At 59.7% G+C, this 56,291-nt stretch carries 55 protein-coding genes (2 of these 55 cut by a window edge); 24 read left to right on the top strand and 31 right to left on the bottom strand.

Features of this window, described 5'->3' with window-relative positions:
- Positions 1-420, bottom strand: the 5' portion of a protein-coding gene (locus tag KW841_RS21690; protein WP_218479748.1) for a sulfite exporter TauE/SafE family protein. It extends 315 nt beyond the left edge of the window; 420 of the gene's 735 nt are visible here — the first part of the coding sequence; the start codon lies at positions 418-420; the stop codon falls past the left edge of the window.
- 125 nt (positions 421-545) lie between these two features.
- On the opposite strand from KW841_RS21690, the gene KW841_RS21685 reads away from it, so the two are divergent.
- From KW841_RS21685 to KW841_RS21670, 4 genes are all read left to right on the top strand, one after another.
- Entirely contained in the window at positions 546-1,502 is a 957-nt protein-coding gene (locus KW841_RS21685; protein ID WP_218479696.1) for a LysR family transcriptional regulator, read from the top strand.
- Between the two features lie 67 nt (positions 1,503-1,569).
- The gene (locus tag KW841_RS21680) at positions 1,570-2,031 is read left to right on the top strand and encodes a MarR family winged helix-turn-helix transcriptional regulator (protein WP_218479695.1); all 462 of its coding nucleotides are present in this window, start codon (positions 1,570-1,572) and stop codon (positions 2,029-2,031) included.
- A gap of 344 nt (positions 2,032-2,375) precedes the next feature.
- Positions 2,376-2,795: an organic hydroperoxide resistance protein gene (locus KW841_RS21675; protein ID WP_218479694.1), complete on the top strand. Its 420-nt coding sequence runs from the start codon at positions 2,376-2,378 to the stop codon at positions 2,793-2,795.
- Positions 2,796-2,829: 34 nt separating this feature from the next.
- The gene (locus tag KW841_RS21670) at positions 2,830-3,846 is read left to right on the top strand and encodes an alpha/beta hydrolase (RefSeq protein ID WP_218479693.1); all 1,017 of its coding nucleotides are present in this window, start codon (positions 2,830-2,832) and stop codon (positions 3,844-3,846) included.
- Between the two features lie 184 nt (positions 3,847-4,030).
- Here the strand turns inward: KW841_RS21670 and KW841_RS21665 are convergent, their stop codons facing one another.
- Entirely contained in the window at positions 4,031-4,600 is a 570-nt protein-coding gene (locus tag KW841_RS21665; RefSeq protein WP_007955690.1) for an elongation factor P, read from the bottom strand.
- Positions 4,601-4,648: 48 nt separating this feature from the next.
- Positions 4,649-5,791: an elongation factor P maturation arginine rhamnosyltransferase EarP gene (gene earP, locus KW841_RS21660; RefSeq protein WP_218479692.1), complete on the bottom strand. Its 1,143-nt coding sequence runs from the start codon at positions 5,789-5,791 to the stop codon at positions 4,649-4,651.
- Between the two features lie 124 nt (positions 5,792-5,915).
- Here earP and KW841_RS21655 point away from each other — a divergent pair, with 124 nt between their 5' ends.
- Both KW841_RS21655 and KW841_RS21650 read left to right on the top strand, forming a co-directional pair.
- Complete coding sequence (locus KW841_RS21655) at positions 5,916-6,326, top strand: hypothetical protein (protein ID WP_217837547.1); 411 nt, start codon at positions 5,916-5,918, stop codon at positions 6,324-6,326.
- Positions 6,327-6,328: 2 nt separating this feature from the next.
- Positions 6,329-6,811 carry a GreA/GreB family elongation factor gene (locus KW841_RS21650; RefSeq protein WP_218479691.1) on the top strand — a complete coding sequence of 161 codons (483 nt, stop codon included), beginning with the start codon at positions 6,329-6,331 and terminating at the stop codon, positions 6,809-6,811.
- A gap of 6 nt (positions 6,812-6,817) precedes the next feature.
- On the opposite strand, the gene cysB is transcribed toward KW841_RS21650, so the two are convergent.
- The 5 genes from cysB to KW841_RS21625 all read right to left on the bottom strand — a co-directional run bounded on the left by cysB (position 6,818) and on the right by KW841_RS21625 (position 10,772).
- Positions 6,818-7,792: an HTH-type transcriptional regulator CysB gene (cysB, locus tag KW841_RS21645; protein WP_015094029.1), complete on the bottom strand. Its 975-nt coding sequence runs from the start codon at positions 7,790-7,792 to the stop codon at positions 6,818-6,820.
- A gap of 113 nt (positions 7,793-7,905) precedes the next feature.
- Positions 7,906-8,409: a universal stress protein gene (locus KW841_RS21640; protein ID WP_218479690.1), complete on the bottom strand. Its 504-nt coding sequence runs from the start codon at positions 8,407-8,409 to the stop codon at positions 7,906-7,908.
- A gap of 95 nt (positions 8,410-8,504) precedes the next feature.
- Positions 8,505-9,410: a 5'-nucleotidase gene (locus KW841_RS21635; protein WP_007973554.1), complete on the bottom strand. Its 906-nt coding sequence runs from the start codon at positions 9,408-9,410 to the stop codon at positions 8,505-8,507.
- 25 nt (positions 9,411-9,435) lie between these two features.
- Positions 9,436-10,389, bottom strand: coding sequence for a putative 2-dehydropantoate 2-reductase (locus KW841_RS21630; protein ID WP_218479689.1), 954 nt, complete (start codon positions 10,387-10,389; stop codon positions 9,436-9,438).
- Positions 10,386-10,772, bottom strand: coding sequence for a co-chaperone YbbN (locus KW841_RS21625; RefSeq protein ID WP_218479688.1), 387 nt, complete (start codon positions 10,770-10,772; stop codon positions 10,386-10,388). The genes KW841_RS21630 and KW841_RS21625 overlap by 4 nt, the downstream gene beginning before the upstream one ends.
- Between KW841_RS21625 and KW841_RS21620 the strand changes: the two genes are divergently transcribed.
- Together KW841_RS21620 and KW841_RS21615 are read left to right on the top strand one after the other, a co-directional pair.
- The gene (locus KW841_RS21620; protein ID WP_007973560.1) at positions 10,771-11,214 is read left to right on the top strand and encodes a PilZ domain-containing protein; all 444 of its coding nucleotides are present in this window, start codon (positions 10,771-10,773) and stop codon (positions 11,212-11,214) included. The genes KW841_RS21625 and KW841_RS21620 overlap by 2 nt on opposite strands.
- 187 nt (positions 11,215-11,401) lie before the next feature.
- Positions 11,402-12,478 carry a 3-deoxy-7-phosphoheptulonate synthase gene (locus KW841_RS21615; RefSeq protein WP_007973561.1) on the top strand — a complete coding sequence of 359 codons (1,077 nt, stop codon included), beginning with the start codon at positions 11,402-11,404 and terminating at the stop codon, positions 12,476-12,478.
- Positions 12,479-12,563: 85 nt separating this feature from the next.
- Here KW841_RS21615 and KW841_RS21610 read toward each other — a convergent pair whose 3' ends face one another.
- On the bottom strand, positions 12,564-12,851 hold the full coding sequence (locus KW841_RS21610; protein WP_007973562.1) for a GNAT family N-acetyltransferase: 288 nt from the start codon (positions 12,849-12,851) through the stop codon (positions 12,564-12,566).
- Positions 12,852-13,492: 641 nt separating this feature from the next.
- Between KW841_RS21610 and oprI the strand changes: the two genes are divergently transcribed.
- Entirely contained in the window at positions 13,493-13,744 is a 252-nt protein-coding gene (gene oprI / locus KW841_RS21605) for an outer membrane lipoprotei OprI (protein ID WP_003199355.1), read from the top strand.
- A gap of 123 nt (positions 13,745-13,867) precedes the next feature.
- Here oprI and KW841_RS21600 read toward each other — a convergent pair whose 3' ends face one another.
- The 3 genes from KW841_RS21600 to KW841_RS21590 all read right to left on the bottom strand — a co-directional run bounded on the left by KW841_RS21600 (position 13,868) and on the right by KW841_RS21590 (position 16,426).
- Positions 13,868-14,842 (bottom strand): L,D-transpeptidase family protein, encoded by a 975-nt coding sequence (locus KW841_RS21600; RefSeq protein ID WP_007973563.1) that lies wholly within the window; start codon positions 14,840-14,842, stop codon positions 13,868-13,870.
- A gap of 628 nt (positions 14,843-15,470) precedes the next feature.
- A complete protein-coding gene (locus KW841_RS21595) occupies positions 15,471-15,764 on the bottom strand; it encodes a hypothetical protein (protein ID WP_003226812.1) in 294 nt (97 codons plus the stop codon).
- A 56-nt stretch (positions 15,765-15,820) separates the two neighbouring features.
- Entirely contained in the window at positions 15,821-16,426 is a 606-nt protein-coding gene (locus tag KW841_RS21590) for an arylesterase (RefSeq protein ID WP_007973565.1), read from the bottom strand.
- A 10-nt stretch (positions 16,427-16,436) separates the two neighbouring features.
- Here KW841_RS21590 and KW841_RS21585 point away from each other — a divergent pair, with 10 nt between their 5' ends.
- Genes KW841_RS21585 through greB form a run of 3 tightly spaced genes read left to right on the top strand, consistent with a single transcriptional unit; the run spans position 16,437 to position 20,156 of the window.
- Positions 16,437-17,120 carry an ABC transporter ATP-binding protein gene (locus KW841_RS21585; protein WP_218479687.1) on the top strand — a complete coding sequence of 228 codons (684 nt, stop codon included), beginning with the start codon at positions 16,437-16,439 and terminating at the stop codon, positions 17,118-17,120.
- On the top strand, positions 17,120-19,624 hold the full coding sequence (locus KW841_RS21580; protein WP_218479686.1) for an ABC transporter permease: 2,505 nt from the start codon (positions 17,120-17,122) through the stop codon (positions 19,622-19,624). The genes KW841_RS21585 and KW841_RS21580 overlap by 1 nt, the downstream gene beginning before the upstream one ends.
- 34 nt (positions 19,625-19,658) lie before the next feature.
- A complete protein-coding gene (gene greB, locus KW841_RS21575; protein WP_007973570.1) occupies positions 19,659-20,156 on the top strand; it encodes a transcription elongation factor GreB in 498 nt (165 codons plus the stop codon).
- A 3-nt stretch (positions 20,157-20,159) separates the two neighbouring features.
- Here greB and KW841_RS21570 read toward each other — a convergent pair whose 3' ends face one another.
- From KW841_RS21570 to KW841_RS21560, 3 genes are all read right to left on the bottom strand, one after another.
- The gene (locus KW841_RS21570) at positions 20,160-20,468 is read right to left on the bottom strand and encodes a class I SAM-dependent methyltransferase (RefSeq protein WP_218479685.1); all 309 of its coding nucleotides are present in this window, start codon (positions 20,466-20,468) and stop codon (positions 20,160-20,162) included.
- 249 nt (positions 20,469-20,717) lie between these two features.
- Entirely contained in the window at positions 20,718-21,152 is a 435-nt protein-coding gene (locus tag KW841_RS21565) for a DoxX family protein (protein WP_015094020.1), read from the bottom strand.
- A 103-nt stretch (positions 21,153-21,255) separates the two neighbouring features.
- Positions 21,256-22,677: a transglycosylase SLT domain-containing protein gene (locus KW841_RS21560; protein WP_218479684.1), complete on the bottom strand. Its 1,422-nt coding sequence runs from the start codon at positions 22,675-22,677 to the stop codon at positions 21,256-21,258.
- 224 nt (positions 22,678-22,901) lie between these two features.
- Between KW841_RS21560 and KW841_RS21555 the strand changes: the two genes are divergently transcribed.
- The 3 genes from KW841_RS21555 to KW841_RS21545 all read left to right on the top strand — a co-directional run bounded on the left by KW841_RS21555 (position 22,902) and on the right by KW841_RS21545 (position 25,976).
- The gene (locus KW841_RS21555) at positions 22,902-23,717 is read left to right on the top strand and encodes a TatD family hydrolase (protein WP_218479683.1); all 816 of its coding nucleotides are present in this window, start codon (positions 22,902-22,904) and stop codon (positions 23,715-23,717) included.
- A gap of 190 nt (positions 23,718-23,907) precedes the next feature.
- Positions 23,908-25,389, top strand: a complete 1,482-nt coding sequence (locus KW841_RS21550) for a methyl-accepting chemotaxis protein (protein ID WP_218479682.1) — start codon at positions 23,908-23,910, stop codon at positions 25,387-25,389.
- Positions 25,390-25,610: 221 nt separating this feature from the next.
- On the top strand, positions 25,611-25,976 hold the full coding sequence (locus KW841_RS21545) for an Mpo1-like protein (protein WP_007973582.1): 366 nt from the start codon (positions 25,611-25,613) through the stop codon (positions 25,974-25,976).
- Here KW841_RS21545 and KW841_RS21540 read toward each other — a convergent pair whose 3' ends face one another.
- The 3 genes from KW841_RS21540 to KW841_RS21530 form a co-directional block, all read right to left on the bottom strand.
- Positions 25,977-26,774, bottom strand: a complete 798-nt coding sequence (locus tag KW841_RS21540) for an acyl-CoA thioesterase II (protein ID WP_007973583.1) — start codon at positions 26,772-26,774, stop codon at positions 25,977-25,979. It abuts the gene before it with no gap.
- A 234-nt stretch (positions 26,775-27,008) separates the two neighbouring features.
- Complete coding sequence (locus KW841_RS21535; RefSeq protein WP_218479681.1) at positions 27,009-27,767, bottom strand: CHAD domain-containing protein; 759 nt, start codon at positions 27,765-27,767, stop codon at positions 27,009-27,011.
- Positions 27,768-27,895: 128 nt separating this feature from the next.
- Positions 27,896-28,174, bottom strand: coding sequence for a hypothetical protein (locus KW841_RS21530; RefSeq protein ID WP_007973587.1), 279 nt, complete (start codon positions 28,172-28,174; stop codon positions 27,896-27,898).
- 221 nt (positions 28,175-28,395) lie between these two features.
- Between KW841_RS21530 and KW841_RS21525 the strand changes: the two genes are divergently transcribed.
- On the top strand, positions 28,396-29,433 hold the full coding sequence (locus tag KW841_RS21525) for a patatin-like phospholipase family protein (RefSeq protein WP_007973589.1): 1,038 nt from the start codon (positions 28,396-28,398) through the stop codon (positions 29,431-29,433).
- A 143-nt stretch (positions 29,434-29,576) separates the two neighbouring features.
- On the opposite strand, the gene KW841_RS21520 is transcribed toward KW841_RS21525, so the two are convergent.
- The 6 genes from KW841_RS21520 to kdpF all read right to left on the bottom strand — a co-directional run bounded on the left by KW841_RS21520 (position 29,577) and on the right by kdpF (position 37,647).
- Entirely contained in the window at positions 29,577-30,266 is a 690-nt protein-coding gene (locus tag KW841_RS21520) for a response regulator (RefSeq protein ID WP_218479680.1), read from the bottom strand.
- A 48-nt stretch (positions 30,267-30,314) separates the two neighbouring features.
- Entirely contained in the window at positions 30,315-32,966 is a 2,652-nt protein-coding gene (locus KW841_RS21515; RefSeq protein WP_218479679.1) for a sensor histidine kinase KdpD, read from the bottom strand.
- A 131-nt stretch (positions 32,967-33,097) separates the two neighbouring features.
- A complete protein-coding gene (gene kdpC, locus KW841_RS21510; RefSeq protein ID WP_218479678.1) occupies positions 33,098-33,643 on the bottom strand; it encodes a potassium-transporting ATPase subunit KdpC in 546 nt (181 codons plus the stop codon).
- Between the two features lie 142 nt (positions 33,644-33,785).
- A complete protein-coding gene (gene kdpB, locus KW841_RS21505; protein WP_218479677.1) occupies positions 33,786-35,843 on the bottom strand; it encodes a potassium-transporting ATPase subunit KdpB in 2,058 nt (685 codons plus the stop codon).
- A gap of 11 nt (positions 35,844-35,854) precedes the next feature.
- Entirely contained in the window at positions 35,855-37,549 is a 1,695-nt protein-coding gene (kdpA, locus tag KW841_RS21500) for a potassium-transporting ATPase subunit KdpA (RefSeq protein ID WP_218479676.1), read from the bottom strand.
- An 8-nt stretch (positions 37,550-37,557) separates the two neighbouring features.
- Positions 37,558-37,647 carry a K(+)-transporting ATPase subunit F gene (kdpF, locus tag KW841_RS21495; protein ID WP_007899818.1) on the bottom strand — a complete coding sequence of 30 codons (90 nt, stop codon included), beginning with the start codon at positions 37,645-37,647 and terminating at the stop codon, positions 37,558-37,560.
- A 342-nt stretch (positions 37,648-37,989) separates the two neighbouring features.
- Here kdpF and rfbB point away from each other — a divergent pair, with 342 nt between their 5' ends.
- From rfbB to KW841_RS21465, 6 genes are all read left to right on the top strand, one after another.
- Complete coding sequence (gene rfbB, locus KW841_RS21490; protein ID WP_218479675.1) at positions 37,990-39,072, top strand: dTDP-glucose 4,6-dehydratase; 1,083 nt, start codon at positions 37,990-37,992, stop codon at positions 39,070-39,072.
- Positions 39,069-39,944 (top strand): glucose-1-phosphate thymidylyltransferase RfbA, encoded by an 876-nt coding sequence (gene rfbA, locus KW841_RS21485; protein WP_218479674.1) that lies wholly within the window; start codon positions 39,069-39,071, stop codon positions 39,942-39,944. The genes rfbB and rfbA overlap by 4 nt, the downstream gene beginning before the upstream one ends.
- 46 nt (positions 39,945-39,990) lie before the next feature.
- Positions 39,991-40,860, top strand: coding sequence for a dTDP-4-dehydrorhamnose reductase (gene rfbD / locus KW841_RS21480; RefSeq protein WP_218479673.1), 870 nt, complete (start codon positions 39,991-39,993; stop codon positions 40,858-40,860).
- A 260-nt stretch (positions 40,861-41,120) separates the two neighbouring features.
- On the top strand, positions 41,121-42,485 hold the full coding sequence (gene eat / locus KW841_RS21475) for an ethanolamine permease (protein ID WP_218479672.1): 1,365 nt from the start codon (positions 41,121-41,123) through the stop codon (positions 42,483-42,485).
- Between the two features lie 141 nt (positions 42,486-42,626).
- Positions 42,627-42,794 carry a DUF2897 family protein gene (locus KW841_RS21470; protein WP_079246726.1) on the top strand — a complete coding sequence of 56 codons (168 nt, stop codon included), beginning with the start codon at positions 42,627-42,629 and terminating at the stop codon, positions 42,792-42,794.
- Positions 42,795-42,961: 167 nt separating this feature from the next.
- Positions 42,962-43,519: a TetR/AcrR family transcriptional regulator gene (locus KW841_RS21465; protein WP_218479671.1), complete on the top strand. Its 558-nt coding sequence runs from the start codon at positions 42,962-42,964 to the stop codon at positions 43,517-43,519.
- Here the strand turns inward: KW841_RS21465 and fabF are convergent.
- Entirely contained in the window at positions 43,516-44,790 is a 1,275-nt protein-coding gene (gene fabF, locus KW841_RS21460) for a beta-ketoacyl-ACP synthase II (RefSeq protein WP_218479670.1), read from the bottom strand. The genes KW841_RS21465 and fabF overlap by 4 nt on opposite strands.
- A gap of 31 nt (positions 44,791-44,821) precedes the next feature.
- Complete coding sequence (locus tag KW841_RS21455) at positions 44,822-45,616, bottom strand: SDR family oxidoreductase (RefSeq protein ID WP_218479669.1); 795 nt, start codon at positions 45,614-45,616, stop codon at positions 44,822-44,824.
- A 485-nt stretch (positions 45,617-46,101) separates the two neighbouring features.
- On the opposite strand from KW841_RS21455, the gene KW841_RS21450 reads away from it, so the two are divergent.
- A complete protein-coding gene (locus KW841_RS21450) occupies positions 46,102-47,382 on the top strand; it encodes a Wzz/FepE/Etk N-terminal domain-containing protein (protein WP_218479668.1) in 1,281 nt (426 codons plus the stop codon).
- A 57-nt stretch (positions 47,383-47,439) separates the two neighbouring features.
- On the opposite strand, the gene KW841_RS21445 is transcribed toward KW841_RS21450, so the two are convergent.
- From KW841_RS21445 to KW841_RS21435, 3 genes are read right to left on the bottom strand one after another with little or no spacing between them, the layout of a single operon-like run.
- Entirely contained in the window at positions 47,440-48,810 is a 1,371-nt protein-coding gene (locus KW841_RS21445; protein ID WP_218479747.1) for a TolC family outer membrane protein, read from the bottom strand.
- 35 nt (positions 48,811-48,845) lie between these two features.
- Positions 48,846-50,168 (bottom strand): HlyD family type I secretion periplasmic adaptor subunit, encoded by a 1,323-nt coding sequence (locus KW841_RS21440; RefSeq protein WP_218479667.1) that lies wholly within the window; start codon positions 50,166-50,168, stop codon positions 48,846-48,848.
- A 13-nt stretch (positions 50,169-50,181) separates the two neighbouring features.
- Positions 50,182-51,924, bottom strand: coding sequence for a type I secretion system permease/ATPase (locus KW841_RS21435; RefSeq protein ID WP_218479746.1), 1,743 nt, complete (start codon positions 51,922-51,924; stop codon positions 50,182-50,184).
- A 290-nt stretch (positions 51,925-52,214) separates the two neighbouring features.
- Between KW841_RS21435 and KW841_RS21430 the strand changes: the two genes are divergently transcribed.
- A complete protein-coding gene (locus KW841_RS21430) occupies positions 52,215-53,984 on the top strand; it encodes a calcium-binding protein (RefSeq protein ID WP_218479666.1) in 1,770 nt (589 codons plus the stop codon).
- A gap of 84 nt (positions 53,985-54,068) precedes the next feature.
- Here KW841_RS21430 and KW841_RS21425 read toward each other — a convergent pair whose 3' ends face one another.
- Positions 54,069-54,404 (bottom strand): ComEA family DNA-binding protein, encoded by a 336-nt coding sequence (locus KW841_RS21425; protein ID WP_218479665.1) that lies wholly within the window; start codon positions 54,402-54,404, stop codon positions 54,069-54,071.
- Between the two features lie 112 nt (positions 54,405-54,516).
- Positions 54,517-56,291: the 3' portion of a nucleoside-diphosphate sugar epimerase/dehydratase gene (locus KW841_RS21420; RefSeq protein ID WP_218479664.1), read on the bottom strand. It continues 220 nt past the right edge of the window; the window shows 1,775 of its 1,995 coding nt (coding positions 221-1,995); its start codon lies beyond the right edge, outside the window; it ends in the stop codon at positions 54,517-54,519.

The raw sequence follows: 56,291 nt of genomic DNA, 5'->3' as shown, positions 1-56,291 counted from the left end.
GCCGGATGCAGCGCCAAGCACGCCCAGCCAGGGCCAGGAGTAGTTCATCTGCGACGCCGCCGTGGTGTGTGCGGCGAACATGCGAACGAGGTTGTACGCCGACAGTGCGATCAGAAACGCGACAAAACCTAGGCGCATGGTTCGCGCATCGATGCCCACCGCCCAGATCGACCCGAGCCAGGCGAAGCAGAACCCCATGAGAGCCAACGGTAGCGCGTGGCGCAGCTCGATCCGGTTGCGCTGATGGTAGCGCCACAGCGCCAGCATCACGTTCGGCACGACCATCACCAATGCCGTGCCTTGGGCAATCTGCTGGTCGAGCCCGAACAGCACGCCCAACAGTGGAATGGCAATCAGGCCACCGCCGATGCCGAACAAACCGCCAAGCGTGCCCAGGGCGGCACCGAACACCAGGTACATCAGAAACTCAATCACGGCCGATTCCTCCTCACATCACGCCATTGATCCTACGCAGTTGCTTATGGCACGGAAACGCACAGCGACGCACAATGGCTGTGCCAAATTCGCACAAGCGCAGACTTGCCATGAACCCCAACCAACTGACCGACCAATTGGCTTTATTCCTCGATGTACTGGAAACCGGCAGTTTTTCCGCCGCCTCGCGCCGTCATCCGATGACCCCTTCGGCCGTGGCACGGCGTATCGACAGCCTGGAAAACGCGGTCGGCAGTCAGCTGTTCATCCGCAGCACGCATGCGGTGCGCGCTACCCCGGCAGGATTGGCCTTCGCCGAACGAGCACGGCGGATCGTCGCCGAATTGCGCCTGGCCCGGGCCGAGGCGGTGTCCTTGAGCAGCGCGCCGGAAGGCCTGATTCGTATCGATGCGCCAGCAGCCTTTGGGCGCCGGCACTTGGCACCGGTGATTGCCGATTTCCTCATGCTCTATCCGGGACTCGATGTGCAACTGCACCTGATCGACAGTTTCGTCGACATGCAGGGCCAGAACCTCGGAAAGGTCGATCTGGTGCTGCGCGCCGGGCAATTGGCCGACACCCGGCTGGTGGCCACGCCACTGGCAAGCATGGTGCGTATTGCCTGCGCCAGCCCTGACTATTTGCGCCGACGCGGCGTGCCGACCGATCCGTCACAGCTGATTGAACACGACGGACTCGATTGGGATGGCCTGGCCCCGCCCTTCGCCTGGCGTTTCGAACGGGACGGGCAAATGCAGTTGCATCGGCCGGCGCGGGTGCGCATGAGCGCCAACAATGCCGAGGCGCTGGTATGCGGCGCATTGGCCGGATTGGGTATTGCGCACCTGCCGACCTGGCTGGCCAGCGAGTACCTGTTGCGGGGTGAGTTGCTGCCGCTGTTCTGCGACAGCGACCTGCCGAAACCGGAAAACGCCGGCATCTATGCCTTGCGCCTGGAACAACAACCCAACTCCCGAAGCCGCTTGTTGCTGGAGTACCTGAAAACCCGCTTCAGCCCGGTGCCGCCCTGGGATCTGCTGTTGCAAACCCATTTGCAACGGCAATGATCAAAATTATCTGGCGCATTAAAGATTCGCCCGCTAGATTCCAAGGATCACAGATCAAGGCTTCGACATGAGCACCGAGCGCAACACCCCGGACAACTGCGACAACCTGCTGCTGGATAATCAGGCCTGCTTCGCCCTGCACTCCACTTCGCTGATGATGACCAAGGTCTACAAGCCCCTGCTGCAGGCGCTGGGCCTGACCTACCCGCAATACCTGGCGATGATGGTGTTGTGGGAAAAGGACGGTTTGACGGTAGGCGAAATCAGCACGCGATTGCTGACCGACCCTGGATCCTTGACGCCGCTGCTCAAGCGCCTGGAAGCCGAAGGCCTGCTCAGCCGAACCCGCAGCCGCGAAGATGAACGCGTGGTGATCGTCGAGCTCACCGAACAGGGCCGGGCGTTGCGCGACAAGGCGCGTGACATTCCCCAATGCATCCTCGGCGCCAGCGGGATGACACTGGAGCGCCTGCAAAACCTGCAAGCGGAGCTGCAAACACTGCGTCGTCACCTGCAGGACAGCCTGTAATTCCCCGCCCACTGTGGGAGCGAGCCTGCTCGCGAATGCAATGTCACATTCAACATAGATGTTGACTGACACACCGCAATCGCGAGCAGGCTCGCTCCCACATTAGCTTTGCGGCCTACCAGAAACACGGGCTCGTCACCTCCTCCTGAAAAAACAGACTGCCCCCCACCGATAGCTCTAAGTCAACACTTGCGAGCATAACCGTCTCGCTACCCTTTGGTTTTTCAAATTTCTTTGAAAATTTATCTTGCGCACCAAACATTAGCGCGATACATTAATTTCGCACTTACTTAGCGCGCAAACATTTAGCGCAAACAATCCAATCCCTGAATGAGGCTTTCACCATGCAAACTCTCTACACCGCAATCGCAACTTCCACCGGTGGCCGTGACGGTCGTGCGGTTTCCAGCGACAACATCCTCGACGTCAAGCTCGCCACGCCGAAAGAACTCGGCGGTGCCGGCGGCGCAGCCACCAACCCTGAGCAACTGTTCGCCGCCGGCTACTCCGCCTGCTTCATCGGCGCCCTGAAATTCGTCGCCAGCCAGACCAAGCGCAGCATCCCGAGCGACGCTTCGATCACCGCCCATGTCGGCATCGGCCAGATCCCTGGTGGTTTCGGCCTGGACATCGATCTGCACATCAGCCTGCCGGGTCTTGAACAAGCCGATGCCCAGGCACTGGTCGACGCCGCCCACCGGGTCTGCCCGTACTCCAATGCCACCCGTGGCAACGTCGATGTGCGCCTGCACGTAACCGTCTAAGCGCCGACTACCCAGGCCCGAACAGGAAACGAACATGAACACTTTCAGCAAAGTCTTGACCGGTACCCTTCTCGCTCTGTCGATCAACGGTGCGTTCGCAAGTGATGGGGTTGAACACAACACCCAGGCGTTCCTCGATGTGCTGAATGCCGGTACCGGCAAGCCGCTTGAACAACTCAGCCCGAAAGACGCCCGCGCCGTGCTGACGGGCGCGCAGGCCGGGGTGAAACTGACACTGCCAAAAGCCGATGTCAGCCAGAAGACCATTCAAGTCGACGGCCAACCGCTGAACCTGACCATCGTCCGGCCGGCCGGGGTCAAGGGTGAACTGCCCGTGTTCATGTTCTTCCACGGCGGCGGCTGGGTACTGGGGGACTTCCCGACCCACGAGCGGCTGGTGCGTGACCTGGTGACGGGTTCGGGGGCAGCGGCCGTGTTCGTGAACTACACGCCGTCGCCGGAAGCCCATTACCCAGTGGCGATAAACCAGGCTTACGCCGCGACAAAATGGGTGGCCGAGCACGGCAAGGAGATCAACGTCGATGGCAAGCGCCTGGCGGTAGCCGGCAACAGTGTCGGCGGCAACATGGCGGCCGTGGTTGCGCTGATGGCCAAGGACAAGGGAACACCGGAGATCAAGTTCCAGGTATTGCTGTGGCCGGTGACGGATGCCAACTTCGAAACCGCGTCCTACAACCAGTTTGCCGAAGGGTACTTCCTCAGCAAAAATGCGATGAAGTGGTTCTGGGACAACTACACCACGGACGCCAACCAGCGTAACGAGATCTACGCCTCACCTCTACGCGCCACCACTGCCCAGTTGAAAGGGTTGCCGCCAGCCTTGGTACAGACCGCCGGTGCCGACGTGTTGCGCGACGAAGGCGAAGCCTACGCCCGCAAACTCGATGAAGCCGGAGTGCCGGTGACCTCGGTGCGCTACAACGGCATGATCCATGACTACGGTCTGCTCAACGTGGTGAGCCAGGTGCCAGCGGTGCGTTCGGCGATGTTGCAGGCGTCTGAAGAGCTCAAGCAACACCTGAAGAAATAACGCCGTACACAATGTGGGAGCGGGCTTGCTCGCGAAGGCGGCGTGTCAGTCGACATAAATATCGAATGGAAAGACGCCTTCGCGAGCAAGCCCGCTCCCACAGGGGGTCGACGCTGAAGGTGAATATTTCAGGCACAAAAAAGCCCGACTCAATGGTCGGGCTTTTTCATTCCTCAAGCAGTGCTTATTTGGCACGGCCTTTGTAGGAACCGCCTTCGCGGGTATCGATCTCGATCATGTCGCCGATTTCGATGAAGTCAGCAACCGACAGCTCGGTACCGTTCTTCAGTTTGGCAGGCTTCATCACCTTGCCGGAAGTGTCGCCGCGAGCGGAACCTTCGGTGTAGTCAACCTGACGCACGATGGTGGTCGGCAGCTCTACGGAAACCAGACGGCCTTCGAAGAACACGGCTTCGCAAACGTCGGTCATGCCTTCTTCCACGAATGGCAGAACGCTTTCGATGTCTTCGGCGTTCAGCTCGTACATGGTGTAGTCGGTGGTGTCCATGAACGTGTAGGAGTCGCCGCTGATGAAGGACAGGGTCGCTTCCTTACGGTCGAGGATCACGTCGTCCAGCTTGTCGTCCGCACCGTATACGGTTTCGGTCTTGTAGCCGGTCAGCAGGTTCTTCAGCTTGGTCTTCATGATCGCGCTGTTACGACCGGACTTGGTGAATTCAGCTTTCTGAACCAGCCAAGGATCGTTGTCGATACGGATCACGGTACCGGGTTTGAGTTCTTTACCAGTTTTCATTGCGAATATCCGAATTTGGATGGGATTTACAAAAATCTAGGCCGCGTATCATATCCAATTTCCATAAAACTGTACCAGCGCCGTGGCAAGATCGGTCTGCAAGGCCTGTTCCAGACACCACGCCTCGGCGTGTTTTTCCAGCTCTGGCCAGTGTTTACGGGTGGATTGCCAGTGGTCGGGCATTTTTTCACCGGCGTTCCAGGCCCGCCAGAGACCGCTGATCGCCTCCCGCGCAGGGTCCGATAGCCCCTTCACATAGAGTTCGAGGAAGGCTTCGAGCTTGTCCAGATGGATATCTTCTTCCTGTCGGTAGATGTGCCAGAGAAAGGGCCGGCCCGCCCATTGAGCGCGCACAAAGGAGTCTTCGCCGCGCACGGCATTGAAATCGCAGCACCACAGCAACCCGTCGTATTGGTCCTGGCGGACGAATGGCAGCACTTGCACGGTCAAGGCGTCACGCACATGCACGGCACCGGCCGCCAAACCCTGCACACCGAGCCAACGCTCGACGTCGCCGAGAATCCGCCCTTCCGGCACCAGCAGATGAGTGGCCGTCGAATCGCCAGCCATCGCATCGAGCCAACTGGCCAGCCCGGAGTTTTCGTAGGCAAACAATGAGATCAACTGAGCGCCGGGTGCAGGATCAATCCCTAAACCGTGCAGGAATTCTCTTTGAGCTTGCGGGTCCTGCTGAAATTGCCGACGACGCTCAAGCAGTCCGCGCTCACGCAACAATCCGCCAGTGCCCTTCTGGAAACCCGGGAAGAAAAAGAACTTCTGTACATTTTTGTACTTCACCGAGGGCAATCCGTGACAGCCGATCACCCAGTCCTCGGCACTCAGGTAGTCGAGGTTCATCCACAGCGGAGTCTTTTCCCGTTCGACCATGGCATCCATATAGGCGCTCGGCAATTGGCAGGCGAATGCAGCAATCACCACATCGGCAGCTTCGGTCCGTTGCCACTCGGCTGGCCATTGGCGCACTTCGACGCCTTGCTGCCATTGCTGCGCAGCGTGGATGTCGATTGGCGGACACAGGCGCTCGAACGCTCGCAGATCATCGACCCATAGACGCACTGCCAGTCCATGTTCGGCCACCAGTTGCCGGGCCAGTCGCCAGGTCACGCCGATGTCGCCGAAATTGTCGACCACGGTGCAAAAAATATCCCAGCGGGTTTTCAGTTCAGGCATTCCAGGCTCCCGTTGGCAAAGGCGCCGATTGTCCGCATAAATTACCCCGTGCAGAAGAGCCGACGACGATTATTCTTCATGCGACAATTGCCACTCGCCAGTGACCTTTCGCCAGGAGGCAACCATGCCCCACCGCCCCGCTCCGCGCCGATCCTTCCCGATCAGCCTCAATGCCCTGCAACTGACCGGCAGCATCGCCCTCGGCATGTGGCTGGGATTCATTGCCATTGTGCTGACCTGCTGGCTCGCTTCACGCCTGCTTTTCAGCGAACAATTGGCACCCGTGGCGGCAGCTGTGGAGCAATTGGCCAAGCCACCGGTGGTGACTCAACCGGTGCCGGACATCCCGCCACAGAGCCCGCTGTTCGAGCAATATGAAGAAAACCTGCGCAAGAGCGAGCAGGCACAACGGCTCGATCAGGCACGCAGCAGCACTCGCAACCTGGCCAACCCGAACTGTCAGTTCTGGCTGCAACAGGACCGGACTGCACCCAGCGAAAAAAGTCGCGCCAACGTTCTGCAATTCTGTGATTGATCATGAATAAGCACACCGTCCACCAACTGATTCTCGACAAGCTGCAGATCGATCTCGACATCGCCGAACGGGCCGCGCAAACCGCCTACGAAACGGCGACCCACGAAGAAAACATCGCCGAGAACAAATACGACACCCTGGGGCTCGAGGCGTCCTATCTCGCGGCCGGGCAAGCCAAGAGGGTCGAGGAAATCCGCCAGTCACTGAGCCTCTGCCAGAACCTGGCCCTGCGCCCGTATGACGAACACCGGGGCATCGAAGTCGGCGCGCTGCTCGGGCTCGAAGATGAAAAGGGGCGCGAACAATGGCTGTTCCTCGCCCCTGATGCAGCCGGGTTGAAAGTCGACCTGGTGGGGCAACTGATCACTGTCATCACCCCGCGCTCACCGCTGGGCAAAAGCCTGCTGGGCAAGTTCGAGGGCGACGAGGTGGAAATTACGGTGGCGGGCGCTCGGCAACAGTTCGCTGTCACCGAGGTCGTTTAAACGAGCTTAATGGACTGGCAGTTCGACACCTTCGAACAGCTCTTCCAGTTCCTGCTTGTTGTGGCATTGAATGGCCTTGGCCATGACTTCGCGGGTCAGGTGCGGCGCGAACTTCTCGATGAAGTCGCACATGAAGCCACGCAGGAAGGTGCCGCGACGGAAGCCGATCTTGGTCACGCTGGACTCGAACAGTTCGCTGGCATCAAGTACGACCAGGTCGCTGTCGAGTTTGGTGTCGACGGCCATTTTCGCCACGATGCCCACGCCCAGGCCCAGGCGAACATAGGTCTTGATCACATCGGCGTCGGCGGCGGTGAATACCACTTTCGGCGTCAGGCCTCGATGGCTGAACGCTTCGTCGAGTTTCGAACGGCCGGTAAAACCGAACACGTAAGTGACGATCGGGTATTCGGCCAGCGCTTCGAGGGTCAGTTTCGACAGTTTGGTCAGCGGGTGGCCCTGCGGCACGACCACGCAGCGGTTCCAGCGGTAGCACGGCATCATCACCAGATCACCGAACAGTTCGAGCGCTTCGGTGGCAATGGCGAAATCCACGGTGCCGTCAGCGGCCATTTCGGCGATTTGCATCGGCGATCCCTGGTGCATATGCAGGGCAACGTCCGGGTATTGCTTGATGAAATTGCTGATCACCGGCGGTAACGCATAACGCGCCTGGGTGTGAGTGGTGGCAATCGACAGGGTGCCTTTCTTCTCGTTGGAGAATTCCTGGGCGATCTGCTTGATGCTTTCAACCTTGCGCAGGATCTCGCCGGCGGTGGTGATGATGCGCTCACCAGCCGGGGTAACCCGGGTCAAGTGCTTGCCGCTGCGGGCAAAGACTTCGACGCCCAGTTCATCTTCCAGCAGACGGATCTGTTTGCTGATGCCCGGTTGAGAGGTGTAAAGGCTTTGGGCTGTAGCGGAAACGTTGAGGTCGTGGTGCGCCACTTCCCAGATGTAGCGCAATTGTTGAAGCTTCATATGAATCCCTCAAAGCAGGTAGACGCCACGGGCATCAGCGACGATATATAACTATATTAATGGCTCGAAGAATAAATCTAGAACTTTTTTATCAGATTGCCATTATTCGGGTCCTAGAGGTCCCCTTGACGACGACGTTGCACCAGCGGCACCAGATAGACCGGCACCTTGGACAGTTGCAAAACACGGGCGGCGGTCCGGCCCAAAGGCGTTTCCGCACCCGCACCGTGGCTGTGACTTCCTACGATCAACAAATCCACGGAGAGTTTCTGCGCCTGGTCCAGAATCACCTGCGAGGGGTCGCCCTGCAGCACCCTGACTGCCTGAATCCGCTCCAGGTCGTGCTCCCCTTCCTCCCCCAGCTCCTCACGAAAACTGTCGAGCACCCGCTGCTCGATACTGGCAATCACTGTGTTCAGGCCCTGGCTGTGAAACTCGTTCAGCGCCTGTTCATCGAGATAACTTTGCAGCACCGATTCGGCAAACAACCCCATGGGCTCAACCGCATGCACAACGTACAAATTGGCATTGAAGGTGCGGGCCAGCTCCAGGGCATGCTGCATCACCACGGGCGCGTACAGGCCAAGGTCAGTGGCGTACAGCATCGAACGAATCATATGACCTCCTCGACTGCCAACATGGCGGACATTTGATTCAGCTTAGCAGTGCCTTGGCGACTACGACGTCCGGCGCAACACATTGAACGGCGGGCTTAAACCTTTTGCTCGTTGCTTATGCCGTGGGGCACATGACCGGTGGCGACGACTTCACGGGCCAATTCGCAGTGGCCGGCCTGATCATCGAAAAACACATCGGCCGCAAAGGCTTCGAGAAAGGCGGACTTGGTCAGGCCGCCGAGGAACAGCGATTCGTCGAGACGAATATCCCACTCGCGCAACGTGCGAATCACCCGCTCATGGGCGGGCGCCGATCGCGCCGTGACCAGCGCAGTACGAATCGGACAGGCGTCCTCCGGGAACTCACGCTGCAACAGGTTCAGGGCCGCGAGAAATCCCTTGAACGGCCCTCCGCGCAACGGCTCGCGAGCGGCCTCACGCTCACTGGCCTGGAACGCCTCCAGACCACCGGCCTGATAAATGCGCTCCGACTCATCGGAAAACAGCACCGCGTCTCCGTCGAAGGCAATGCGCAGCTCGTCGCTGGCCGCACGGCTGGCACCGCCAGACAGGATGGTCGCCGCGGCGAATCCGGCGTCCAGGGCATTGCGTACGTCTTCGGCGTGGGTCGAGAGAAACAGATCGCAGCCAAAGGCCTTGAGGTAGGGATACGGACTACGTCCGCCGACGAATGCCGCACGGGAAATCGCCAATCCGTAATGGTCGATCGAATTGAATACCCGCAACCCGGTGTCGGCGCTATTGCGCGACACCAGAATCACCTCGACCCGGGCGCGGCCCAGGCTATTGTTGAGGTTCAGGAGTTTCTGCACCAACGGAAAAGCATCGCCGGGCTGAAGGATTTCGTCTTCGTGTTCGATCTGATACTGCCGGTAGGCTTCGACGCCGCTCGACAGATAGACCTTGTGGCTTTCGCTCAAATCAAACAGCGCCCGCGAAGAAATCGCCAGCACCAGCTTGTCGTCAATTGCCTTTGGCATGCCCTTCCCCCTCAGGTCGGTCGACTCAGGTGTTGCGTCGATCAATGAAACTCAAGCTGCGATACAAAGCCTCGATGCGTGGCATTTCACATCCCGCGGCCCTGGCGGCCGCCAGTGGTCGAGCGTAGATCGCGGCCAGCTCCAGCGGCCGCTTGTGCAGGAAATCGTGGTACATGCTCGGCCAGTAGTCGGGCATTTTTTCGGTCACCATGAACAGGTGTTCGGCATACCCTGCCGGTACGTCGTGCCCGCAGGCAATTGCGCCTTGCACCACTTCAGCCATCAGCGCCTTGATCAGTTCGCGACTGTCGGTATCGGCCATCAACGGCGTGGTGCTCGCCCCGAGCAAAACCGAGAGACCGTTGTAAGGGATATTCCAGACCAGTTTTTGCCAGCGCGCCTGATGCAAATTCGCCATGGCCTGGGAATCGAGCCCGGCGCTGCGGAACAGGTCGACACCCTCCTCGACTATCGCAGTGCGTGTCGGCCCATCGGCGGGACCGCTGTGATATCCCACGTGCACCGCGCCCAGCGCCTGATGGGTGATGACGCCCGGCGCCTCGCGATGGACGCAGATGTAGCAGAGTCCGCCGAGCACATGCAGCGAATCGGGGAGCAACTCGCGCAGGCTGTCTTCGACGTCCAGGCCATTTTGCAACAGCAGCACTTTGGCATCCGGTGCCGCCGCCTGCAGGATGGCCGGTGCCAGATCTGCATTGCTGGTGGTTTTCGCGCCCACCAGCAGCCAGTCGCAGGGCGGCATGTCTTCAGCCTTTGAGTAAGCCTGTACCGGGTTCAGCTTCAGCGCACCGTGGGGCGCGCTATCGACTTGCAACCCGTGCTCGGCCACGGCGGAAAACTCGCTGCGCAGCAGAAAATGCACATCAAAACCGGCACGCGCCAGCATCACCCCGTAGAACCCACCGATTGCGCCGGTCCCGATAATGCCGATTGTCGGCCTGGCAACTGTCCCCATCATGGCAACTCCTCTGCTGTTCGACTCAACGCCTGGCGCACGGCTCGATTGAGCTCTGTGTCGGTCAGGCGCGATTTCAGTGCTCCGAAAAACTCGCCGTCGCGAACGACAAACAGCGCCGGCAAATGAAAGACCTGATAACGCTCGACCAGCCCGCCGTTATTGCCGGCATCGATCCAGCACAGTCGATCGACGGCCAGATCGAGTGTCGGTAATTGTTCGCGGGCAAAACGGCAGCTGGCGCAGCCGACACTGGTGAAAATGACCAGCGAAACACCGCTCATCGCCAGTAGCCGTTGGTCGGCGTCAAAATCGGTCAGTTCCAATTCGACCACTATACTGGGGAGAACAATGTCAGATGGCCGACACATGGAGTCTGTGTTCATGGGACGATTCATTCCTCACCCTGACGATGTGCCTGTCGAATTAACCTTGCTCAAACCTGAGTGTATTTCGCGACGGCAGCTGCACACTATCAGCCTCGGGGGCATGGCTTGCAATTATCACCGCGCATGGCGCTACGGCACGGCACTGGAAGTACGCATGCCGACCGTGAACCCGGACATGCGCTATCTGGGCTATGTCGCCTGGTGCCTGCGGCGCAAACGCGGTTATCTGGTGGGCATCGCTTTCGTCGACGAACAAACGCTGTTCAGCGCCCGAATGGGTGAGCAGGTGTGCCAGATCGAACGCTACTGCCGCCTGCATGAGTCCCACGAAGACTTGCAGGATGTTCAGGCCCTGGCGCTCGAATGGGTCCAGGAGCATGCCGACGAGTTCTCCCACGAATCGGTGCGCAAGGCTTTTGCGCAGCCGGTGCCGGAATAGGGGCGTACTTGATCGGTTTGGCCCTCACGGCAGGGAAACTGACTGCGAAAGCCCACCAAACCGGCGTCTGCCCATTGTCGAGCCACGGTGTAACGCGCTAAGGTTCGGCTCCCCGACGCGCTTAATTTGCTGTGCTCCGCCGCGCGGGTTCGCTGGCGGCCGGCACCCGTGACCTGACGAGTAAACGATGGCTGATTTACCGATCAACGACCTAAACGTCGCCTCCAACGAGACGCTGATCACTCCTGACCAGCTCAAGCGCGATATTCCCCTGAGCGACGCCGCACTGCGCACCGTCACCAAGGGCCGCGAAGTCATTCGCAACATTCTGGATGGCACCGACCACCGCCTGTTCGTCGTCATCGGGCCTTGCTCGATCCACGACATCAAGGCCGCCCACGAGTATGCCGAGCGCCTGAAGGTTCTCGCTGCCGAAGTGTCCGATACCCTGTATCTGGTCATGCGCGTGTATTTCGAGAAGCCGCGTACCACCGTCGGCTGGAAAGGCTTGATCAACGACCCTTACCTGGACGACTCGTTCAAGATCCAGGATGGCTTGCACATCGGTCGCCAGTTGCTGCTGGACCTGGCCGAAAAAGGCCTGCCGACCGCCACCGAAGCCCTCGACCCGATCTCCCCGCAGTACCTGCAGGACCTGATCAGCTGGTCGGCCATCGGCGCGCGCACCACCGAATCCCAGACTCACCGTGAAATGGCGTCCGGCCTGTCCTCGGCCGTCGGCTTCAAGAACGGTACCGACGGCGGCCTGACCGTGGCGATCAACGCCCTGCAGTCGGTTTCCAGCCCGCACCGCTTCCTGGGCATCAACCAGGAAGGTGGCGTCTCCATCGTGACGACCAAGGGCAATGCCTACGGTCACGTGGTGCTGCGCGGCGGCAACGGCAAGCCGAACTACGATTCGGTCAGCGTTGCGCTTTGCGAGCAGGCGCTGAACAAGGCGAAGATCAAGCCGAACATCATGGTCGATTGCAGCCACGCCAACTCCAACAAGGATCCGGCCCTGCAACCGCTGGTGATGGAAAACGTCGCCAACCAGATCCTCGAAGGCAACAAGTCGATCATCGGCCTGATGGTTGAAAGCCACCTGAACTGGGGCGCCCAGGCAATCCCGAAAGACCTCGCCGACCTGCAGTACGGCGTGTCGATCACTGACGCTTGCATCGACTGGACCGCGACCGAAAACACCTTGCGCAGCATGCATGCCAAGCTCAAGGATGTGCTGCCTAAACGCGATCGCAGCTGATCGCCTGACGGCCTGTTCAAAAAGCGCACACAAAAAAACGCCGGGTAGAACCCGGCGTTTTTTTATGCATTCGTTTGCCTGAAAGTCACTGACTCAGCTTGGCCGCATGCCGCTGGTGACGCTCCATGTAGCGCTCGACGTAGGAGCACGATGGAATGACGGTGTAGCCCATTTCGTCAGCGTACTCCAGCGCCTTCTCGGTCAAGGCTGCCGCAATACCGCGACCACGCAATGCGTTGGGCACGAAGGTGCGATAGATATCCAGGGTCTGTTTCCCCAGATCCATATAGGTCAGATAGGCACGATGACCGTCCACATTGGTCTCGAACTGATGACCAGCCTGGTCATGGTGGATGGACAACGCCTCGCTCATCACTACTCCTCGCGGGTCTGGAATTCCGACCCCTACCTTACCGATGTTTTTCCGGCGAAGGAACATCTACGCCACCCCGTGCCTGAATGGACACCGAGAAGAGCTGCACCGATCTCGCGCTACCGAGCACGTACAAATAGTAGGCACCATTGACAGAAATGCTCAAGGTACGCTCGTCATCATGCCCGTTGGCGGGTGCTGCTCCGTAATCACGCAGGAATGGCTCGACCGAAGGTCACTCCGGGTCGATAGCCTGAACATTGCCGGATGTTGAGACTTAAGACGAGCGCCCGTTGTTAAAGTCACCTGAACATCGAGAAAGATAGTGAGAGGCGCCACGCAAAAGCCGAACAAAAGTGTAGACGAATCCATATAGGCGGACTTTAGCCAGCCGGGGAAAAAGAGCGCTGTGCCGAAGGAACTTTTTCTCGGCAGTTCGCTCAGCCACGGGCCTTGCAGCTGGATATTTTTTAAACAATTCAGTTAAAAGTTGCTCGAAAAAGAATCAACGCCTACAATTTTTTTTGCTTCTTGCTTCACGTCAGTTTTACTTACTACAAGTAATGGGTAGTATGTACGCCGGCTATTTCCTCAATCGGAGGAGATAGCTACTTAATAGAAAGTCCTTGAAGGGGAACACGATGAACAACGTTCTGAAATTCTCTGCTCTGGCTCTGGCCGCAGTTCTGGCTACCGGTTGCAGCAGCGCATCGAAAGAAACCGAAGCACGTCTGACCGCTACTGAAGACGCAGCTGCTCGCTCCCAGGCTCGTGCAGACGAAGCTTACCGTAAAGCTGATGAAGCTCTGGCTGCTGCTCAAAAAGCACAACAGACTGCTGACGAAGCTAACGAGCGTGCTCTGCGCATGCTGGACAAAGCTAGCCGCAAGTAATAATCCCTCGGGATTGTTATCAAGCCGACCCATTTTTTGGGTCGGCTTTTTTATTGCCCGGCGTTTCTCCAGGCAATAAAAAACCCGTCGACGCGGTCTGCGTCGACGGGCTCTTTGCAAGCGTTACTGCAGCGGATCGATCGGCGTGCTCGACACCATCGGCGCGACGCCGTTGCCCGGCACTGCGATCTCTACCGGCAGACCGTCTTCAGCGGCCACCACATCCCGCACCACATCCCAGTTCATGCGCAGGTTGTTGGTGATGTCTTCACGCTTGAGCATCGCATTGATGACCGCAGTGTGTTTGTCGACCACCGACGGGTTGCCCTTGTCGTCCAGCGGCGTGTGCGCCTCCAGATAGACCTTGCCGCCACTCATGCCGAACTTGTACGGGTCGTTGATGATCCGTACCGAGGTACCGACCGGCACCATGCCTGCCATTTCCAGCACGTTGTTGTTGAACATGCGGAAGCAACCGTGGCTGGTGCGCATGCCGATACCGAACTTCTTGTTCGAACCGTGGATCAGGTAGCCCGGAGTGCCCAGGGTGAACTTGAACGGGCCCAGAGGGTTGTCAGGGCCTGCCGGCACGACGTTGGGCAGCGGATCACCATCTGCCGCGTGTTCGGCCTTGATCGACGCCGGAGGCGTCCAGGTCGGGTTAGGCGTCTTGGCGGTGATGCTGGTGTGGGCAATCGGCGAGCCCCAGCCTTCACGACCGATACCCAGCGGGAACGTGTACACCACGTTCTTGCCTTTCGGGTAGTAGTACAGGCGGTACTCGGCCAGGTTGATCACGATGCCTTCACGCGGGCCTGGTGGCAGGATGAAGCGAGTCGGCAGAATGATTTCCGTGCCGGCGCCCGGCAACCATGCATCGACACCCGGGTTGGCCGCGACCATTTCCGTGTAGCCCAGGTCATAGGCAGTACCAAGGTCGGCGAAGGTGTCTTCGTACTTGGCCTTGATCACCTGCACCTGGCCGATGATGTCCTCACCGGGCGGTGGCAGGGGAAACTCCAATGCTGCAACGGGACCGGCCACAAAAAGGGCGGCAAGGGTCAGGCAGCGGGTGACGGCAGGAAAGCGCGGCAACATCCGGAAAATCCTTCGCATGATCAACTGAGGGTATAAGGAGGCGATTGTACACTGCCGCCCGTTATTTCGGGGAGATGGCCCGATTGCAGGCAATGCAGGGCGGTAATGGCCACTCGGAACGTGGTCCTGATGCGTGCATGTTTCCCTGAAGGAGCTGCCGCAGGCTGCGATCTTTTGATTTTGATTTTTGACCATGTCGAAGAAGCGGAAGATCAAGATCAAAAGATCGCAGCCTGCGGCAGCTCCTACAATGGACCGGCGTACACAGACGCTCTTCACCACTCAACAGGCCGAGCGTTAGCTCGCCTGCCGCTCTTGATCTTGATCCACCCGCCCCCTCGGCAGGCTGAGCGGAGGTGTTCATCCGGGGATGGGCGCGCAGCGCCGTTCGACGCAGTCGAACTCATTGCATGTAGGTCGAAGCGAAGCCGACCGGAGGGCAATGCCCCCGGATGGACACCGGAGCGAAGGAACACCGAGCCTCAGCGAGGGGCCGTACGTAAGGGGCGAGACTTTTTGGTTCCTTTTGTGTCGTTTGACAAAAGGGACTCGCCGTAAGGGCGAAACCATAAGCCGCCGTTACCACAGGAATGGATATGTACACGACCCGCTGCTTCACGACGACAGACTAAAGCTCAAACCGCAATTCAGGCCAGATCGGCGACGTCCCCCGCTTCTGCGACTCAAGAATGGCCCTGCACAACGAACACAGCCGCTGATCCTGAAACACCCGGCGATCAACACTCGACCAGCGCGGTTGCGCCGGCAACAGGCTGCCGCAAAGGGTCCGGTCCGCCGAGCCGCCCAACTCCAGCTGACGGGTCACCAGATGCACCCGCACTTCCTGGCAGGCGAACAGATCCAGCTGTTCGTCAGGCTCGATCAGTTGATAGGCAAATAGTGACCAGGCGGGACGCGGCATCGGGGGCTCCAAATCGGGGGCGCCACCTTAGCCGAAAGCCTGCGTCTAGAAAAGTGTCATAACAGCGGTTTTAGAGTAGGCCAGACATTTTCCAGCAACTTGTCCTGGGCCCCGGCCGCCGGGTGTATGCCGTCGGCCTGCATCAACTCCGGATGACCGCCCACGCCGTCGAGGAAAAACGGCACCAGCGGGATCTTTTTCTCATCGGCCAGGTTGCTGTAGACCTCGGCGAACGCCTTGGTGTAACGCGCACCGTAATTGGGTGGCAATTGCATGCCGAGCAACAGCACCTTGGCACCACTGGCCCGGGAGCTGTCGATCATCGAGGCAAGATTTTGTTGCAATTGAGTTGGCAGCAAACCGCGCAGGCCGTCATTCCCCCCCAACTCGAGGATCACCAGTTCCGGTTTATGCTCTGCAAGCAGCGCGGGCAGGCGCGCCTGGCCTCCGGCACTGGTGTCGCCACTGATGGACGCATTGATCACTTTGTCGTCGAAACCTTCGCGCCTGAGCCGCTGTTCAAGCAGCGACACCCACCCCAGCCGGGTATCCAGCCCGAAACCGGCGCTGATACTATCGCCAACGATCAGGACTGTACCCGCCGCTGCGTTTTGGGCCATGCACATCAAGGCCAGGCCAGCACTCAAAAACCAGACACGCATCGGACTCTCCATGGGCGCAAGCATTCTCATCGCGAAGGACCTTAGCAAAGTGGTTCCCAGCGCGGAAGGTGAACTGACCATCCTGCACGAACTCAGCCTGGAACTGAACAAGGGCGACAGCCTGGCCATCGTCGGCGCTTCCGGTTCCGGAAAATCCACACTGCTGGGCCTGCTCGCCGGTCTCGACCTGCCGAGCAGTGGCGAAGTCACCCTCGCCGGGCAGGGCCTGAGCAACCTCGATGAAGACCAGCGTGCGCGCATCCGCGCCGAGCACGTGGGTTTTGTCTTCCAATCGTTTCAGCTGCTCGACAGTCTCAATGCCCTGGAAAACGTCATGCTGCCGCTGGAGCTCGATGGCCGCAAAGACGCCCGCGAACGCGCCACCCAATTGCTGCAACGTGTAGGCCTGGGTCAACGCCTGACTCACTCGCCGCGCCAGCTCTCCGGGGGCGAGCAACAACGCGTGGCGATTGCCCGCGCGTTTGCCGCCGAACCCGATGTGCTGTTCGCCGACGAACCGACCGGCAACCTCGACAGCCACACCGGCGAGCGCATCAGCGACCTGCTGTTCGAACTCAACAAGGAACGCGGCACGACCCTGGTGCTGGTGACCCACGATGAACGCCTGGCCCATCGGTGCCGGCGCCTGATCCGTCTTGAAGCCGGCCTGCTGGTCGCCCCTGTGGAGCCTTGATGGCACGCCTGCCGCTGTTGCGCCTGTTCAGGCTCGCCATCCGCCAATTGCTGCGCGACGCCCGCGCCGGTGAATTGCGCGTATTGTTTTTTGCCTTGCTGGTGGCCGTGGCCGCGAGTACTGCCATTGGCTATTTCGGCGCCCGCCTGAATGGCGCCATGATGCTGCGCGCCACTGAGTTTCTCGGTGCCGACCTGCTCCTCGAAGGCAGTTCGCCCGCGCGCCCCGAACAGATAAGAAGCGGCACAGACCTGGGACTGCAACATGCGCAAGTGGTGGAGTTTTCCAGCGTCATCGCCACCGACAACGGCATCCAGTTGTCCAGCATCAAGGCGGCCGATGACACCTACCCACTACGCGGCGAACTGAAAAGCGCGCCCGCCCCGTTCGCCACGGAAAGCGCCGGTGGCGGACCGCAACCCGGTGAAGCCTGGGTCGAAGCCCGCCTGCTGACCGCCCTGGACCTGAAAATCGGGGACAGCATCGATGTCGGCATGAAAACCCTGAAACTGGCGCGAGTGCTGACGTATGAACCCGACCGCGCCGGCAATTTCTACAGCCTGACGCCGCGGGTGCTGATCAATCTCGGCGACCTTGCGGCAACCGGCGTGGTGCAACCCGGCAGCCGGGTCAGCTATCGCGAATTATGGCGAGGCAATGCCCAAACACTCGAGACGTATCGGCAACTGATCAAACCGGGACTCGCCGCCAACCAGCGCTTGCAGGACGCCCGGGATGGCAACCGGCAGATCGGCGGCGCCTTGGGCAAGGCCGAACGCTACCTGAACATGGCCAGCCTGGTGGCAGTGTTGCTGTCCGGCGTGGCGGTGGCGTTGTCGGCGACCCGCTTCGCCACGCGTCGCTTCGATGCCAGTGCCTTGCTGCGCTGCCTCGGACTGTCGCGCCGGGAAACCCTGGTGTTGTTCAGCCTGCAACTGACCGTGCTCGGGCTGCTGGCCAGCATCAGCGGTGCCCTCCTCGGCTGGCTCGCACAACTGGGGTTGTTTGCCCTGCTGCACGACTTGCTGCCGACCGACGTACCTCCGGGCGGACTGTTTCCAGCCGTCGCCGGGATCGGCACCGGACTGGTGGCCCTCGCCGGTTTCGCCTTGCCGCCACTGGCGGCTCTGGGCCGGGTTCCGCCATTGCGCGTGCTGCGCCGGGACATGCTGCCGATCCCTTCCAGCACCTGGATGGTCTACGGTGCAGCGCTGGGCGCCCTCGCCCTGATCATGTGGCGCCTGAGCCTGGACCTGGTGCTGACCTTCGCTCTGCTAGGCGGTGGCGTGATTGCAGCGCTGGTGCTGGGCAGCTTGTTACTGCTGCTGTTGAAGAGTCTGCGGCGCTTGCTCGCGCGTGCGTCCTTGCCCTGGCGCCTGGGACTCGGGCAATTGCTGCGTCATCCGCTCGCTGCCGCAGGCCAGTCCCTGGCGTTCGGCCTGATCCTGCTGTCGATGGCGCTGATTGCGCTGCTGCGCGGTGAATTGCTGGATACCTGGCAGAACCAGCTGCCGAAAAACGCCCCCAATTACTTCGCCCTGAACATCCTGCCTGCGGATAAACAGGCCTTCACCGATCACCTGATCGCCGTGTCGGCAAAATCGGCCCCCTTGTACCCGGTGGTGCCGGGGCGCTTGATCAGCATCAACGGCGAGCCGGTACAGCAGATCGTCACCAAGGAATCGGCCGGGGACCGGGCAATCCAGCGCGACCTGAGCCTGACCTGGGCGGCGGACCTGCCGGCGGGCAACAAGCTCACGGCGGGCAATTGGTGGAACGAACAAACGCCGGACGATGTTCCCGGCGTGTCGGTGGAAGGCAAAGTCGCTGAAAGCCTGAAACTCAAGCTCGGCGACCACCTGGTTTTCAGCGTGGGCGGGGTCAATCGCGAGGCGAAAGTCACCAGCCTGCGGGAGATCAACTGGGATAACTTCCAGCCGAACTTTTTCATGATTTTCCAGCCCGGCACCCTCAAGGATCTGCCGGCGACTTACCTGACCAGTTTCTATCTGGCATCGGGACATGACCAACAGATCGTCGACCTGTCCAGAGCCTTCCCGGCGGTGACGATCCTGCAGGTCGAAGCCTTGCTGGAACAACTGCGCAGCATCCTCGCCCAGGTCACCCTGGCGGTGGAGTATGTATTGCTGTTTGTGTTGGCGGCAGGGATGGCGGTGCTGTTTTCCGGCCTGCAGGCGACGCTGGACGAACGCATTCGCCAGGGCGCGCTGCTGCGCGCGCTGGGGGCCGAACGGCAATTGCTGGTCAAGGCGCGACGCATCGAGTTCGGTTTGCTGGGTGCGGTCAGCGGTTTGCTGGCGGCATTGGGCTCGGAACTGGTGAGCATGGTGCTCTACCGCTATGCCTTTGACCTGCCGTGGCACCCGCATCCTTGGCTGTTGCTGCTGCCACTGCTGGGCGCGGTGCTGATCGGCGGTGCCGGTGTGTTCGGCACCCGTCGGGCATTGAACGCCAGCCCGCTGACAGTTCTGCGCGAGGGTTGATAGACTCCAGCCGTCTCCCCCACAAGAAGTTGCCATGAGCCGTTACCGCCCTCCCCGCACCGCCGGCACCGCGCTGATCACCCCCGAGGGTGAAGCGCGGATGCGCGCCGAATTCCATGAGCTGTGGCATGTGCGTCGGCCCCAGGTGACCCAGGCCGTCAGCGAAGCCGCGGCACAGGGTGATCGCTCGGAGAACGCCGAGTACACCTACGGCAAAAAGATGCTGCGAGAGATCGACAGCCGCGTGCGTTTTCTCACCAAACGCCTGGAAGCGCTCAAGGTTGTCAGCGAAAAACCCAGCGATCCGAACAAGGTGTATTTCGGCGCCTGGGTCACGATCGAGGACGAGGATGGCAAAGAGTCGCGCTACCGCATTGTCGGACCGGATGAACTGGACCTCAAACAAGGCCTGATCAGCATTGACTCGCCATTGGCCCGAGCCCTGATCGGCAAGGCACTGGACGCCGAGGTCCGGGTCCAGACACCGACTGGTGAGCAGTGTGTTTATATCGTGGCGATCGACTACCCGTAAAACTCAAGGGCGGGTGATCAGCCCTTGCCGGGCAACGCGGGTCAGTTGCCTGATCACCTCGGAAGCGTCTTCGAGGCTGGGGGATTGAATCACTGCCAGATCAAAACTGTCGTCGGCGAAACGCGCGAGCGACTCACCGTCTTCGACAAACTGGATCAGAAAGGCAGCGGGACCGCCGGTACGACGTGGCCAGCCGTCGAGATAACGCAAGAGCGTCGGCTGATGTTTGCCGCCAAGCAGGATTTTTGGATTGCGCTGGGTGAGATGTGCCGTGATCGGCGCGGGACGTACAACCGGGTTTAGTGCATTCATTGTGTCGTGTCTCTGCCTCAAAAGTCTGCATGGCAGGTGAGAGGCAACACCGAACCAGCGCTTTAGCGGTATTTCGAAGCCTGTTCCGGCTTCTATCGGCAACTGGATGAGTCACCTGGCGCCCCGCAAGTAGCTGTTTAAATCGGCGCATGAGCAACATCCTAGAGAAGCTGACTGGACAGTGTCAAGAATGACGCTCAACAAAAAAGGCCCGCACGATGCGGGCCTTTTTTTGTTGAGCCAGAGCGGTCAACCGGCGATGACACGGTCCGCCGAGAGTTTGCCCGCACCTTCGATCAATACCGCGATACTGCCACCGAGCAAGGCCAGGGCGAACTCATAACCATTGTTGGCCATGAACAGTCCATTGCTGATGTGCACCGAGAAAATCGCGACCAGCGACAGGAAGATCAGGCCCAATGCAGCCGGGCGAACCAGCAAGCCGATGATCAGCGCCAGGCCGGCGAAGAATTCGGTGCCGCCTGCCAGTGCCGCCATCAGGTAACCCGGCGTCAGTCCGAGGCTTTCCATGTACTGCGCGGTTCCGGCCAGACCATAACCACCGAATGCCCCGAAGAGTTTTTGCGCACCGTGAGCGGCGAAAACAATGCCGACCACGATGCGCAGAACGGTCAGGCCGTAGCCGGCGCGAGTAAACAGTACCTTGTTGATCAGAGTGCTCATGCTGTTTCATTCCTTGTCAATGTGTGTTGGTTGGCTGCCATATTAATCAATAAATCATATGTTAAAAGCGGAAAAAACCCACCATTACAATCAGATTAGTTGATCATTTGCGAGAGACAACCTTTTGTCCCTGGGGCTCCAACGACTCCCGCTCCCGGTCGAACGCCAAGTAATACTTGTTCACGCTATTAACATAGCTGACGGGCCCCATACCCACCTGTTCCATGGCCACGCGTTCGACCTGGAAGAACCACTGGTTGGGATTCAAGCCGCGCCGCCGGGCTTCGGTGCGCATGCCCTGAACCCGCTCCGGCCCGATGTTGTAGGCCGCCAACACGAAAGCCATGCGTTCGCGCTCGTTGAGTTTCGGGCTGGCAAAGAACTTGCGCCGGATCATCGCCAGGTACTTGGCCCCGGCCTGCACATTGCCGTCTACGTCCTGAATGTTGCTGACCCCCACCCGCTGCGCCGCAGAAGGCGTGATCTGCATCAGGCCGGTCGGGCTGCCGCCACTGCGGGCGGTGGGCTGCAACGCTGACTCCTTGAAGGCCAGTGCCGCCAGGTTCAGCCAGTCCATGCCCTGGGCATCGGCGTGTTTCTGCAGCACCGGACGCAGTTTTTCCAGGCGCTGCCGGTCCGCCTTGGCCAGTGGATAGTGCACTTGATAGAGACGACGATAGATGCGCAGGAATGCAGCGTCCTGATCCGACGGTTTTTTGTAGACGGTGAGGAAGCGATCAATGCTGGCCCGCAGCATCGACGCATCACGGCGCACGAACCAGAACTCTTCGCCCGGCTCACTGATGACGACCTGCTTGTCGAAACGCAGCTTGGGCAGGATTTTGCCCCAGCGTTCGGCAATCGGTTGCTCGACGATGGTCAGGTGAAAGATTCCGCCCTGGACCATCTCCAGTACGTCCTCGACGGCAAGGCTCGGATCGACCCACTCGATGTCGACCGGCGGCAGCTTGTGCAGGGCGAGCTTTTGATTGATCTGGCTGATGGCATCCCCGGCGGCGCTGCCGGCGGGTAGCGCCAGGGTCTTGCCGGAGAGCTGTTCAAGCCGGGTGTAGCGGCGTTCGCCCTTGATGCCCACCAGGACCAACGGGATGTTGCTGGCAATCGGCTCACTGGTGCTGACGGCGAAGCCCGGTTGCAGGTCGAGCAACTCGCCTGGCGCCACCAGATCACCCTCCCCGCGCTGCAAGGCGCCGAGTAGTTGATCCTTGGCCTTGGGAATGATCTTGAGGGTGATTTCCTGACCGTCACGGGCGTGGCCGTTGAGGTATTGCTCGAACGCTCTCAGGCGATGGTATTCAACCCCGATCGCCTGCCCCTGGACTTCGCCGGAACTGTTGCGGCTCTGGTTGACCAGCACCCGCAGCACACGACTGCTGCGGATCTGCGCAAGGTCGCGCACCTCGCTGGCCGGTACGGCTTGCAGCGGCCCGGGCAGACGCGCGACCGCCGTCATCGGCAGTAGCAGCGAACAACACAGCAGTAGCAAAACCGAGGGACGAATCATCCACTCTCCGGAAAGAATATGAGGCCGCTTCAATGTAGCGCGGCGACAAAAACAGGGCGCCCAGGGCGCTGACAACGCGCGAAAGACTGGCACAATGATGGCAAAACTACCAACCCAGCCAGGCCCGCGGCTCAAGAGACAGCGTTAACCCGTTGTAGTTCTTGGCTTTTCTTATAAATCCACGGCTCTGATATGCTTTCCGGCCTTTGGGCCGAGGTAGCACCATGCAACTCATCGATATCGGCGTCAACCTGACCAACGCCAGTTTTGCCGACAAACACCAGGCCGTACTCGACCGCGCCTACGCGGCCGGCGTGTGCCAATTGGTGCTGACGGGCACCAGTGTCGAGGGCAGCGAACAGGCCCTTGAGCTGTGCCGGCAACTGGACGCAAGCAATCAGCGCCTGTTCGCCACCGCCGGTATTCATCCTCACTGCGCCAGCGACTGGAACGCCGACAGCGCCCGCCGTCTGCGCAGCTTGCTCAAGGAGCCGAATGTCGTAGCCGTGGGTGAGTGCGGGCTGGATTTCAATCGTGATTTCTCGCCGCGCCCGCAGCAGGAAAAGGTCCTCGAAGAACATCTGGCCTTGGCCGTCGAATTGCAGCTGCCGGTTTTTCTGCACGAACGTGACGCCAGCCAGCGTTTGCTGGAGATCCTGCGCGACTTCCGCGACCAATTGCCGGCCGCGGTGGTGCACTGCTTCACCGGGGAACAGAAGGCACTGTTCAGCTACCTCGATCTCGACCTGCACATTGGCATTACCGGCTGGATCTGCGACGAACGCCGGGGCACGCATTTGCATCCGCTGGTCAAGGAGATCAAGCGCGGACGCCTGATGCTCGAAAGCGATGCGCCGTACCTGCTGCCGCGCAGCCTGCGCCCCAAGCCGAAAAACGGGCGAAACGAGCCGGCGTACCTGACCGAAGTATTGCGCGAAGTGGCACTGCATCGCGGGGAAAGCCAGGAGGATCTGGCGGCACACACCACAGCCTGTGCACGCGCGTTTTATGGCCTGCCATTGATCTCCTGTTCACCATAAATCCCTGTGGGAGCGAGCTTGCTCGCGATGGCGGCAACACATTCGGTACGGATGTGACTGACAAACCGCAATCGCGAGCAAGCTCGCTCCCACAGGTTCGAAATTGATCTGCATCAAGAACCAGCCACCTGAGTAGCGGCACAATGCTGGCACCTTGCCAAAACTGTTTCCGCTATCAGAGAAGACCTCCATGGGTGCCTGGCTTAGCAATATCTCGTTGAAATACAAATTCTGGGCGGTCAACGCCGTCGCGTTCGTCACCACCCTGTTGTTGGTGCTGTACGCGGTGCAGCTTGAACAGCAGGCCCGCAGTCACGCGTCCCAGGCTTCGGCCCAGGCCCAGGCGCGATTGCTCGAAGCCTGGCCCGCCGGGCAACCGCTGCCCCACGCCGACAACCTGCTGGCGTTCAGCCGCGGGCAAGCCCCCATGCTCAATGAGCGCCCCGTGCAAGAACTGGCCGACGCCAATGGCTGGGTCGAGATCAGCTCAATGCCGTTGTTCGGTGACAACCCATTGATGGGCGCCGAAGTATTCGCACGCGCCGACGGGCAGCGGGTCGCCGTGATCGCCCACGGTCCAAGCCTGAGCCAGGTGTTCAACGAGCGTTTCGCTAACTACGCGGTGGCGGTGTTCATCCTGATGCTGGCCATGCTCGGTGCATCGCAGTTGTTGATCCGTTTCCTGCTCAGCCAGCTCAACACACTGAAAGACGTCATGTTGCACGTGGAGAAAACCGGCGACCTGTCGACCCGCGTGCCATTGGCTTGCAGCGACGAAGTCGGGCAGATGGCCAACGCCTTCAACGCCATGCAGGCCGGTTATCAACGGGTGGTCAACACCGTCGCCAGCACCGCCCGGCAACTGGACACCGGCGCTGCACGGCTGGCGGCGAGCATGAATGAAGTGCGCCACGGCATGCTCGGTCAGCAAAGCGAAACCGACCAGGCCGCCACGGCGATCAACGAAATGACCGCCACGGTCTATCACATCGCCCAGCACGCGGGTGCCACCCGTGACCTTTCGCAATCGGCCGATACCCTGGCCGGTAGTGGGCAGGAAGTGGTGACGCGGGTGCAGCGCTCGATTGCCGGGCTGTCCACCGGCGTGCAGCAGACCGCCGAGATGATTCAACGCCTGGCTGAGGACAGCCAGAAGATCAACGGCGTGGTCAACGTGATTCACAGCATCGCCGAACAGACCAACCTGCTGGCGCTCAACGCCGCCATCGAAGCGGCCCGGGCCGGCGAGATGGGGCGCGGCTTTGCGGTAGTCGCCGATGAAGTACGTAACCTGGCCAAACGCGTGCAAACCTCCACGGATGAAATCACGATCATGGTCTCGGCGTTGCAGGCCGGGACGCGGGACGCCGTGGATTTCATGCAAGAGAGCTCGTTCAAGGCCGACGACTGCGTACGACAAGCGCAAGAAGCCGGCGCGGCCCTGGCCGAAATCACCGGCGCAGTGGCACAGATGCGTGAAAGCAACACGCAGATCGCCGTGGCGGCCGAGCAACAGAGCCAGGTGGCGGAAGAGATGAACCGGGCGGTGGTGAGCATCCGTGACGTGACTGAAAACACGGTGCAGCAGACGGTGTCTTCGGCGACTACCAGCAATGAGCTGGCGGCGCTGGCCGGAGAGTTGAGCAAGGCGATAGGTCAGCTCAAACTCTGAGGGCCCTTTCGCGAGCAAGCCCGCTCCCACAGGTAACCGCATTCTTTCATAGGAATACGCTCAAAATGTGGGAGCGGGCTCGCTCGCGAAGGCGTCAGAACTGGCACCCTCTTTTCCAGTCATGGCTCCTATCAAGCCAATAGCCAGCCTTGATTCGCCGCCGGCATTGACCGGGCCTATTCTTCATTACATGTGTTCAACATGGATCGAGGATCAGCATCATGGGCAAACGTCACCCCAACCTTCCCGCCTGGCAATGGCGAGCGTACCCGAACAATCATCAGCACCCGACCAATCTGGTGTTGCACCTGATCGCGGTGCCGCTGTTCATCGTGGCATTTCTGCTGATCGTATCCGGGGTCTTCAGCCTGAGCCTGGCCAACATCGCCATTGGCGTGATCGGCGTGATTGCGGCGCTGGCGCTGCAACGCCACGGCCACAGCATGGAGACGCAAGCCGCCGAGCCGTTCAGTGACCGCAAGGATGCAATATCGCGCCTGTTGGTCGAGCAGTTTCTGACCTTTCCGCGGTTCTTCCTCAGCGGTGGCTGGTGGCGCGCCTGGCGTGAGCGCCACCGTCGTCACTGATCAGGCGAACACCGTCACCGTCTGCCGGCTCATGGCGATCAACCGGCCATCGGCGCTCCACATTTTCGCGGCGGCGTGCCCGTAACCATCCGCGGCATGCTCGGTCTCGACGAGGTATTTGCACCAGTCCAGGGTGGTCAATTCCAGCAGCGGTTGCACGAACTCGATGGTCCAGGTCAGCGTGCTGCCCATCGCCGGCTTCTTCAAAAACGGCATCAGGGCCGGCGGCCAGGCGTCCACCAGTGCGAGGATATGCGCCTCGCTGATGGCCTCTTCCTTGACATCGCCGCGCAGGCGCACCCAACCACCCATTTGCCGCGATGTGCTACCACTGAACGGCAGCCCGCCAACACTCCAGCGCATCGCCAGGTGCCGCATGAACTCAGGGATGACGCCTTCGACAAAAGGCAATTCCTGGCACTCGTCCCAGTGCTTCATTTCAGGTGCCGGTTCAGCGGCCACGGCCACCACCGAAGGACGTGAAGCGCCGAAGCTCCCCTGGATCAACGTCACCACCTGCCCCTTTTGCATCACCCGGCCCAACACCTGGCTGACTGCCTTGCCTTCGCGCAAAACGTCGACTTCAAAGCTGACTGGAACCTCGGGCTCGACCGGGCCGACAAAGGTGATCGCCAATGAGCGCACCGGGCGATCCGCTGGCACCCGGGCACGCATGGCTTCGTACTGCAAAGCCGCCACCACGCCACCGAAACTGGCGCGCCCCTGGCCCCAGGAGGCCGGAATGGACAGCTCCAGCGGCTGGCTACGGACAGCGTCAAGCAGTTCGGAAAAACGCATGAAAAACCTCAGGGATCGGAAAAAGATGAAGGGATCTTAACCAGCCGGCGAGATGGATACATCGCCTATTCCGGACAAATTGACTGACAGATAAGTCGCGCAGGTTTCACGTCGAACATAAAACCCCTGTGGGAGCGGGCTTGCTCGCGAAGACGGTTTGTCAGTCACCAACAATGTCCGGGCTGATGGCCTTTTCGCGAGCAAGCCCGCTCCCACATTTGTTCGGTGGTGATCTCAGGATTTGAAGCAATCGCGACTGAGCTTTTCCAGCACACGGTCCGCACGGCTTTCTGCCTCGGCCATGGTGGTTGTCCAGACCGCGACACAGGGCTGCAAATCCGCTTCCTGCTCAGCCATGGCCAGCCATTGCACGCAATCGTGCCAGTCACCCAGCGCGCCCTGGGCCGATTTCAATCGGGGCATGGCCGCTTTCGGCAAACGGTCCAGCTCGGGGTAAGCGTCGATGCCATAGCGTACGCGCTTGATCAGCAGGCGTAGCCGATGACGGTCGTGGGCCGGGTCGTGCAGTGCTTCGTCGAGTTTTTTCCACTGTTTGCCCAGGCGTTTTTCGATGTGCTTGCGCAGGCCCTTGAGCAATCCCTGGCGCTGGGCAGCGCGCAGAAAACGCGGGAACGCATCGAGGACGATCAGCAACCGCGCGAGCTCGGGACTGGCCGCCACGGCCGGATAGGCTTCGGCCATTTGCGCCATGCGCCACTGTGCAGCTTGGGGTTGACCGTACTGAAGCAGGTAAGCCGCCAGCACTTCGCGATCACGCAACGGCGTGGTCAGATCGCCCACCCGTGAAGCAGCCGCTTCCAGTTGTTCGACACCGGGTAAACCTTGCAAGGGTCGCAACAGGCTGCGTAACCGACGCATGGTGGTGCGCAGATCGTGTAAAGCTTCAGGGTCGGTGCGCTCTTTCAAGCGGGCCTGACAGGCCAGCAGACGAACTTCCAGGCTCAGGACATGAGCCACCAGCCGATCGATCATGGGGGTTTACTCCGTAAACAACGCCATACATCTGTAGGAGCTGGCTTGCCAGCGATGGCGACATCAGGTCGCATAATGTTCAACGGCCTATCGCCGGCAAGCCGGCTCCTACAGGACTAGCAGAGTTTTCAACGCCCCGCGCGCGACTCACGAATATAGAAGCGGGCCTTCTCGGCTTTCCTGGTGCAGCCTTCGAACCCTTCGAATTGCTGCTGGGTCTTGGCCGCGGTTAACAGCGACAGGGCCTTGGAGTAGCTGACGGTCCCGGCGAAACCTTCGGCTTTGGCCAGGTCCAGTTCATGCCATGCCGCATCCAGGTTACTTCCGCAACTGTCGCGGTAGGCGGTTTTGCCGGCACAACCGGCGAGCGCCAAGGCAATCAATGGCACGCAGATCCAGGCTTTCATCACTTACTCCTCAAAAATAGGTCAACAGTCATGCAGATAAGACGGTGTGGCAGCTGAAAAGTGCCGTTGGTCCGCTGTGCGAACTATAGCGCTGACGCGAACAACCCTGTGCCGCCATGGAGTGTCGAAAATACGACGCTCTTGCCCCCTCGAACGACCATGACGATTGAAGCATGCCCCTCGATGGGTGCATTGTTGAAGCATTCAAACGAGGGCGATTCATGAAAAAGCGTGTCGCACTGGTATTGGGCTCGGGTGGAGCCCGGGGTTACGCACATATTGGGGTCATTGAAGAGATCGAACGGCGCGGCTATGACATTGCCTGTATCGCCGGTTGCTCCATGGGCGCGGTGGTGGGCGGGATCTACGCCGCCGGCAAACTCAATGAATACCGCGACTGGATCGAGAGCCTGGACTACCTCGACGTGTTGCGCCTGGTGGACGTCAGTTTTCGTCTGGGGGCGATTCGTGGCGAGAAAGTGTTCGGGCAGATTCGCAAGATCGTCGGCGAGATCAACATCGAAGACTTGCGCATCCCCTATACCGCCGTTGCCGCCGACCTGACCAACCAGCAGGAAATCTGGTTCCAGGAAGGTTGCCTGCACCAGGCGATGCGCGCCTCGGCAGCGATTCCCAGTCTGTTCACCCCGGTGATGCAGGGCAACCGCATGCTGGTCGATGGCGGCATTCTCAACCCGCTGCCGATCGTGCCCGTGGTGTCGAGCCATTGCGACCTGATCATCGCGGTCAACCTCAACTCCACCAACCAACGCCACTACCAATTGCCGGTGATCCAGCGCCCCGCCGCGTTCAAGACCCGCTTCGACAACCTGATGAGTTCAGTCGGCTCGAAGTTGCCGTTCCGGCGTAAACAGGCGGAACAATTGTTGATCCTGGAGCAGGAAGCGTTGAAAGCCGAAGGGGCGGATTTCAACCCGTGGATCGAGTCCGCCGAGCCCGAAGCACAGCAACCCGCTGCTGCTCCGGAAGCCAGTGGCGCGCCCCGCTCCGCCACCGGTTCGTTCATCATCGACAACGTCGGACCGGCGTCCTTGCTCGACTTGATCAACCAGAGTTTCGAGGTGATGCAGACGTCGCTGGCGCAGTACAAGATTGCCGGGTATCCACCGGACATCCTGATCAACGTGCCCAAGCGCGTATGCCGGTTTTTCGAGTTCTACAAGGCGCCGGAGCTGATCGCGCTGGGACGGGAAATTGCGCGGGATACGCTGGATCGGTATGAGAATGAGCAGAACTGAAAGCCTGGAAGTTCTCGATTGAATGTAATGCCCTCTTCGCGAGCAAGCCCGCTCCCACAGTGAATCTTTGGTGTACACAAAATCCCATGTGGGAGCGGGCTTGCTCGCGAAAGCGCCAGATCAGTCACCACAAAATTTCAAAACTACTCACTCAATAACCGATACCCCACCCCTGCCTCGGTCACGATGAATCTTGGCTGGGTCGGGTCATCCGCCAGTTTCTGGCGCAAGTGCCCGACCACGATGCGCAGGTAGTGAGTGTCTTCGGTGTGCGTCGGCCCCCAGATGTCCTTGAGCAATTGCTGCTGGGTGATCACCCGCCCGGGATGCCGCGCCAGTTGCGCCAGCACGGCGTATTCCTTGCGAGTCAAGGCGACTTCGATACCTTCGAGCAACACCCGGCGATACGCCAGGTCAACCGTCAAAGGACCGAAGTTCAGCGCCGCTGGCTGGGCTTCGCCCACAGGCGCCTGGCGCAGCAACGCACGAATCCGCGCCAGGAATTCCTGGATGCCGAACGGCTTGGTCACGTAGTCATTGGCGCCGCCATCCAGGGCCTCGACTTTCTGCCCTTCACCGGCGCGCACGGAGAGCACCAGCACCGGCACCGTCGACCACTCGCGAAAATCGCGCAATACCTGTTGGCCGTCCATGTCCGGCAAGCCGAGATCGAGCACCAGCAAGTCCGGTTTGTTCAATGCAGCCTGGGCCAGTCCTTCACTGCCCGTGCCGGCCTCCAGCACTTTGTAGCCTTGGGAAACGAGGCTGATGCGCAGGAATTTGCGGATCTGCGGTTCGTCGTCGATGACCAGGATGGTCGCGGTCTGGCTCATGAGTTCACATCAATACAAAGAAGTGGCAAGAGAGTAGCGCAAGCAGGATCAGGCTTCACTCTCGTATCCCGGCTGAGCCTGTAGCGGCAGGTGCAACGTGATGCAGGTGCCGCGCCCCTCGATGCCGTCGGCGACGCTGATGCGCCCGCCATGGGCACCGACCATGCCCTGACAGATCGCCAACCCCAGTCCGGTGCCTTGTCCGCCACGATCCCCCCGCGCTGCGGTGTAGAACATGTCGAAAATCTTCGCCCGATCCTCCTCCGGAATCCCCGGGCCCTCATCGCTGACCGAAAAAAACAGCTCACTGCCGTCTGCCCCGGCGCGCAATTGCAAACGCCCGTGGGGCGGCGAAAAGCGCGCGGCGTTTTCCAGCACGTTGACCAATGCCTGTTCGATCAGCGCGGCGTGCACATACAACAGCGGTAACTCGGCCGGCACGTCGGTGCTGACTTGCAGCGGCGCAAGGACTGCGCGCAGGCGATTGAGCGCACTGCCGACGATATCGGCCGGTGACACCCAGTCCCGCGCCAGCTTCAGGGCTCCGTGGCCGAGGCGGGTCATGTCGAGCAGATTCTGGATATAACGATCAAGGCGCTCGGCTTCATCGCGGGTGCCTTCGAGCAGTTCACGCCGGTCCTCCAGCGGGATCGCTTCCCCCAGGGCCAGCAGGCTATCGATACTGCCGCGCATGGACGTCAAGGGTGTGCGCAAATCGTGGGACACCGAAGCCAGCAAGGCGCTGCGCAACTGCTCGGTTTCACCGTGCAGCCGCGCCGCTTCCAGATCATCGGCCAGTTGCGCCCGGGCCAGCGCCTGGGCCAGCGGCTGGCTCAGCGCGGTCAACAAACGACGGCGCTGACCGCTCAGGGTCTGGCCTTCCTTGGCGCACACGCCAAGCAGCGCGAGCGGGCCGTCCTCGACCGATAACGGCCACCACCACCAGCGGCCGAACGGCAAGGTGCCGGTGCCCGCACCTGCCGGTTGATCGTGCTGCCAGGCCCAATCGGCGGCGGCGCGCTCAGCTTCGGTGAACTCCAGCGGGCCACCGGTTTCGACTTTCCAGCCGCTCTGCCCGTCGCGATTGAGCAGACACAGTTGCACGTCGCTCCAACCGTTGAGGTGCTGGGCGGCCGCACTGACCACGGCCTGGCGGTCGGTGGCGGCCGTCAGTTTGCGTGACAGGTCGAGCAATTCAGTGGTCTCTTCCTGGGTATCGCGCAGTGCCTGCAATTGCCTGCGCTGGCGCGCCGCGAGGTTGCCGGTGAGGGCTGCCATCAGCAGGAAAAACAGCAAGGTCAGTACGTCTTCTTCGCGCTGGATGCTGAAAGAGAAAGTCGGTGGAATGAACAGGAAGTCATAGGTCAGGAACGACAGCGCCGCACAGGCCAGCGCCGGCCCGAGACTGCTGCGCACCGCCACCAGCAGCACCGCGGCGAGGAACACCAGTGAAATATTGGGCAGTGGCAGGACACTCGCCACCGCCCAGGCCAGGGCGCTGGCCAGAACCGTCGCGACCACGGCCAGCGCGTAGTCGAACCAGACCAGTGCCCCCATCGACCGCTGATGGGGTTGATGCTGTTCGTGATCGCTATCGAGAACGTTGATTTCCAGTCCGCGCGCATTGCGCAGCAGTCGCGCCGCCAACCCGCCACCGAACAGGCGTCGGCGCAATCTCGGCCGGGACTGGCCGACCAGCACCAGGCTGGCGCGACGTTCGGCGGCATGCTGGATCAGGGTTTTCGCCACCTCACCGGCGCGCAGCAACACCACTTCACCGCCCAGGCGTTCGGCCAGTTGCTGGGCGCTCTGCAGGCGCAGGCGTGACTGCTCGTCACGCACGCGACCGTTGTCCACGTGCACCAGGCTCCAGGGCAGGTGCCGCCGTTGGGCCACGCGACTGGCATGCCGTACCAGACGCTCGGCCTGGGCATCGCCGTCCACCCCTACCAGCAAACGCCCGCGCACCGCTGGCGCCGCTTGTCCGAGTTGGCGATAGCCCAGGGCCAGATCGTTATCGACCTGAGCCGCTGCGGTTTGCATCGCCAGTTCGCGCAGGGCTGTCAGGTTGGTCTGGGAAAAGAACGCGTCGATGGCCGCCCGCGCCTGCTCCGGCACATAGACCTTGCCGTCGCGCAGGCGCTCGAGCAGTTCCCGTGGCGGCAAGTCGATCAGCAGCAGTTCGTAGGCCTCTTGCAGCACCCAGTCCGGCAGGGTTTCACGGACCTGCACGCCGGTGATGCCACGCACCTGATCGTTGAGGCTTTCCAGGTGCTGGACGTTGACCGTTGTGTAGACATCAATGCCGGCGGCGAGCAGCTCCTGAATGTCCTGCCAGCGTTTTTCGTGACGGCTGCCGGGTGCGTTGGTGTGCGCCAGTTCGTCGACCAGCACCAGCTTCGGTTTGGCGAGGAGCAGACCGTCCAGGTCCATTTCCTCGAGCAACACACCACGGTATTCCGAGCGCACCAACGGCTGCTGCGGCAAGCCGCTGAGCAGTACTTCGGTTTCGGCGCGGCCGTGGGTTTCGACGACGCCGGCAATGACCTTCACGCCTTGACGCAGTTGGGTGTGGGCCGCCTGGAGCATGGCGTAGGTCTTGCCGACTCCAGGCGCGGCGCCGAGAAATACCTTGAGCCGGCCACGGCCATCGCGGGGCAGGTCTGCTAACAGCGCGTCGGCGCGGCCGGAGTTGCTCATGCTTGGAGTTCTCGTCTTTCAGATGTTGATGTAGTGATTGTCAAACCGTCTTCGCGAGCAAGCCCGCTCCCACAGGAGTACGCATTCCAATTGTGGGAGCGGGCTTGCTCGCGAATGGCAGCACCACGGACCTAAAGCTTTTCCAGCGCCAGATTCAACTCAAGCACATTCACCACCGGCGGGCCTACCAATGGCTGCTCGATGTGCGCGTCCAGCAGCTGTTGCAGTGACGCGACCGGCAGATTGCGCGCCGCCGCGACACGCGCCAGTTGATAGGCAATCGCCGCCGGTGGCAAGTGCGGATCGAGACCGCTGCCCGACGTCGTGATCAGCGCCAACGGCACCGGTCCCTGGCCGGGCACCAGCAGCTTGCCGGCTTCGTCGATCACCCGCGTGGCCAAGGCCGGGTTGCTCGGCGACAGGTTGCTGGCGCTGCTCGATACGGTGGCAAAGGCACCGGCCGAAGGACGCGGGTGGAACCAGGCGTCGCCGACGAAATCCTGGGCAATCAGCGAGGAACCGCGGACCTTGCCATCGGCATCGCGCACCAGGCTGCCATTGGCCTGGTCCGGGAAGGCGACCTGGGCCACGCCTGTGACCACCAGGGGATAGGCGACGCCGGTGATCAGCGTCATCAGGACCAGCAGGCTCAGGGCCGGGCGTATCAATGTGGACATTTCAAAATCCTCGAATTCGTAATTCAATCAATTGGACCGTGTCGCATTCTTCGCGAGCAGGCTCGCTCCCACAGGGCGAAAGCATTTCAAATGTGGGAGCGAGCCTGCTCGCGAAGGCGGTGCATCTGGCACCCCGCGCAGGTCAAACCAGATGCAACGCCGTCAACAGCATGTCGATCGCCTTGATGCCCACGAACGGCACCAGGATCCCGCCCAGGCCATAGATCAGCAGATTGCGTCGCAACAGCGCCGCCGCACTCGCCGCCTGCACGCGCACACCGCGCAATGCCAGGGGAATCAGCACCACGATGATCAGCGCGTTGAAAACGATCGCCGACAGAATCGCGCTCTGCGGACTGCTCAGGTGCATCACGTTGAGCACGCCCAGTTGCGGGTAGATCGCGGCGAACAGCGCCGGCAGGATCGCGAAGTACTTGGCCACGTCGTTGGCGATGGAAAAGGTCGTCAGCGCACCGCGGGTGACCAGCAATTCCTTGCCGATCTGCACCACGTCCAGCAACTTGGTCGGGTCGCTGTCGAGGTCGACCATGTTGGCCGCTTCACGTGCCGCTTGCGTGCCGTCGTTCATCGCCATGCCGACGTCCGCCTGGGCCAGTGCCGGGGCATCGTTGGCGCCGTCGCCGCACATGGCGACCAGGCGACCGTCGTTTTGCTCGTGACGAATGCGCGCCAGTTTTTTCTCCGGCGTGGCTTCCGCCAGCACATCGTCCACACCGGCCTCAGCGGCGATGGCGGCTGCAGTCAACGGGTTGTCGCCGGTGACCATGACCGTGCGAATGCCAAGCTTGCGCAACTCGGCAAAACGCTCGCGGATACCGGGCTTGACCACGTCCTTGAGGTGGATCGCGCCGAGCAACTTGCCGTCGGCGCAGACTAGCAAGGGGGTGCCGCCGCTTTGCGCGATCTTGTCGATTTCGCGGGACAGGGCCGGTGCCAGGTCAGCACGTTTCAGGCCGACGAAGGCCAGCAATGAATCCACCGCTCCCTTGCGGTACACACGCCCTTGATAGTCGACACCGGACAAGCGGGTTTCGGCACTGAAGGGCACGGCTGTCAGCAGGTCGGCGGACGGTTCCGGTTGCGGATGAGTGCCACGCAGGTACTCGACGATCGACTTGCCTTCAGCGGTGTCGTCGGCCAGCGACGCCAGCAACGCGCCTTCGGCCAATTCCTTGCCTGTCACGCCTGGCGCGGCATACACCGCCGAGCAACGACGATTACCGAAGGTGATGGTGCCGGTCTTGTCCAGCAGCAGGACGTGCACGTCCCCCGCCGCTTCCACCGCACGACCGGACTTGGCGATCACGTTCAGGCGCACCAGACGATCCATGCCGGCGATACCGATGGCCGACAACAGGCCGCCGATGGTAGTCGGAATCAAGGTGACCAACAGCGCCACCAGGAACACCAGCGGCAAGCTGCCGTTTGCGAAGTGGGCGAACGGTTGCAGGGTGACGACCACCAGCAGGAAGATCAGGGTCAGGCCGATCAGCAGGATGTCGAGCGCCACTTCGTTCGGGGTTTTCTGGCGTTTGGCGCCTTCGACCAGGGCGATCATGCGGTCCAGGGTCGACTCGCCAGGGTTGGTGGTGATCTTCACCAGCAGCCAGTCGGACACCAGCCGCGTATTGCCGGTGACGGCCGAGCGGTCGCCGCCGGACTCGCGAATCACCGGTGCCGACTCACCGGTAATCGCCGCTTCGTTGACCGCTGCGATGCCTTCGAGCACTTCGCCGTCTCCGGGGATCATCTCCCCGGCTTCGACACGCACCACATCGCCCTTGCGCAGACTGGTGGCCGGCACCACCTGGAATGTGCCATTGCTGGTTTTACGCCGGGCGCTGAGGCCTTCGCTACCGGCCTTGAGGCTGTCGGCGCGGGCCTTGCCACGACCTTCGGCCAAAGCTTCGGCGAAGTTGGCGAACAACACGGTGAACCACAGCCACACGGCAATTTGCGCGGCGACGAAGGTCGGTACGGCCGTATCGGGAATGAAGCACAGCACGGTGGTCAGGATCGCGGTCAGTTCGACCACCAGCATCACTGGCGCACGTTGCAATTGCCGCGGGTCGAGCTTGACGAAGGCTTGCACCAGTGCCGGGCGCCACAGGGCCGAGATCGCGGTTTTCGGTTGCTCCGGCGCCTTGACGGCGACGGTTTTGGATACGGGCATATTCATCTTCAACTTCCTCAGAAGGCCATGCTCAGATGTTCAGCAATCGGGCCCAGCGCCAGGGTCGGCAGGAATGTCAGGCCGCCCACCAGCAAAATGGTCACGGTCAGCAAGGTCACGAACAGGGGGCCGTGGGTCGGGAAGCTGTTCTGGCCAATCGGTGCGGTTTTCTTCATCGCCAGGCTGCCGGCCAGGGCCAGAACCGGGAGGATGTAACCGAAGCGACCAATCAACATGCCCAGGCCCAGCATCAGGTTGTGAAACGGCGTGTTGGCACCGAAGCCAGCGAACGCCGAACCGTTGTTGGCACTGGCCGAGGTGTAGGCGTAGAGCAACTGACTGAAACCGTGGGCGCCGGGATTGCTCACCGAGGCCACCGGGCCTGGCAGGCTGGCGGCAATCGCGCCGAGCACCAATACGCCAATCGGCATGACCATCAGGGTCAGCACCAGCAATTGCACTTCCCTGGCTTGTAGCTTCTTGCCGAGGTACTCCGGCGTACGACCGATCATCAGGCCGGCGAGGAACACCGCGATCAGCACGTTGAGCAACATGCCGTAGAGCCCGGCACCGACACCGCCGAAGATCACCTCGCCAACCATCATGTTGACCAGCGCGACCATGCCGCTCAGCGGATTGAGGCTGTCGTGCATGCCGTTGACCGAACCGTTGGACGCCGCCGTGGTGGTTACCGACCAGAGCACCGTGGCGGTAGTGCCGAAACGCGCCTCCTTGCCTTCCAGCGGCGCAGTCTGCTCGACGGCTACGTTGTTCAGGGTCGGGTTCGGCTGGTATTCAGCCCATAGCGAGGTCGCGCCGCCGATCAGGAACAGCGCCAGCATGCAGGCGATGATCGCGCGACTCTGACGCAAGTCCTTCACGTAGTGGCCGAAGGTGAACACCAGCGCCACCGGGATCAGGATGATCGAGGCCACTTCGAACAGGTTGCTCCAGGCCGTCGGGTTCTCGAACGGATGCGCCGAGTTGACGCCGAAGAAGCCGCCACCGTTGGTACCCAATTGCTTGATCGCAATCTGGCTGGCAGCCGGGCCCAGTGGAATGACCTGGTCGACGCCTTGCACCGTCACCGCATTCACGTACTGCGCGAAGGTTTGTGGCACGCCCTGCCAGACCAGATACAGCGCCAGCAGCAGGCACAGCGGCAGCAGGCCGTAGAGGGTGGCGCGGGTCATGTCGACCCAGAAATTGCCCAGCGATGCAGTGGATTTGCGCCCGATACCGCGGCACAGCGCAACCAGTACGGCCAGGCCAGTGGCGGCGCTGACGAAGTTCTGCACGGTGAGGCCGGCCATCTGGCTCAAGTAGCTCAGGGACGCTTCGCCGCTGTAAGCCTGCCAGTTGGTGTTGGTCATGAAACTGACGGCGGTGTTGAACGCCAGCGTCCACTCCTGGCCCGGCAGGTTTTGCGGGTTCAGCGGCAAATGGTCCTGGAACAACAGGATCGCGAACAGCAGCAGGAAACCCGCAAGGTTGAAGGCGAGCAAGGCCAGCGCGTACTTCTGCCAGCTCTGTTCGGCGTGCGGATCGACGCCCGCCAGGCGATAGCAACCGCGTTCGACCGGGCCGAGGAGCGGCAACAGCCACGTGCGCTGCCCTTCCATTACCTTGTAGTAGAAGCGCCCGAGAAACGGCGCCGGGACCAATACCAGGGCGAAAAACCCTAGGATCAGCCAATAGTCATAACTGTGCATAGCCGCTCCTAGTTCCGGTCCGCGCGCAACAGCGCAACCAACAGATAAATGAACAGCCCCACTGCCAACAGCAGTGACACCCCGTCCAGAACGCTCATGGAAGTTCTCCGTATTACGGCGTATTGCCGCGTGTGGAGTCATTGTCGGAAAAGAGGCTGTAAAGGAACGAGACCGAGGGTGCGGGCCGGGCATAAAGAAAGCGTAAAGAGTGGGTTTACGCTGGGGTTACGGGGTGCGCGATGGCGATCCGGTACGCAAAAACCGCGCGGGTCGTACCTGGAACTCCAAATTGTGCGCAAGAGTAGTGAGTGACGGCGGCAACTCATGGATAATCGAACCTGATCGGCGCGACGCAACCAAATGGGTCAAGAACTCTTGCACCTCCCCGCTCGCGCCTGCAAGCTACCGCCATTCGCATTACTGAAAAAGGCTGGCCCAACGTGCGTATCCTCATTACCGGCGGAGCCGGCTTCATCGGCTCGGCCCTTGTTCGCGAGCTGATCCAACACACCGGGCATGAAGTGCTCAACCTGGACAAACTGACGTATGCCGGCAATCTCGAATCGCTGACCAGCATCGCCAACGACACGCGCTACGAGTTCGTTCAGGCCGATATTGTCGACCAGGCCACCGTCAGTGCTGTGCTGGCCCGCTTCCAGCCTCACGCGATCATGCACCTGGCAGCGGAGTCCCACGTCGATCGTTCCATCGACGGGCCATCGGAATTCATCCAGACCAACATCGTCGGCACCTACAGCCTGCTCGAAGCTGCCCGTGCCTATTGGCAAGCCCTCCCGGAGCCCGAGAAAAGCGCGTTCCGCTTTCATCACATCTCCACTGACGAGGTTTACGGCGACCTGCACGGTGTCGACGACCTGTTTACGGAAACGACGCCCTACGCCCCCAGCTCCCCCTACTCCGCCAGCAAGGCTGCGTCCGACCATCTGGTCCGCGCCTGGCAGCGAACCTATGGCTTGCCGGTGCTGCTGACCAATTGCTCGAACAATTACGGGCCTTTCCACTTCCCCGAGAAACTGATTCCGCTGGTCATCCTCAATGCCCTGGCCGGCAAGCCGCTGCCGGTGTATGGCAACGGCCTGCAAGTGCGCGACTGGCTGTTCGTCGAAGATCACGCCCGGGCACTGCTCAAGGTGGTGACCACCGGCACCGTCGGCGAGACCTACAACATCGGCGGGCACAACGAACAAAAGAACATCGACGTGGTGCGCGGCATCTGCGCCCTGCTCGAAGAACTGGCACCGCACAAGCCTGAGGGCGTTGCGCATTACGCCGACCTGATCACGTTCGTCCAGGACCGCCCTGGTCATGACTTACGTTACGCAATCGACGCCGGCAAGATTGAACGCGAACTGGGCTGGGTGCCCGAAGAGACCTTCGAAACCGGCCTGCGCAAAACCGTTCAATGGTATCTCGACAACCTGGAGTGGTGCCGCCGTGTCCAGGACGGCAGCTATCAAGGTGAACGCCTTGGCGCCATCAATCCCAAGGAGCTGCTCGCATGATGAAAGGCATCGTTTTGGCGGGTGGCTCAGGCACGCGCCTGCACCCGATTACGCTCGGCGTGTCGAAGCAGCTGTTGCCGGTCTATGACAAGCCCATGATCTACTATCCGATCTCGGTGCTGATGCTGGCCGGCATCAAGGACATCCTGCTGATCTCCACCCCGCAGGATCTGCCGCAGTATCGCAATCTGCTGGGTGACGGCAGCCAGTTCGGGGTGAACTTCAGCTTTGCCGAGCAGCCTTCACCGGACGGTCTGGCCCAGGCTTTCCTGATTGGCGAGGAGTTCATCGGCGATGACCCTGTGTGCCTGATCCTGGGCGATAACATCTTCCACGGTCAGCACTTTGGCGAACAGTTGCAGAACGCGGCAAAACGCTGCTCCGGCGCCACCGTGTTCGGTTACTGGGTCAAGGATCCCGAGCGCTTCGGCGTCATCGACTTCGACAGCGAAGGCCGTGCGCTTTCGATCGAGGAAAAACCGAAAAAACCGAAATCCAGCTATGCCGTTACCGGCCTGTATTTCTACGACAACGACGTGATCGAGATCGCCAAGGCGGTCAAACCTTCGCCTCGCGGCGAGCTGGAAATCACCGACGTCAACAACGCCTATCTGCAACGCGGCGACCTGCAGGTCGAGCGTTTTGGTCGGGGTTTCGCCTGGCTCGACACCGGCACCCACGACAGCTTGCTCGAAGCCTCTCAATACGTGCAGACCATCGAACACCGCCAAGGCCTCAAAGTCGCCTGTCTCGAAGAAATAGCCTATGAAAATGGCTGGATCGACCGCGAACAGCTGCTGGAGCGCGCCCGGTACTTTGGCAAGACCGGATATGGCCAGTACCTGGCCAAACTGGCAGGGGAAGAGCCATGAACCTGTGTGAGCCCGATTTGCCTCGTGAAGAGACTGGGCTGCTGCCATGAAAGTACTCATCAATGGCCGCAATGGTCAGGTCTCCCATGAACTGCAACGGCGGCTGGGGGCTGTCGGCGAACTGATCGTATTGGGTCGCGATCAGCTCGATCTCGCGCAACCCGATCAGATTCGCCGCCAGGTGCAAAACATCAGGCCCGATCTGATCATCAACGCGGCGGCCCATACCGCCGTTGACCTGGCAGAAAGCGAGCCGCAAGCAGCCTTCGCCATCAACGCGATCGCTCCCGGCATCCTCGCCGAAGAGGCGCTGGCTCTGGACATCCCGTTGATACATTACTCCACGGACTATGTTTTCGACGGGTTGAAAGCCGAACCGTACAATGAGGACGACAGGCCCAATCCGCTCGGGGTATACGGCAAGAGCAAGCTGGCCGGCGAACAGGCCATCAGGGACGTGCAAGGCAAACACCTGATCCTGCGTACCAGTTGGGTCTATTCAACCCATGGCCGCAACTTTCTGCTGACGATGCAGCGCCTACTGCAAGAGAAACCGGAGTTGCGTGTAGTCGCCGATCAAATCGGGGCCCCTACCTGGGCCGGCACAATCGCCAACAGCACCCTTGCCCTGATTGAACACTGGCAGGCGAACGAAGTGGCCAACTGGGGCACTTATCACCTGACCGCTAAAGGTGAAACTTCCTGGTTTGGCTTCGCCCAGGCAATCGGCGAAGCATTGCGACAACAGGGCAAACCCTGCGCCACCCTGTTACCGATCCCGTCCAGCGACTACCCGACGCCTGCCGCCAGGCCGCTCAACTCGCGCCTGGACTGCAGTCGCTTGCAACGGGATTGGGGCGTCAGCCAACCTGACTGGCAGACGGCGCTGCGCGAGTGCCTTACCGAACAAACCTGAACATCAACGGCAGCCCGCACCTGCCTTGAAACACAACGTATCCGCATCGCAGCGGCGTCGTGTAGCAGACAGGCGGGCTTGCTCGCGAAAGCGGCATTTGCGGCAACGACGCCCCCGACTGACGCACAAAATCCGCACAATCAGACGCGAACATCTCCGATACGACGCCTTTCAGCCCATTACGACGCACCCAGGCGAAATGGCACGCCCACTGCACCGGCTTCCCCCCGAGCGTTCCAAACCACTCAGGGAGCAAGCGCATGAACACACAACTCAACCCCACGCTGGGCACGTTGCATCTGTGGGGCATCGCGGTCGGGCTGGTGATTTCCGGGGAGTATTTCGGCTGGAGTTATGGCTGGGGCGTGGCCGGGACCTTGGGCTTCCTGGTGACCTCGTTCATGGTTGCCACCATGTACACCTGTTTCATCTTCAGTTTCACCGAGTTGACCACAGCCATTCCTCACGCTGGAGGTCCCTTTGCCTACAGTCGTCGCGCGTTCGGGGAAAAAGGCGGATTGATCGCCGGCTTGGCGACATTGATCGAATTCGTCTTCGCCCCGCCGGCGATTGCGCTGGCCATCGGCGCCTATCTAAATGTCCAGTTTCCAGCCCTGGACCCGAAACACGCGGCAGTCGGTGCCTACATCCTGTTCATGGGTCTCAACATCCTCGGCGTGAAACTGGCGGCGACCTTCGAGCTGGTGGTCTGCGTGTTGGCGGTCGCTGAACTGCTGGTGTTCATGGGCGTGGTCGCGCCGGCGTTCAGTTTCAGCAACTTCGCCCTCAATGGCTGGGCCGGTAGCGACGTGTTCGGCGCTCCGGCGATCGCCGGAATGTTCGCGGCGATCCCCTTTGCCATCTGGTTCTTCCTGGCCATCGAAGGCGCCGCCATGGCCGCCGAAGAAGCCAAGGACCCGAAACGCACCATTCCCAAGGCCTACATCAGCGGTATCTTGACCCTGGTGCTGCTGGCGATGGGCGTGATGTTCTTCGCCGGTGGCGTAGGCGACTGGCGCACCCTGTCGAACATCAACGACCCGCTGCCCCAGGCGATGAAAACCGTGGTCGGCGAAAGCTCGGGCTGGCTGCACATGCTGGTGTGGATTGGCCTGTTCGGCCTGGTGGCGAGTTTCCACGGGATCATCCTTGGCTATTCACGCCAGTTCTTCGCCCTCGCCCGCGCCGGCTACCTGCCGGCGTCCCTGGCCAGATTGTCGCGCTTCCAGACACCGCACCGGGCGATCATCGCCGGCGGCGTGATCGGCATCGCGGCAATCTACAGCGACAGTTTGATCAACCTCGGCGGCATGACGCTGACGGCGGCGATGATCACCATGGCGGTGTTCGGCGCCATCGTCATGTACATCATGAGCATGCTCAGCCTGTTCAAGCTGCGCAAAACCGAGCCGAACCTGGAACGCACCTTCCGCGCCCCGTGCTACCCGCTGGTGCCGTTCATTGCGCTGATGCTGGCGGTGGTGTGCCTGGTGGCGATGGCCTGGTTCAACACCCTGATCGGCCTGATCTTCCTGGGCTTCATGGCCGCGGGTTTCGTGTACTTCACGCTCACCGCGCAATTGCGCGCCGACGCACCGGCGGACGCGATGCTGACCGGACTTTGAAAGCGTTCAAGTGAACCTTGGACAACAGGCATAGAATGGGGGTGATAGCGATGGAACTGCGATGAAACCCCGTCACTCAAAGAGCTATACGCGATTGGTTGGCGAACCCTCGTCGACCCGCCTGCTTTCAAGGAGAGTCCTATGCCCTGGTATGCCTGGTTGATTCTGGTCGTTGCCATCGGCTCGATCGTTGGTGGTCTGATGATGCTGCGCGACACCGCCAACAAGGTCGAACTGACCGAAGAGCAACGTAAGCGCGTCGCCGAACGCAATGCGGAAATGGACGCCAAGGAAGCGCAGGACCGCTGAATGAAAACCCCGCCTTGAACGGCGGGGTTTGTTTTTGCGTGGCTTGCCCTGAAATCATGCCGCTTTGTACCCATATCGAAGCATCTGCATGCTTTTTAGACGTAGAAGTACAGTCACCATGCAATTTTCATTGGTTAATATGGGCCGCATTGATGCGGAGATATCAGATGCGTTACTCGCAGGACCATAAAGCCCAGACCCACCAACGCATAATCAAGGAAGCTTCAGCACGATTTCGACGCGACGGTATCGGCGCGACCGGGCTGCAACCCCTGATGAAAGCACTGGGCCTGACTCACGGTGGCTTTTACTCGCACTTCAAGTCCAAAGACGAACTGGTGGAAAAAGCCTTGCAAGAGGCAGGTGCACAAGTCGACGAGTTGTGTGCGCAAATCTTCGCCGAGGAGCATCCACTCGAAGCCTTCATCGACACTTACCTTTCCGAATGGCATCAAACCTCACCCCACGAAGGCTGCCCGCTGTTGACCATTTCTTCGGAACTGGGGCTGCGTGGTCAACCGAGTCCGACCAGCGACGCCGTACTCCAGGCGCGACTCGATCAGATCCGGCACGCCCTTGACGGAGAGCACACCGCCGACCGTAGCATCGTCATCATGTCTACGCTGGTCGGCGCCTTGCTGTTATCGCGCAGCGTGGCCGACGCCGGGTTTGCCCAACGGATTCTCGACGTTGCACGCGAACACCTCAAACACCCGCAGGATTAACCCTGCCAACGCTTGAACAACACGCTGGCATTGACCCCGCCAAATCCGAAGCCGTTGGACAACGCATATTCGATGGCCATCGGCCGTGCATTGCCATGAACAATGTCCACGCCTTCAGTGGCAGGGTCCGGTTTTTCGAAGTTGAGGGTCGCCGGCACGACCTGGTCGCGGATCGCCAGCAATGTAAAAATCGCTTCGAGCCCACCCGCTGCACCGAGTAAATGCCCGGTCGCCGACTTGGTTGATGTCACGGCAATTCCATTTTGCGCCCCGAACAATGCCTTGATCGCCGCCAGCTCACCCAGATCCCCCACCGGAGTCGAGGTCGCATGAGCATTCAGATGCTGGACCTGAGCCGGTGAAACACCGGCCTGTGCCAATGCCAACGACATCGCTCGCCGCGCACCGCTGCCGTCCTCGGGACCGGCGGTCAGGTGATAGGCATCGGCGCTGGTGCCGTAGCCGACCAGCTCCGCCAGGGGCTTGGCGCCCCTGGCCAGCGCATGCTCCAGAGACTCGATGACCAGCAGCCCGGCCCCTTCACCCATGACAAAGCCATCGCGACCACTGTCGAAAGGTCGTGAAGCGCGCTCAGGCGTGTCGTTGTAGGCACTGGACAAGGCGCGAGCAGCGGCGAACCCGGCAAGGCTGACCCGATCGATCGCCGCTTCCGCACCGCCGCACACCGCGATATCCGCCTCGCCCGTGCGAATCATTCGCGCCGCGTCGCCAATCGCCTGAACCCCGGCGGCGCATGCCGTGACCGGCGCACCCAATGGCCCCTTGAAGCCATGCTGGATCGACACATGACCGGCCGCAAGGTTGACCAGAAATGAAGGAATAGTGAATGGAGACAAACGCCTCGGACCACGGCTATCGGTAGTGCGCACCGCGTCGGCAATCGCGCCGAAACCACCCACGCCTGAACCGATGATGGTGGCCGTGCGCTCCTGGGCATTGGCATCCAGCGCTTGCCAGCCGGCTTGCTCCAGTGCCTGACGCGCGGCTTCCATGGCGAACAGAATGAAGCGGTCCATCTTCTTCTGTTCCTTGGGTGGCGTCGCCAGGTCCGGATCGAAACCCGCCTGCGGATCATCAGCCAGCGTCGGCACCGCTCCGCCGACCTTGGCCGGCAAATCGGCAACCACCTCATCCGGCAGATTACGCAGCCCGGAACGCCCGGCCAACAGCCGCTTCCAGACCACTTCGACACCGCTCCCCAGCGGCGACACCAGGCCCATGCCTGTTACAACCACACGACGATCACTCATACCACTCACACCTCAATCTTTTTGATGGCACTTACCGATAACGGGCAGCAGCCTTGCTTTTGGACAGGTTAGGCGCCATCACAAGACGCGCCGCCACGAACGCATTCCAATCCGCCGCATCGGGCAATGAAGGAATGGTGATCAATTCACCCTGATCCAGACCTGACAATGCAGCATCGACCATCTCACCCGCCTCCATCACCATGTCCGCAGGAATTTGTGACGCATCGATGCCGGAGCGCTCCCAGATCTCGGTTCGGGTCACACCGGGCAGCACCGCCTGGATCTTCACCCCGGTGCCGTCCAGTTCGGCGTTCAACGATTGAGTCAGGCTCAATACATAGGCCTTGCTGGCGCTGTAGGTCGCGTTGAAACGCTCGGGAAACAAGGCCACCACCGACGCAATATTGATGATTGTGCCGCGCCCGGCCTTGGTAAAACCGGCTGCGGCCGCCGCGGCCAATCGCGTGACAGCGGTGATGTTCAACTGAATCATTCGCTCCAGTTGGTCGAGATCGGCATTGGCCAAAAGCCCGTCCGCCGCCACACCGGCGTTATTGAGCAACAGACTGATACTCGAATCGCTGCGTAACCGCTGTTCGAGCTGCAGCACGTCTGCTTTTTGAGTCAGGTCCGCCTTCAGCACTTCAACCTTGATCCCATGCTCCGAGCGCAGTTTGCTCGCGGCCGCTTCCAGCCGCTGCTCGTCGCGAGCCACCAGCAACAAATCAAAACCACGGGCCGCCAACCGCTCGGCGTAAACCGCCCCGATACCTGAGGAAGCACCGGTGACAAGGGCCGTACCTTGGGACTGAACTGAATTCATGACAGTGCTCCTGAAAGATGCTGAGGGACGCCTGACACCAACGCACACTGGCGCAAGCCGCATTCATTATAGACATAATTTAAACGCAATATGATAGTCGTAATTTTATTTCTCGAGAAACGCTCGGCTCTCGTCGGTGACCCTGCCAGAATGAGAGTAGACCCTGAATGAACATGAAACCGCGCCGGCCCTGTGCGATGGAATGAATGGTATTGCGGGCTGACCGATCAATGATGGGGGATGAACAACGCGCTTTAAGGGTACCTTGGGGACAGGGGGACATGCGTAGAACCAGTCCTTGAGCCATCGAAGCGATGCCAGACCGACCTTGCATACGTATTTGCGACTGTTTCTCACCCTTGCTGTTTGGTTTCAAATGCAGGAAAATCCAAAAAAATTTAACCAGATGTAAAATTTTCAACCCTGGATGACGATATTTTCAAGAAACACTTTTGGAGCGTCTGTCCAAACTTTCAGAGCGCGTAATGAACATTCCAGTAAATACAATTAATACTCCCGGACACGATGTTGCTGAAGTAAAGGAGCTTATTGGTAGCCTCTGGAGCCAACGGCCGATTATTTTACTATTTACTGCACTGACTGTTACCGCCGCCATTGCTTATGCTCTATTGGCAACTCCGGAATATGAAGTCGAAACGACTGTTCGACCTGTTCCAATGGCAGATCTTGACGAGTTGAATGAGTCTGGACTTTACAAAATCCTGCCAAATGATGCGCTGAATAACGTTGGCTCATCAATGCAGTCTTATGATGTCCGCCTTAAGTTCTTCCAGGCCAACCCGCAGTTCCTTGCACCCTTGCAGGTGCCAGGGCAATCCCTTGAAGAGACATTTGAAAAATTCAACGAAAAAGCATTTTCGCTTGAAAAAATCGATCCTAGAAAGAGCTCCAGCCTTACCGAAGCCGTTGGTCTTAGTCTCAGATACCCTCAGGGTGTAGATGGTGTAGGCATCTTGAAAGGTTTTACCGACTACGTCGTCAAAGTCGAAAAGGAAAAAGTCGCTGCAAACCTGAAAACACTGATTGCCAACCGCATCGAGAATGTAGAAAAAAAGCTGGAGTCAAAAAAATCTATCTATGAGGCGGAAAAAGACTCCAGAATCGCGCACTTGCTGGAAAAAGATCAATTAAAGAAACAAGTACTTCAAGACGAACTCAAAGCGCTGCGTCAACAACTGCAAAGCCGTCGCCAGAACCGCATCAAAGAGCTTGATGAAGCCATCGTTATCGCCAAGAAACTCGGCATCGTAAAACCCACCACACCTTCGGCGCTGGGAGATGGAGAGCAGACACATCAGGGCAACATGATCCGCACCGAAGTCAACAATCAGAAAATACCGCTGTATTTCCTGGGACAGGCGGCACTGGAAGCGGAACGCGCCACTCTGGTAGCTCGTAATTCCGATGACTTCACCGAGCCGCGTATCGATGAAATTCAAAAGGAACTGAGCCTGCTGGCCACCAACCGCGAAGCGGCACTGCTCAAAGAACGGAATCATCCTGAGCTGTTTCTCAAGGAGTTCGCGGATATCCGCGGAGAATTGACTCACTTGAAACAAGTGGATGTAAACTTCGATCAGTTCAACCTGGTTCAAGTTGATAAAGATGCCACACCACCTCAAGCGCCGATAAAACCGAAGAAGGCCCTGATCGTTGGATTTGGTCTGATCTTTGGACTCTTGCTCGGCGTGGGTGTCGCGATTCTTCGTCGCGCCATGTTCTCACTGCAGACATCTCGTCGCTAAATGTCGAGTGCTGCGCTTGCTCTGCAAGCGCAGCCGACTTGGTTAAAAGGCGACAACTTATTCGCGCAGTGTCTCGGGTGAAGTGATCACCTGATCATTCCCGCTCAACCAGACATTCACGCTCTCGACACTTTCTTGCGACAACTTTCCGGCCCAGCGATTGAGAATAAAAAGATTGGTTATAAAATCGTATTGAGTCTTGAGCAGATCGCGACGTGCCGTGAACTCATTCTGCACCGCCGTCAATACATCCACGGCATTAACCACGCCGTAGGTGAATGCCTTTTCCGCGGCAATGCGCGACTGTTCGGCCGAAGCCAGTGCATTGCGATTGGCACGAATCTTTTCCACGCTTGAGTCTGCAGTCAAATACGCGTTAGTCGTTTCCTTGACCACCTGACGACGCGTCGCCACCAATTGCTGTTCCGCGGTGAGCTGATCCTGATACAACTGCCTGACCCGCGCGGATGTCGCACCACCGCTATAGATCGGAATCTGTACCCCCACACCCGCGACATAGCTGTCGGTCTGCGGCGCCAACGAATTGTTGTAACCCTCGTTGGTTTGTTGTGCGCTCAGGTTCAGATTGACCGTGGGATAGTGTCCGCCCTTACCGGCGCGCAGGGCAGCCTCGGCAGCCTCCTGAGCATTTTCACTGGCCTTGATCGCCGGATTGTCGGCGATCGCCAAATTCACCCAACTCTCCAGGCTTTCGGCGGACACCTTCAATTCGACGTCATTACGCACACGACTGAGCTTCTCTTTGATCGGCCGTCCGATAATCTCCGACAACGCGACGCGGCTCAGACTGGACTGGTTACGCGCTTCGACTTCCTGGGCGGCCAGCGAATCGACTCGAGCCTGGAGATCCAGCAAATCGGTAACCATTGCCAACTGTTTGCTGTAGAGCGCACTGACCCGGTCGAGGTTTTTCTGGGTAGCCCTGCGCTCGGCCTGCACCAGTTCAAGTTCATCATCGGCAGCCAATGCTGCAAAGTAACGCTGCGCAAGATCCACCGTGGCTTCGGCCTGAGCCTCCTTTGATTCGGAGTCCGCCTGCTTTGCCAGGCTTTTGAAGTGCTGGTAGTTTTCCCAGGCAGCCTTGTTATACAAAGGCTGGGTCAACCCCACCGAATAATTGCGGCTGTCGTAGGCCTCGTCGATCTGAATGTTGTTCTGTTTGATCCGGTTGAATCCGGCGTTAGCCGTCACCGAGGGCAACAGACTGCCAAATGCCTGGTTTTGCTGTTCGACCCCGGATTGCGCCTTGGAGTAAGAAGCGATCACCCGAGGGTCTTCCAGGCGTGACTCGCGGTACAACTGCATCAAGTCAACCGAGTAGTTCTGTTTACTGACCGAAGCCGTTGGCGGTGTCGTGATAGAGGACCGGGCGACGGGCGCTTCGGCGGCGTGGACAGGCATTGCCATCGAACCCAATACCAGGCAGGGAAAGAGACGCACGATCACTCCTCGATCATCGACTGGGCGATAACGTTACGTGCCGGCTGCATCAAGTACTGCAGCATGGTGCGTTCTCCGGTGTTGATCAATACGTCTGCCGGCATGCCCGCCAACAACTTGCGATCACCCAGTTTGCGCGCCCCTTCCCGAGTCACGCTGATCCGGGCCAGGTAGTACGGCGCACTGGTTTTTTCGTTGATCAGGCGGTCGCCGGAAACACTGGTCACTCGACCTTCGATGACAGGAGTCGTGGCCGTGTTGAAGGCATTGAAGCGAATGTCCGCCAACTTGCCGACAGCGATTCGGTCGATGTCATTGGGTGAGACCTGTGCCTCGACCACCAGATCGGAAACCGATGGAACGATATCCAGCAAGGGCGTCGCGGGTCGCACGACGCCACCGATGGTGTGAACCGTCATGCCGATCACCATTCCGTCATCCGGAGCGCGGATAACCACCCTGCTCAGGCGATCCTCCAGCGCCGAGGCTTTTTCCTGCAAGTCATAGGCCTTGGTCTGGGTCTCTGCCAACTGCTTGGTAACGTCGGCGCTGAAGTCCTTGTCGATCTGCAGGATCTGCAACTGGGTTTCGTTGATCTGCAACTTGGTCTTGATGTTGGTCGAGCGGTGATCCGCCACTTCAGACTTGAGCAAGTCCAGCTTGCGTGCCTGTTCGAGCATGCGCTGTTTGTCGACAAAACCCTGGGCCAGCAACTCTTTCAATTCGGCAATTTCGCCGCTATAGGATTCCTGCAAGCTGGTCTTGGTACCGATCATGGTGTCGGTTCCCTTGATTTGCTGATTCAGCTGACCAATACGCTCTTGCAGGACCGAGATTTGTCCAAGTCGCGAGCTACGCCTTGCGTTGAACACCTGAGTCTCGCCGTAACGCGCCTCGGCACTTCGCTGATTATCGGAAATGAGGTCCTTCGGGAATGCGATCGCCGGCAGGTCATCCCGCTCGGCGAGCAGGCGCGCCTCCATTGTCCTGGCAGCAATCAACTGGCTGCGGGTCATTTCGTACTCGGAGCGCAGTTGAGCGTCATCGAGCACGATGATCGGGTCGCCTTTTTTCACGACATCGCCATCATGGGCAAGCAGATCCTTGACGATGCCGCCCTCCAGATGCTGCACCGTCTTGCGATAGGTTTGCACGGTGACGACACCCGGCGCGTAAGCCGCGCCGTCCAGCGGAGCAAACGCCGCCCATCCGCCGAACAGGCCGAACGTCACCAATACAATGAGAAATCCTTTACGGCGTACGGATCTGTCGGACATGGGCAGATCTGCGAAAGTATCGGCAGGAGTAGTGAGCGTGCGGTTCATCGATAACTTCCTGTCAAACTTCGGTCGAAGCGACTTCTGTGCCTGCCCGTGCGGCAGGCTTTTGCTGGGCGGCCGATTGATTCGCGTTGAGTTGCGCCAGGACCTGGTCCCGCGGACCGTACAAACTGATCGTGCCGGCGTTCATCACCAGCAAGCGGTCAAGCTGGGCCAGAATCGAGGTCCGGTGGGCGATCACGAAAACCGTTGCCCCGGTGAGTTTTATCTGTTGCAGCGCCAACGCCAGCGCTCGCTCACCGACCTCGTCCAGGTGAGCGTTCGGCTCATCCAGCACGATAAGCCGCGGGCTGCCATAGATTGCCCGGGCCAATCCGATACGTTGCCGTTGCCCACCCGACAGATTGATGCCGCCCTCGCCGATGACCGTATCGTAGCCATCAGGCAGCATCAGAATCATTTCGTGGACACTCGCGGTCCTGGCCGCCAGCACGACTTTATCCGGGTCCACGACACCAAAACGCGCGATGTTGTCGCTGATAGTGCCTTCGAACAATTCAATGTCCTGCGGCAAATACCCGAGGTGCGGTCCCAATTGGCTTTTGTCCCAATTGGCAATATCGGCAGTATCCAGACGGACGACGCCGTGCTGTGGTTTCCATACGCCCACCAAGGCCTTGGCAAGCGTCGACTTGCCCGAGGCGCTTGGCCCGACGACACCGATCATCGCGCCTGCCGGTGCGTTGAAACCGATGCCTTTGATGATCGCGGTCTTTGCGCCTGGAGCACCCAGGGTGAGGTTCTCCACCGTCACATGACCGATTGGAGCGGGCAATTGCATACGCTCGGGTTCGGCTTTTTGCTGGTCGAGAATGCCGTTCAGTCGTGCGTATTGTGAACGGGCGGCGATGAATCCTTTCCAACTGCCGATCATCAAGTCCAGAGGGGCCAGCGCTCGACCCAGCAGCACTGAACCCGCGATTACCAGCCCGGCGTTGATCTCATGGCTAACCGCCAGATAAGCGCCGAGGCCGAGAATCAGTGATTGAACAAGCAGACGGAAAGTCTTGGATATCGACGTGATGATCCCGCTGCGATCGCTGGCTCGGGATTGCAGCAGCAGCACTTTCTTGTGCCGCAGACTCCAGCGCGACATGAGGGAGTCAAGCATGCCCATGGACTCGATCACTTCGGCATTGCGCAAATTCTTGTTGGTTTGCAGCGTCGAACCAATGCTCTCTTTATTGGCCGCTGCCAGAACCTTGCCCGTGGATTGCTCATTGATAATGGCCAGCGCCAGCAAGATCACCGCACAACCGATCGCCGTCCAGCCAAACCAGGGATGAAACAGGAACAACACCGCGACATAGATCGGCAGCCACGGCGCATCAAAAAAAGCGAACAGTCCGTTCCCGGACATGAATTGGCGCAGCCCGGTCAGATCGCTGAGCGGTTGGGCCGACGCGTCCTGGCCACCGCTGTCCAGGGCCCGTTTGAAACTGGCCCTGTAGACATCCCGGCCCAGCAACACGTCGAGCCTGGTGCTGACACGAACCATGATCCGCGAGCGTACCCACTCCAGCAGGCCCATCGTCACGAGCAGAAAGGTCAGAATGATGGTCAACATGGCCAACGTCGTCAGGCTGCCGCCCGTGACGACCCGCCCGTAGACCTGAAGCATGTAGAAGGTCGGGACCAACATCAGTGCGTTGATGAACAGGCTGAAAAAACCCACCGACATGAAACTGCTCCTGCAGGCCCTCAGGGCTTCCTGCAAGCTGTTTTCGGGTGTACTGCGTATCATCTCGGGACTGACAACCTGGCGTGTTGATCGGGGGATTGCGGGGCGCGCGAGTGTATCACCTGAGCGACGTATGCAGAATGAAATCGCCACTATCCTGGCTTGCGATGTAGTCGACGAGCAGCGCTGGTTGTGACTCTTTGAAGTGTCATAATTTCGCTATAGTCAGTATGGGTTGTTTAACGTAGCGGCCAAATGACTGTAATATATGTGAAATTATTGGCCTGCAACGCCGTTTACAGAGCGATTCGGGTACAGGGAGCGGCCACCCAATCACTGCGGAGTCAGTTTTGACCAATTATTTTGCTTTACTCGCCAATATCGTCCGACAAGAAGCGGCTGAAACGGGCATGCTGCTCCAGGATGTCGCCCGCGAACTACTGTCCAACAATACAACTCACTCGGATGGCGCCTGGTGGGCACTCCACGGCAATGACCCTTACTATAGCGCCGAGCAAATTTATAAAACCGTCACAGGCGACCCGACTGCCGAACGCGCAGAACTTCTGTGCGGCAACATGGTTAACGTATTCAGCGGCCTCTGCGCGGAGCTTGGCCTGCAAAAACGCACCATCTGGACGTACTCAGACTCCCAGGGATTCTTCCAGGGACATACGTACCTTGAAATTTTCAATACCACAACCAACAAGTGGGAAATCCAGGACGCGGACTATAACGTCTATTACACCGACGTTCGCACGGGCGAACGTGTCGGTGTCAAAGACATGATGAACGCAGACGATATTGAAAATTTCATTCCTCATAATGCCAGTGTTTCCGGATGGTCGGACACCGGCGCAGAAGGCTTGCGCCTCGCCAATCTCTATGCAGCGCAAGTAATCACTACAGAGCATAAGCTCTATACCAGTAGCGACAGTCTGAGCGACACCTTGCTGGCCAGCATTGCCAACTCCCTTGGTGGAGTTTTTGACTATACGGTAGTAGCCGCTCCGGGCAATCCAGCCGTCACGCACTTTACAGATAGCAACGCAACCACCGAAAACTCACGAGCCACGATCACAGGGACCGCGGGCGCGGACTTCATTTCATATGACGGCAGTTCGATCAGCCCGGTGTTCGCCAATCTGATCGGAGGAGAGGGTAATGACACGCTTGCCCTACATTTTTCCGCTGGTCAACTTTATGGCAATGCGGGCAATGACGTCCTGATTGGCGGACAGCGAGCGGATCTCCTGGTCGGCGGTACAGGTGATGACTACATGTCCGGCGGAGCCGGTGCAGACCAGTATGCGTTTTCCAAGGGCGACGGCTTCAACGACGTCGTCGATAGTTTCGGCGTAGGAGCAGATCAACTCGTTTTCCTCGGCGTCAGCGGTGCCGGCGGTACAGGCCGCACACAAATTTCGCAAAGTGATTTCAACTTGCGGGTCGATCAGACAATAACCGATGACGGCGTCTATCTTCGTTATGACATCGATGGCGATGTACGTTTTGATGGAGGGATGTTGCTCGAAGGCCGTACGACTCTGCTCACCGCCAGCGACGCTACTTTTATTTTCAACGCTGACCCCCTCAAAGACTTCAAAACCATGGCTGCCACTAGCAATGCCGGTTACGGGTACGCCGATCAAATCTTCGGCAGCAGCTCGGCAGACAAGATCCTCTACACCGGCACCTCAGGCGCCATACTGGCTGGCAGTGTCAGCGGCGTAAACAGCGGCAATGACGTCATCCAGTCTCGTTCGGATGCAAACTGCTCGCTGAACGGTCACGATGGCAACGACGTAGTGATTGGAGGTAACGGAAGCGACTTCATCGTCGGCGGTACCGGTGACGACCTGTTGATCGGCGGAAACGGTCACGACTTCTTCACATTCACTGCGGGCTCGGGCTCAGACACCATCCAGGACTTCAAGCAAGGTGAAGACACCCTGTACATATACGGCTGGACGGCTTCTACCAAGGCTGTGACGCAAACGCTGCAAGACAACGGGCTGGTTGTGACTTTCGACACCGCCGGCGATGGCGCTCACGGTGGCAATATCACGCTACTTGGCCAGACGACCTTGCTGGGCGATACCGACATGTTGTTTGCCTGAGTTCGGGTGATCAGCCCATCGGGCATTAGTTTCTCCAAAGAAAAAGGCCGATCAATGATCGGCCTTTGTCGTTTCTATATCACCTCAGTTCACTTCGATCCTGTCGCGGTTCCGGTCCAGAATCGCTTTGCCGATGCCCGTCACTTCCAGTAACTCGTCAACGGACGCAAACGCACCGTTACTTTCACGATAAGCAACAATCGCCTTGGCTTTGGCCTCGCCCACTCCAGTCAACTCACGTTGCAGCGTAGGTGCATCAGCACTATTGAGATCGACTTTGCCTGGTTGCGCCTTGGCGGCAACATCCTGCACCAACGGCGCATTCTTGACCTCAGGGGCGTTGACAGGGGCGGCGATTGCCGTGAGAGAGGTGCTGACGAGAAGGGCAAAAACCAGAGAATGGAAACTGCTTGTACGCATTAGTGAAGCTCCATGCCGTCGTTTGAGAAAGCAGCTTTTCCGCAGCTGCTCTCCAAACTTAGGCCATGACATCGAGCTGTCAAAAATGTGTACGTTACCGGATATGAAACAATCAGGGTTCCAGGCGGCGCTGCTGATAGATCCAGTCGACAATCTCACCGTCCGGGGTATAGCCGCTGACGGTGTCGCGCAACAATTGACGGACGCGTGCATAGTCGTCCTGATCCACCGCAGCAAGCAACTCGGTCAGTTTGACCTTCAGCACATCCCAGGACAGATGATCCTCGTTGGCCGTCATGATCATCGGGTGCTGAGTGGCCGCCACGTTGTCACCAATCAGCAACTCTTCGTAAAGCTTCTCACCCGGACGCAGCCCGGTGAACTCGATAGCGATGTCGCCATGCAGGTTCTTTTCCGAACGCACGCTCAGGCCGGACAAATGGATCATCTTCTCGGCCAGCTCGACGATCCTCACAGGTTCACCCATGTCGAGGACAAACACATCACCACCCTGTCCCATGGAGCCCGCCTGGATCACCAACTGCGCCGCTTCCGGGATGGTCATGAAGTATCGAGTGATCTTCGGATGCGTGACCGTCAGCGGGCCGCCCGACTTGATCTGCTTGTGAAACAACGGAATGACCGAACCCGATGACCCCAGGACGTTACCAAACCGCACCATCGTGAAGCGTGTTTTGTTCACACGGGAGACATTGCTCGTATCACCGAACAACACCGGAGCCAACTCGCGACTCAACGCTTGCAACGTCAACTCGGCAAGGCGCTTGGTGCTACCCATGACATTGGTAGGTCGTACGGCCTTGTCCGTCGAAATCAGAACGAAGTTGGCAACTCCTGCCTGGAGTGCGGCCTGGGCCGTATTAAGCGTGCCGATCACATTGTTGAGTACGCCTTCGGCAATGTTGTGCTCGACCATGGGCACATGCTTGTAGGCGGCGGCGTGATACACCGTGTCTACTCGCCAGGTTTTCATGACATCCAGCAATTTGTCCGAGTTGCGAACCGAACCGAGAATCGGCAAGAGACGGATGGACAGCGACTCTCGAGCGACCCGCTGCTCCAACTCGGACAGGATGGAGTAAAGATTGAACTCGCTGTGCTCAAACAGAAGTAGCGTTGTCGGACGCAGCGCCAGAATTTGCCGGCAAAGCTCGGAGCCAATGGAGCCCCCGGCGCCCGTGACCAACACGGACTGCCCCGTGATGCAATGTTCGAGTAAGTCCGCCTGGGCCGGCACTGCGTCACGCCCGAGCAGATCGGCAATGTCTACTTCCTGGATATCGTCGACCTTGACCCGGCCACTGGCCAGATCCATGAAACCCGGGACGCTTCGAACGTGCAGCGGAAAGCCTTCGAGAAACCCGAGAATCTCGCGACGGCGGCCCCGGTTGGACGAAGGGATAGCGAGGAGAATTTCCTGTGCACCGGTGTTATCGATCATCTGCTGGATGTGCTTGGGCTTGTACACCTGCAATCCGGAAATCACCCGATCAGCGATCCCGCTATCGTCATCGATAAAGGCAACAGGTCGCATGACGCGCCCCATCCGCAAGGCTGCAACAAGTTGATTACCCGCCGCCCCCGCGCCATAAATAGCCACTTTCGGCAAGCCGTCATCCCTGCTGGTGAACGGGACGTGCTGGGCGGCGCTGAACCAGTCGCCCATAAAGTACTGACGCATGGCCAGGCGCAGGCCGCCGATCATGATCAGGCTCAACCACCAATAGTTGAAAATGATCGAGCGCGGAACGACGTTTTGATGATTGCTGTACCAGTACACCACGACGCCAAGTATCAAGGCCGATAATGTCACCGCCTTGATAATGGCAATGAGCGCGTCATTTCCAAAGTACCGCATGACGGCAC

The sequence above is a fragment of the Pseudomonas sp. PDM28 genome, from assembly GCF_019219115.1.
GTDB classification, from domain to species: Bacteria; Pseudomonadota; Gammaproteobacteria; order Pseudomonadales; family Pseudomonadaceae; genus Aquipseudomonas; species Aquipseudomonas laurylsulfatiphila.
The sequence above is the reverse complement of the archived record's forward strand: the minus strand, read 5'-3'. Positions and strand labels throughout refer to the sequence as shown.

Excerpts from the sequence above, each read along its gene's own strand:
- KW841_RS21685 (WP_218479696.1), top strand. The coding sequence starts at position 546 with ATGAACCCCAACCAACTGACCGACCAATTGGCTTTATTCCTCGATGTA.
- KW841_RS21680 (WP_218479695.1), top strand. The coding sequence starts at position 1,570 with ATGAGCACCGAGCGCAACACCCCGGACAACTGCGACAACCTGCTGCTG.
- KW841_RS21675 (WP_218479694.1), top strand. The coding sequence starts at position 2,376 with ATGCAAACTCTCTACACCGCAATCGCAACTTCCACCGGTGGCCGTGAC.
- KW841_RS21670 (WP_218479693.1), top strand. The coding sequence starts at position 2,830 with ATGAACACTTTCAGCAAAGTCTTGACCGGTACCCTTCTCGCTCTGTCG.
- KW841_RS21665 (WP_007955690.1), bottom strand. The coding sequence starts at position 4,600 with ATGAAAACTGGTAAAGAACTCAAACCCGGTACCGTGATCCGTATCGAC.
- earP (WP_218479692.1), bottom strand. The coding sequence starts at position 5,791 with ATGCCTGAACTGAAAACCCGCTGGGATATTTTTTGCACCGTGGTCGAC.
- KW841_RS21655 (WP_217837547.1), top strand. The coding sequence starts at position 5,916 with ATGCCCCACCGCCCCGCTCCGCGCCGATCCTTCCCGATCAGCCTCAAT.
- KW841_RS21650 (WP_218479691.1), top strand. The coding sequence starts at position 6,329 with ATGAATAAGCACACCGTCCACCAACTGATTCTCGACAAGCTGCAGATC.
- cysB (WP_015094029.1), bottom strand. The coding sequence starts at position 7,792 with ATGAAGCTTCAACAATTGCGCTACATCTGGGAAGTGGCGCACCACGAC.
- KW841_RS21640 (WP_218479690.1), bottom strand. The coding sequence starts at position 8,409 with ATGATTCGTTCGATGCTGTACGCCACTGACCTTGGCCTGTACGCGCCC.
- KW841_RS21635 (WP_007973554.1), bottom strand. The coding sequence starts at position 9,410 with ATGCCAAAGGCAATTGACGACAAGCTGGTGCTGGCGATTTCTTCGCGG.
- KW841_RS21630 (WP_218479689.1), bottom strand. The coding sequence starts at position 10,389 with ATGATGGGGACAGTTGCCAGGCCGACAATCGGCATTATCGGGACCGGC.
- KW841_RS21620 (WP_007973560.1), top strand. The coding sequence starts at position 10,771 with ATGGGACGATTCATTCCTCACCCTGACGATGTGCCTGTCGAATTAACC.
- KW841_RS21625 (WP_218479688.1), bottom strand. The coding sequence starts at position 10,772 with ATGAACACAGACTCCATGTGTCGGCCATCTGACATTGTTCTCCCCAGT.
- KW841_RS21615 (WP_007973561.1), top strand. The coding sequence starts at position 11,402 with ATGGCTGATTTACCGATCAACGACCTAAACGTCGCCTCCAACGAGACG.
- KW841_RS21610 (WP_007973562.1), bottom strand. The coding sequence starts at position 12,851 with ATGAGCGAGGCGTTGTCCATCCACCATGACCAGGCTGGTCATCAGTTC.
- oprI (WP_003199355.1), top strand. The coding sequence starts at position 13,493 with ATGAACAACGTTCTGAAATTCTCTGCTCTGGCTCTGGCCGCAGTTCTG.
- KW841_RS21600 (WP_007973563.1), bottom strand. The coding sequence starts at position 14,842 with ATGTTGCCGCGCTTTCCTGCCGTCACCCGCTGCCTGACCCTTGCCGCC.
- KW841_RS21595 (WP_003226812.1), bottom strand. The coding sequence starts at position 15,764 with ATGCCGCGTCCCGCCTGGTCACTATTTGCCTATCAACTGATCGAGCCT.
- KW841_RS21590 (WP_007973565.1), bottom strand. The coding sequence starts at position 16,426 with ATGCGTGTCTGGTTTTTGAGTGCTGGCCTGGCCTTGATGTGCATGGCC.
- KW841_RS21585 (WP_218479687.1), top strand. The coding sequence starts at position 16,437 with ATGGGCGCAAGCATTCTCATCGCGAAGGACCTTAGCAAAGTGGTTCCC.
- KW841_RS21580 (WP_218479686.1), top strand. The coding sequence starts at position 17,120 with ATGGCACGCCTGCCGCTGTTGCGCCTGTTCAGGCTCGCCATCCGCCAA.
- greB (WP_007973570.1), top strand. The coding sequence starts at position 19,659 with ATGAGCCGTTACCGCCCTCCCCGCACCGCCGGCACCGCGCTGATCACC.
- KW841_RS21570 (WP_218479685.1), bottom strand. The coding sequence starts at position 20,468 with ATGAATGCACTAAACCCGGTTGTACGTCCCGCGCCGATCACGGCACAT.
- KW841_RS21565 (WP_015094020.1), bottom strand. The coding sequence starts at position 21,152 with ATGAGCACTCTGATCAACAAGGTACTGTTTACTCGCGCCGGCTACGGC.
- KW841_RS21560 (WP_218479684.1), bottom strand. The coding sequence starts at position 22,677 with ATGATTCGTCCCTCGGTTTTGCTACTGCTGTGTTGTTCGCTGCTACTG.
- KW841_RS21555 (WP_218479683.1), top strand. The coding sequence starts at position 22,902 with ATGCAACTCATCGATATCGGCGTCAACCTGACCAACGCCAGTTTTGCC.
- KW841_RS21550 (WP_218479682.1), top strand. The coding sequence starts at position 23,908 with ATGGGTGCCTGGCTTAGCAATATCTCGTTGAAATACAAATTCTGGGCG.
- KW841_RS21545 (WP_007973582.1), top strand. The coding sequence starts at position 25,611 with ATGGGCAAACGTCACCCCAACCTTCCCGCCTGGCAATGGCGAGCGTAC.
- KW841_RS21540 (WP_007973583.1), bottom strand. The coding sequence starts at position 26,774 with ATGCGTTTTTCCGAACTGCTTGACGCTGTCCGTAGCCAGCCGCTGGAG.
- KW841_RS21535 (WP_218479681.1), bottom strand. The coding sequence starts at position 27,767 with ATGATCGATCGGCTGGTGGCTCATGTCCTGAGCCTGGAAGTTCGTCTG.
- KW841_RS21530 (WP_007973587.1), bottom strand. The coding sequence starts at position 28,174 with ATGAAAGCCTGGATCTGCGTGCCATTGATTGCCTTGGCGCTCGCCGGT.
- KW841_RS21525 (WP_007973589.1), top strand. The coding sequence starts at position 28,396 with ATGAAAAAGCGTGTCGCACTGGTATTGGGCTCGGGTGGAGCCCGGGGT.
- KW841_RS21520 (WP_218479680.1), bottom strand. The coding sequence starts at position 30,266 with ATGAGCCAGACCGCGACCATCCTGGTCATCGACGACGAACCGCAGATC.
- KW841_RS21515 (WP_218479679.1), bottom strand. The coding sequence starts at position 32,966 with ATGAGCAACTCCGGCCGCGCCGACGCGCTGTTAGCAGACCTGCCCCGC.
- kdpC (WP_218479678.1), bottom strand. The coding sequence starts at position 33,643 with ATGTCCACATTGATACGCCCGGCCCTGAGCCTGCTGGTCCTGATGACG.
- kdpB (WP_218479677.1), bottom strand. The coding sequence starts at position 35,843 with ATGAATATGCCCGTATCCAAAACCGTCGCCGTCAAGGCGCCGGAGCAA.
- kdpA (WP_218479676.1), bottom strand. The coding sequence starts at position 37,549 with ATGCACAGTTATGACTATTGGCTGATCCTAGGGTTTTTCGCCCTGGTA.
- kdpF (WP_007899818.1), bottom strand. The coding sequence starts at position 37,647 with ATGAGCGTTCTGGACGGGGTGTCACTGCTGTTGGCAGTGGGGCTGTTC.
- rfbA (WP_218479674.1), top strand. The coding sequence starts at position 39,069 with ATGATGAAAGGCATCGTTTTGGCGGGTGGCTCAGGCACGCGCCTGCAC.
- rfbD (WP_218479673.1), top strand. The coding sequence starts at position 39,991 with ATGAAAGTACTCATCAATGGCCGCAATGGTCAGGTCTCCCATGAACTG.
- eat (WP_218479672.1), top strand. The coding sequence starts at position 41,121 with ATGAACACACAACTCAACCCCACGCTGGGCACGTTGCATCTGTGGGGC.
- KW841_RS21470 (WP_079246726.1), top strand. The coding sequence starts at position 42,627 with ATGCCCTGGTATGCCTGGTTGATTCTGGTCGTTGCCATCGGCTCGATC.
- KW841_RS21465 (WP_218479671.1), top strand. The coding sequence starts at position 42,962 with ATGCGTTACTCGCAGGACCATAAAGCCCAGACCCACCAACGCATAATC.
- fabF (WP_218479670.1), bottom strand. The coding sequence starts at position 44,790 with ATGAGTGATCGTCGTGTGGTTGTAACAGGCATGGGCCTGGTGTCGCCG.
- KW841_RS21455 (WP_218479669.1), bottom strand. The coding sequence starts at position 45,616 with ATGAATTCAGTTCAGTCCCAAGGTACGGCCCTTGTCACCGGTGCTTCC.
- KW841_RS21450 (WP_218479668.1), top strand. The coding sequence starts at position 46,102 with ATGAACATTCCAGTAAATACAATTAATACTCCCGGACACGATGTTGCT.
- KW841_RS21445 (WP_218479747.1), bottom strand. The coding sequence starts at position 48,810 with ATGGCAATGCCTGTCCACGCCGCCGAAGCGCCCGTCGCCCGGTCCTCT.
- KW841_RS21440 (WP_218479667.1), bottom strand. The coding sequence starts at position 50,168 with ATGAACCGCACGCTCACTACTCCTGCCGATACTTTCGCAGATCTGCCC.
- KW841_RS21425 (WP_218479665.1), bottom strand. The coding sequence starts at position 54,404 with ATGCGTACAAGCAGTTTCCATTCTCTGGTTTTTGCCCTTCTCGTCAGC.